General features: G+C 46.2%; 61 protein-coding genes and 1 riboswitch (2 of these 62 cut by a window edge). Of the genes, 6 read left to right on the top strand and 55 right to left on the bottom strand.

Annotation, left to right across the window (positions count from 1 at the left end; genetic code table 11):
* Positions 1 to 1,215 carry the 5' portion of a D-alanyl-D-alanine carboxypeptidase family protein gene (locus tag ACUUJN_RS16065; protein ID WP_076295281.1) on the bottom strand. The gene continues 48 nt to the left of window position 1, outside the view, so only the first 1,215 of its 1,263 coding nucleotides appear in the window; it begins with the start codon at positions 1,213 to 1,215; the stop codon falls past the left edge of the window.
* A 208-nt stretch (positions 1,216 to 1,423) separates the two neighbouring features.
* On the opposite strand from ACUUJN_RS16065, the gene ACUUJN_RS16070 reads away from it, so the two are divergent.
* Positions 1,424 to 2,146: a protein-glutamine gamma-glutamyltransferase gene (locus ACUUJN_RS16070; RefSeq protein WP_053325680.1), complete on the top strand. Its 723-nt coding sequence runs from the start codon at positions 1,424 to 1,426 to the stop codon at positions 2,144 to 2,146.
* Positions 2,147 to 2,237: 91 nt separating this feature from the next.
* Here the strand turns inward: ACUUJN_RS16070 and ytfJ are convergent, their stop codons facing one another.
* From ytfJ to ACUUJN_RS16170, 20 genes are all read right to left on the bottom strand, one after another.
* Complete coding sequence (gene ytfJ / locus ACUUJN_RS16075) at positions 2,238 to 2,729, bottom strand: GerW family sporulation protein (RefSeq protein ID WP_023989202.1); 492 nt, start codon at positions 2,727 to 2,729, stop codon at positions 2,238 to 2,240.
* A 129-nt stretch (positions 2,730 to 2,858) separates the two neighbouring features.
* Positions 2,859 to 3,572, bottom strand: coding sequence for a DUF2953 domain-containing protein (locus tag ACUUJN_RS16080; protein WP_071558547.1), 714 nt, complete (start codon positions 3,570 to 3,572; stop codon positions 2,859 to 2,861).
* A gap of 166 nt (positions 3,573 to 3,738) precedes the next feature.
* Entirely contained in the window at positions 3,739 to 4,350 is a 612-nt protein-coding gene (scpB, locus tag ACUUJN_RS16085; RefSeq protein WP_013310766.1) for an SMC-Scp complex subunit ScpB, read from the bottom strand.
* Positions 4,319 to 5,113, bottom strand: coding sequence for a segregation and condensation protein A (locus ACUUJN_RS16090; RefSeq protein WP_034095057.1), 795 nt, complete (start codon positions 5,111 to 5,113; stop codon positions 4,319 to 4,321). Before ACUUJN_RS16090 ends, scpB begins: the two co-directional genes overlap by 32 nt.
* A gap of 172 nt (positions 5,114 to 5,285) precedes the next feature.
* Complete coding sequence (ribH, locus tag ACUUJN_RS16095) at positions 5,286 to 5,750, bottom strand: 6,7-dimethyl-8-ribityllumazine synthase (protein ID WP_023989205.1); 465 nt, start codon at positions 5,748 to 5,750, stop codon at positions 5,286 to 5,288.
* A 79-nt stretch (positions 5,751 to 5,829) separates the two neighbouring features.
* Entirely contained in the window at positions 5,830 to 6,513 is a 684-nt protein-coding gene (ribB, locus tag ACUUJN_RS16100; protein WP_029517303.1) for a 3,4-dihydroxy-2-butanone-4-phosphate synthase, read from the bottom strand.
* 60 nt (positions 6,514 to 6,573) lie between these two features.
* Positions 6,574 to 7,239 (bottom strand): riboflavin synthase, encoded by a 666-nt coding sequence (gene ribE, locus ACUUJN_RS16105; RefSeq protein WP_053325682.1) that lies wholly within the window; start codon positions 7,237 to 7,239, stop codon positions 6,574 to 6,576.
* 331 nt (positions 7,240 to 7,570) lie between these two features.
* Positions 7,571 to 7,744: riboswitch (FMN riboswitch) on the bottom strand.
* A 68-nt stretch (positions 7,745 to 7,812) separates the two neighbouring features.
* On the bottom strand, positions 7,813 to 8,280 hold the full coding sequence (locus tag ACUUJN_RS16110) for an IDEAL domain-containing protein (RefSeq protein WP_013310772.1): 468 nt from the start codon (positions 8,278 to 8,280) through the stop codon (positions 7,813 to 7,815).
* A 219-nt stretch (positions 8,281 to 8,499) separates the two neighbouring features.
* Positions 8,500 to 10,788, bottom strand: coding sequence for a thiamine pyrophosphate-dependent enzyme (locus tag ACUUJN_RS16115; protein WP_484668704.1), 2,289 nt, complete (start codon positions 10,786 to 10,788; stop codon positions 8,500 to 8,502).
* Positions 10,788 to 11,801, bottom strand: a complete 1,014-nt coding sequence (locus ACUUJN_RS16120) for a 2-oxoacid:acceptor oxidoreductase family protein (protein ID WP_338532523.1) — start codon at positions 11,799 to 11,801, stop codon at positions 10,788 to 10,790. Before ACUUJN_RS16120 ends, ACUUJN_RS16115 begins: the two co-directional genes overlap by 1 nt.
* A 251-nt stretch (positions 11,802 to 12,052) precedes the next feature.
* The gene (locus ACUUJN_RS16125) at positions 12,053 to 12,487 is read right to left on the bottom strand and encodes a peptidylprolyl isomerase (RefSeq protein ID WP_013310775.1); all 435 of its coding nucleotides are present in this window, start codon (positions 12,485 to 12,487) and stop codon (positions 12,053 to 12,055) included.
* Between the two features lie 163 nt (positions 12,488 to 12,650).
* Positions 12,651 to 14,018, bottom strand: a complete 1,368-nt coding sequence (lysA, locus tag ACUUJN_RS16130) for a diaminopimelate decarboxylase (protein ID WP_418026301.1) — start codon at positions 14,016 to 14,018, stop codon at positions 12,651 to 12,653.
* Between the two features lie 110 nt (positions 14,019 to 14,128).
* Positions 14,129 to 15,823 carry a spore germination protein gene (locus ACUUJN_RS16135; protein ID WP_028540616.1) on the bottom strand — a complete coding sequence of 565 codons (1,695 nt, stop codon included), beginning with the start codon at positions 15,821 to 15,823 and terminating at the stop codon, positions 14,129 to 14,131.
* A gap of 26 nt (positions 15,824 to 15,849) precedes the next feature.
* A complete protein-coding gene (locus ACUUJN_RS16140) occupies positions 15,850 to 16,272 on the bottom strand; it encodes a stage V sporulation protein AB (RefSeq protein WP_023989211.1) in 423 nt (140 codons plus the stop codon).
* Positions 16,269 to 16,922, bottom strand: coding sequence for a stage V sporulation protein AA (locus ACUUJN_RS16145; protein WP_053325683.1), 654 nt, complete (start codon positions 16,920 to 16,922; stop codon positions 16,269 to 16,271). The genes ACUUJN_RS16140 and ACUUJN_RS16145 overlap by 4 nt, the downstream gene beginning before the upstream one ends.
* Before the next feature lie 176 nt (positions 16,923 to 17,098).
* Positions 17,099 to 17,854, bottom strand: coding sequence for an RNA polymerase sporulation sigma factor SigF (gene sigF, locus ACUUJN_RS16150; protein ID WP_023989213.1), 756 nt, complete (start codon positions 17,852 to 17,854; stop codon positions 17,099 to 17,101).
* 11 nt (positions 17,855 to 17,865) lie between these two features.
* Positions 17,866 to 18,321: an anti-sigma F factor gene (spoIIAB, locus tag ACUUJN_RS16155; protein ID WP_023989214.1), complete on the bottom strand. Its 456-nt coding sequence runs from the start codon at positions 18,319 to 18,321 to the stop codon at positions 17,866 to 17,868.
* On the bottom strand, positions 18,318 to 18,671 hold the full coding sequence (gene spoIIAA / locus ACUUJN_RS16160; protein ID WP_013310782.1) for an anti-sigma F factor antagonist: 354 nt from the start codon (positions 18,669 to 18,671) through the stop codon (positions 18,318 to 18,320). The genes spoIIAB and spoIIAA overlap by 4 nt, the downstream gene beginning before the upstream one ends.
* A gap of 96 nt (positions 18,672 to 18,767) precedes the next feature.
* On the bottom strand, positions 18,768 to 19,961 hold the full coding sequence (locus ACUUJN_RS16165; protein WP_484668705.1) for a D-alanyl-D-alanine carboxypeptidase family protein: 1,194 nt from the start codon (positions 19,959 to 19,961) through the stop codon (positions 18,768 to 18,770).
* A 212-nt stretch (positions 19,962 to 20,173) separates the two neighbouring features.
* Positions 20,174 to 21,817, bottom strand: a complete 1,644-nt coding sequence (locus ACUUJN_RS16170; RefSeq protein WP_076264834.1) for a glycosyl hydrolase family 28-related protein — start codon at positions 21,815 to 21,817, stop codon at positions 20,174 to 20,176.
* A 205-nt stretch (positions 21,818 to 22,022) separates the two neighbouring features.
* Between ACUUJN_RS16170 and ACUUJN_RS16175 the strand changes: the two genes are divergently transcribed.
* The gene (locus tag ACUUJN_RS16175) at positions 22,023 to 23,234 is read left to right on the top strand and encodes an O-antigen ligase family protein (RefSeq protein WP_028540613.1); all 1,212 of its coding nucleotides are present in this window, start codon (positions 22,023 to 22,025) and stop codon (positions 23,232 to 23,234) included.
* Between the two features lie 123 nt (positions 23,235 to 23,357).
* On the opposite strand, the gene ACUUJN_RS16180 is transcribed toward ACUUJN_RS16175, so the two are convergent.
* The 7 genes from ACUUJN_RS16180 to ACUUJN_RS16210 all read right to left on the bottom strand — a co-directional run bounded on the left by ACUUJN_RS16180 (position 23,358) and on the right by ACUUJN_RS16210 (position 28,965).
* A complete protein-coding gene (locus ACUUJN_RS16180) occupies positions 23,358 to 24,182 on the bottom strand; it encodes a purine-nucleoside phosphorylase (protein WP_013310786.1) in 825 nt (274 codons plus the stop codon).
* 72 nt (positions 24,183 to 24,254) lie between these two features.
* On the bottom strand, positions 24,255 to 25,199 hold the full coding sequence (xerD, locus tag ACUUJN_RS16185; protein WP_484668706.1) for a site-specific tyrosine recombinase XerD: 945 nt from the start codon (positions 25,197 to 25,199) through the stop codon (positions 24,255 to 24,257).
* A gap of 105 nt (positions 25,200 to 25,304) precedes the next feature.
* Positions 25,305 to 25,547: a YqzK family protein gene (locus ACUUJN_RS16190; RefSeq protein WP_023989220.1), complete on the bottom strand. Its 243-nt coding sequence runs from the start codon at positions 25,545 to 25,547 to the stop codon at positions 25,305 to 25,307.
* 166 nt (positions 25,548 to 25,713) lie between these two features.
* A complete protein-coding gene (gene fur, locus ACUUJN_RS16195; RefSeq protein WP_023989221.1) occupies positions 25,714 to 26,211 on the bottom strand; it encodes a ferric iron uptake transcriptional regulator in 498 nt (165 codons plus the stop codon).
* Positions 26,212 to 26,310: 99 nt separating this feature from the next.
* Complete coding sequence (spoIIM, locus tag ACUUJN_RS16200; RefSeq protein ID WP_053325687.1) at positions 26,311 to 26,964, bottom strand: stage II sporulation protein M; 654 nt, start codon at positions 26,962 to 26,964, stop codon at positions 26,311 to 26,313.
* Positions 26,965 to 27,152: 188 nt separating this feature from the next.
* Positions 27,153 to 28,349, bottom strand: coding sequence for an endonuclease Q family protein (locus ACUUJN_RS16205; protein WP_254347635.1), 1,197 nt, complete (start codon positions 28,347 to 28,349; stop codon positions 27,153 to 27,155).
* A gap of 4 nt (positions 28,350 to 28,353) precedes the next feature.
* On the bottom strand, positions 28,354 to 28,965 hold the full coding sequence (locus ACUUJN_RS16210) for an NUDIX domain-containing protein (protein WP_076264831.1): 612 nt from the start codon (positions 28,963 to 28,965) through the stop codon (positions 28,354 to 28,356).
* Between the two features lie 125 nt (positions 28,966 to 29,090).
* On the opposite strand from ACUUJN_RS16210, the gene mciZ reads away from it, so the two are divergent.
* Positions 29,091 to 29,234: a Z-ring formation inhibitor MciZ gene (mciZ, locus tag ACUUJN_RS16215; RefSeq protein ID WP_076159536.1), complete on the top strand. Its 144-nt coding sequence runs from the start codon at positions 29,091 to 29,093 to the stop codon at positions 29,232 to 29,234.
* 71 nt (positions 29,235 to 29,305) lie between these two features.
* Here mciZ and ACUUJN_RS16220 read toward each other — a convergent pair whose 3' ends face one another.
* Positions 29,306 to 30,439 (bottom strand): tripeptidase T, encoded by a 1,134-nt coding sequence (locus tag ACUUJN_RS16220; RefSeq protein WP_279832650.1) that lies wholly within the window; start codon positions 30,437 to 30,439, stop codon positions 29,306 to 29,308.
* Positions 30,440 to 30,524: 85 nt separating this feature from the next.
* On the opposite strand from ACUUJN_RS16220, the gene prli42 reads away from it, so the two are divergent.
* Positions 30,525 to 30,629 carry a stressosome-associated protein Prli42 gene (gene prli42, locus ACUUJN_RS16225; protein ID WP_023989226.1) on the top strand — a complete coding sequence of 35 codons (105 nt, stop codon included), beginning with the start codon at positions 30,525 to 30,527 and terminating at the stop codon, positions 30,627 to 30,629.
* 121 nt (positions 30,630 to 30,750) lie between these two features.
* Here prli42 and lipB read toward each other — a convergent pair whose 3' ends face one another.
* From lipB to ACUUJN_RS16255, 6 genes are all read right to left on the bottom strand, one after another.
* Positions 30,751 to 31,449 (bottom strand): lipoyl(octanoyl) transferase LipB, encoded by a 699-nt coding sequence (gene lipB, locus ACUUJN_RS16230; protein WP_068941567.1) that lies wholly within the window; start codon positions 31,447 to 31,449, stop codon positions 30,751 to 30,753.
* 45 nt (positions 31,450 to 31,494) lie between these two features.
* Entirely contained in the window at positions 31,495 to 32,886 is a 1,392-nt protein-coding gene (locus ACUUJN_RS16235; RefSeq protein ID WP_023989228.1) for a dihydrolipoamide acetyltransferase family protein, read from the bottom strand.
* 88 nt (positions 32,887 to 32,974) lie between these two features.
* The gene (locus ACUUJN_RS16240; protein WP_013310796.1) at positions 32,975 to 33,961 is read right to left on the bottom strand and encodes an alpha-ketoacid dehydrogenase subunit beta; all 987 of its coding nucleotides are present in this window, start codon (positions 33,959 to 33,961) and stop codon (positions 32,975 to 32,977) included.
* Positions 33,962 to 33,963: 2 nt separating this feature from the next.
* Positions 33,964 to 34,992: a thiamine pyrophosphate-dependent dehydrogenase E1 component subunit alpha gene (locus ACUUJN_RS16245; protein ID WP_023989229.1), complete on the bottom strand. Its 1,029-nt coding sequence runs from the start codon at positions 34,990 to 34,992 to the stop codon at positions 33,964 to 33,966.
* Between the two features lie 140 nt (positions 34,993 to 35,132).
* Positions 35,133 to 36,554: a dihydrolipoyl dehydrogenase gene (lpdA, locus tag ACUUJN_RS16250; RefSeq protein ID WP_484668707.1), complete on the bottom strand. Its 1,422-nt coding sequence runs from the start codon at positions 36,552 to 36,554 to the stop codon at positions 35,133 to 35,135.
* A 126-nt stretch (positions 36,555 to 36,680) separates the two neighbouring features.
* Entirely contained in the window at positions 36,681 to 36,914 is a 234-nt protein-coding gene (locus ACUUJN_RS16255; protein ID WP_013310799.1) for a hypothetical protein, read from the bottom strand.
* A 208-nt stretch (positions 36,915 to 37,122) separates the two neighbouring features.
* On the opposite strand from ACUUJN_RS16255, the gene ACUUJN_RS16260 reads away from it, so the two are divergent.
* Positions 37,123 to 37,719: a thymidine kinase gene (locus ACUUJN_RS16260; protein WP_023989232.1), complete on the top strand. Its 597-nt coding sequence runs from the start codon at positions 37,123 to 37,125 to the stop codon at positions 37,717 to 37,719.
* Positions 37,720 to 37,890: 171 nt separating this feature from the next.
* Positions 37,891 to 38,667, top strand: coding sequence for a sporulation protein (locus ACUUJN_RS16265; RefSeq protein ID WP_023989233.1), 777 nt, complete (start codon positions 37,891 to 37,893; stop codon positions 38,665 to 38,667).
* 108 nt (positions 38,668 to 38,775) lie between these two features.
* On the opposite strand, the gene ACUUJN_RS16270 is transcribed toward ACUUJN_RS16265, so the two are convergent.
* From ACUUJN_RS16270 to accC, 20 genes are all read right to left on the bottom strand, one after another.
* Complete coding sequence (locus tag ACUUJN_RS16270) at positions 38,776 to 39,180, bottom strand: hypothetical protein (protein ID WP_484668708.1); 405 nt, start codon at positions 39,178 to 39,180, stop codon at positions 38,776 to 38,778.
* 351 nt (positions 39,181 to 39,531) lie between these two features.
* A complete protein-coding gene (locus ACUUJN_RS16275; RefSeq protein ID WP_068941656.1) occupies positions 39,532 to 40,035 on the bottom strand; it encodes a hypothetical protein in 504 nt (167 codons plus the stop codon).
* A 163-nt stretch (positions 40,036 to 40,198) separates the two neighbouring features.
* Positions 40,199 to 41,899, bottom strand: coding sequence for a methyl-accepting chemotaxis protein (locus ACUUJN_RS16280; RefSeq protein ID WP_484668709.1), 1,701 nt, complete (start codon positions 41,897 to 41,899; stop codon positions 40,199 to 40,201).
* A gap of 299 nt (positions 41,900 to 42,198) precedes the next feature.
* A complete protein-coding gene (locus ACUUJN_RS16285) occupies positions 42,199 to 42,948 on the bottom strand; it encodes a class I SAM-dependent methyltransferase (protein WP_076159521.1) in 750 nt (249 codons plus the stop codon).
* A 524-nt stretch (positions 42,949 to 43,472) separates the two neighbouring features.
* A complete protein-coding gene (gene spo0A / locus ACUUJN_RS16290) occupies positions 43,473 to 44,276 on the bottom strand; it encodes a sporulation transcription factor Spo0A (RefSeq protein WP_023989239.1) in 804 nt (267 codons plus the stop codon).
* Between the two features lie 216 nt (positions 44,277 to 44,492).
* Complete coding sequence (gene spoIVB / locus ACUUJN_RS16295) at positions 44,493 to 45,653, bottom strand: SpoIVB peptidase (protein WP_023989240.1); 1,161 nt, start codon at positions 45,651 to 45,653, stop codon at positions 44,493 to 44,495.
* A gap of 123 nt (positions 45,654 to 45,776) precedes the next feature.
* The gene (gene recN / locus ACUUJN_RS16300) at positions 45,777 to 47,495 is read right to left on the bottom strand and encodes a DNA repair protein RecN (RefSeq protein WP_023989241.1); all 1,719 of its coding nucleotides are present in this window, start codon (positions 47,493 to 47,495) and stop codon (positions 45,777 to 45,779) included.
* A 58-nt stretch (positions 47,496 to 47,553) separates the two neighbouring features.
* Positions 47,554 to 48,003, bottom strand: a complete 450-nt coding sequence (gene ahrC / locus ACUUJN_RS16305) for a transcriptional regulator AhrC/ArgR (protein WP_013310809.1) — start codon at positions 48,001 to 48,003, stop codon at positions 47,554 to 47,556.
* A gap of 16 nt (positions 48,004 to 48,019) precedes the next feature.
* The gene (locus ACUUJN_RS16310) at positions 48,020 to 48,496 is read right to left on the bottom strand and encodes a hypothetical protein (RefSeq protein ID WP_028540597.1); all 477 of its coding nucleotides are present in this window, start codon (positions 48,494 to 48,496) and stop codon (positions 48,020 to 48,022) included.
* Positions 48,497 to 48,651: 155 nt separating this feature from the next.
* Positions 48,652 to 49,503, bottom strand: a complete 852-nt coding sequence (locus ACUUJN_RS16315) for a TlyA family RNA methyltransferase (protein ID WP_023989243.1) — start codon at positions 49,501 to 49,503, stop codon at positions 48,652 to 48,654.
* Between the two features lie 76 nt (positions 49,504 to 49,579).
* Positions 49,580 to 51,478 carry a 1-deoxy-D-xylulose-5-phosphate synthase gene (gene dxs, locus ACUUJN_RS16320; RefSeq protein ID WP_023989244.1) on the bottom strand — a complete coding sequence of 633 codons (1,899 nt, stop codon included), beginning with the start codon at positions 51,476 to 51,478 and terminating at the stop codon, positions 49,580 to 49,582.
* A 107-nt stretch (positions 51,479 to 51,585) separates the two neighbouring features.
* Entirely contained in the window at positions 51,586 to 52,509 is a 924-nt protein-coding gene (locus ACUUJN_RS16325; RefSeq protein ID WP_068941553.1) for a polyprenyl synthetase family protein, read from the bottom strand.
* Positions 52,481 to 52,741, bottom strand: a complete 261-nt coding sequence (gene xseB, locus ACUUJN_RS16330) for an exodeoxyribonuclease VII small subunit (RefSeq protein WP_013310814.1) — start codon at positions 52,739 to 52,741, stop codon at positions 52,481 to 52,483. The genes ACUUJN_RS16325 and xseB overlap by 29 nt, the downstream gene beginning before the upstream one ends.
* A complete protein-coding gene (gene xseA / locus ACUUJN_RS16335) occupies positions 52,731 to 54,095 on the bottom strand; it encodes an exodeoxyribonuclease VII large subunit (protein ID WP_023989246.1) in 1,365 nt (454 codons plus the stop codon). Before xseA ends, xseB begins: the two co-directional genes overlap by 11 nt.
* 12 nt (positions 54,096 to 54,107) lie before the next feature.
* Positions 54,108 to 54,965 carry a bifunctional methylenetetrahydrofolate dehydrogenase/methenyltetrahydrofolate cyclohydrolase FolD gene (gene folD / locus ACUUJN_RS16340; protein ID WP_023989247.1) on the bottom strand — a complete coding sequence of 286 codons (858 nt, stop codon included), beginning with the start codon at positions 54,963 to 54,965 and terminating at the stop codon, positions 54,108 to 54,110.
* Between the two features lie 37 nt (positions 54,966 to 55,002).
* Complete coding sequence (nusB, locus tag ACUUJN_RS16345) at positions 55,003 to 55,452, bottom strand: transcription antitermination factor NusB (protein ID WP_013310817.1); 450 nt, start codon at positions 55,450 to 55,452, stop codon at positions 55,003 to 55,005.
* Positions 55,453 to 55,587: 135 nt separating this feature from the next.
* Positions 55,588 to 55,821, bottom strand: a complete 234-nt coding sequence (locus ACUUJN_RS16350; RefSeq protein WP_023989248.1) for a DUF2273 domain-containing protein — start codon at positions 55,819 to 55,821, stop codon at positions 55,588 to 55,590.
* 15 nt (positions 55,822 to 55,836) lie between these two features.
* Complete coding sequence (gene amaP, locus ACUUJN_RS16355) at positions 55,837 to 56,376, bottom strand: alkaline shock response membrane anchor protein AmaP (RefSeq protein WP_013310819.1); 540 nt, start codon at positions 56,374 to 56,376, stop codon at positions 55,837 to 55,839.
* A gap of 73 nt (positions 56,377 to 56,449) precedes the next feature.
* Positions 56,450 to 56,863, bottom strand: a complete 414-nt coding sequence (locus ACUUJN_RS16360; protein WP_028540595.1) for an Asp23/Gls24 family envelope stress response protein — start codon at positions 56,861 to 56,863, stop codon at positions 56,450 to 56,452.
* Positions 56,864 to 56,988: 125 nt separating this feature from the next.
* Positions 56,989 to 57,671, bottom strand: partial view of an acetyl-CoA carboxylase biotin carboxylase subunit gene (gene accC, locus ACUUJN_RS16365; RefSeq protein WP_023989250.1) — the 3' portion only. It continues 661 nt past the right edge of the window; the window shows 683 of its 1,344 coding nt (coding positions 662-1,344); its start codon lies off the right edge, out of view; the stop codon is at positions 56,989 to 56,991.

Consider the following 57,671-nt stretch of genomic DNA (forward strand, 5'->3'; position numbering starts at 1 on the left):
ACCTCGTTGCTGAGTATTGTTCGCAGGATCTTGTGCAGTTGGAGCCTCCTGCTGTGGCCGTACGGTACTTTGAGCTGGCAGCTTACTCCCTTTTTCATACACAGGAACGGAACCAATAAGTTCACCATCCAATAGGAATTCGACCCGTCCTCGTAAGCCAAAAGATATGTCCGCTCTGTCTACAGAGGCGGAATTTTTATACAACACTAGTCTTTTGTGCAACTGGGTCTTCTCACTATCATGTAAAGGATATGCAAAGCTTGTACCTGTTAATAGTGGGTAACCATCGATAGGTTGCTGCTTGTCTGTAATCGGAATGAGCGGATAATATCGAAATCCGTAATCAAGCATATGGGCATGATCGTTCCAATCGTCCCCGTCATTCAAGGTAACAGCAGCGAGCTGGCGACCGTCCCGTGTGGCTGAACTGACCAGACAGCGAAATGCTTTTTTGGTAAAGCCTGTTTTCACCCCGTCAGCTCCCTCATACAGCCGCAGCATTTTGTTTTTGTTGTGCCATGAGTAGTCCCAAGAATCGTTGGGATTCGGTGCTTTTTTCAGTTCTGTTTTTACGATACGGGCAAAAGTTGGATTATGCAGCGCATAAGCAGTAAGCCGGGCCATATCATTGGCTGAGGAATAATGTCCCTCGGCATCCAGCCCGTGCGGATTAGCAAAATGTGTATGGCTTAGCCCAAGCTGAACCGCCTTGTCATTCATCAAATGGACAAATCCCTCTTCTGTCCCCCCCACATGCTCAGCAATGGCAGAAGCGGCATCATTACCAGAACGGAGCATTAAGCCGTACAGCATATTTTCCAGCGACATTTGTTCACCCATTTGCAGAAAAAGCGAGGAACCTTCTTTTGCATACGCCGTTGGACTCACCTTTACCCGGTCCTGCAAGCTTCCATGTTCAATGGCCACGATCGCTGTCATAATTTTGGTCAGGCTGGCAATACGTAGCTCCCGGTCACCCTCGGTAGAATAAATGATTCTTCCTGATGTGACATCAATTAAAGAAGCAGCCTGTGCATGGGTTCCTAATGCGGGCGGTGCTGCTTCTGTTTTTATCGCTCCCCGAACGGGCTGCGGACTTAGCAACGTAAGCGGCAATGACGAAATAAGCAGAAGTACCAGCGGCAAAACAAATGCGCGTGCCTTATTCAAGAAATGGCTGTGGTCCGCGTGGATGTGTTGCTTTTTTTTAAACATTTGGATTCCTCCGGTTTTGAGCAAGTCTTGTACCATTCTATGTCCAAGCTGTTCAAAGTATGTCCACCTTTATAACAGAAAATTCCTTTACAGGACAGCCATTAGCTGCTCCTTTTTCGCTTTCTTTCTACACAAACTAAGCAACATCCCTCCCTGAATACATATATATTAGTTACTAAACGTTAAATATGGATCGAGGGGTTATAACATGCAGCGACTACAGTTTGAAATGATTTTAAGATCACGGATTGTAGAGTCCGCAGAAGCATTACACCGTAGTGGTGTATCCTTTGCCACATTTTCTACCGCACGTTGCAACCAGCAATTTTGGGATTTAACGGAAAAAGGTGGCTTTCAGATCAAAGCAGGTGTCACACCGGCACAGGGGATCAGAGATATCTTTTTAAACGGACATCAATACGCTTTTGAATGTGCAACAGCTATGGTTATTGTGCTGTACAAAGGAGTGCTGGATTCCATTTTGGAAAGTGAGTTTAATCGGATTTTTGCAGATATGCTGCTGTATGACTGGCACTATGACAGCGACCTCAGACTCATACAGCAGCAAGGAAGTCATAAAGCGGCTCCCGGCGATATTCTGTATTTCAACAATCCGGATGTGTCGTCTGAAACATTGGAATGGAAAGGAGAAAATGTCGTTAAGCTGAAGGAAGACTTGTTTTATGGACATGGGATTGGCATCTTGCCGGCGAAGGGTATTATCGATTCCCTAAATCAACATCGTCGACCGGAAGCCACGGTATCTGCTTATTTGACGGATGAAGTGATCTATCCGGACTTCATCTACCTATCCCAGTTTGCTGCCGAAGGAAATCGAAAAAATGAAATCTCGCTGCATACTTTGTATCAACAGGAATACAGTCACCATATACATGCTGTCATTGGGGGAAGGCAGTATATTCGGGGATAGGGCCAAGTACAAGCAGAAAAGAAGGTATTCCTTAGCCTATACTCGGCTTTGGGATACCTTCCTGAGAGAACGCTTTTAATTTCAATAACTTTTACAAGTAAGCCGGGCCAGAATTACTGTGATCCGTAGCAACATCTACAGGTACCTGTGGGGGTGGAGTCTGCAAGTTGCCGCCTGCGTTCTGGAAGATAGACTGAACCTTATCAATCAGGTATGGCGTGGAGTCAATGAGCTTCTCAATCAGATGCGTTTGATTGTCCAATGGAACGATTTGTGCCCCCTGTTTGCCAACAACCAGAAAAGCAATGGGATGAATAGATACACCACCACCGCTACCGCCTCCAAAAGGATGCCCTTCCTTCCCGCTATGATTACCCGACGCCGAGGAAGTATGAAGTGCCTCTTCGTCTACGTTAAAATCACTTCCTCCGGCAGCGAAACCAAATCCTACCTTACTGATTGGCAAAATAACGGAACCATCGGGTGTTTCCACTGCGTCTCCTACAATCGTATTCACATCTACCATGGCTTTGATGTTTTCCATTGCGGTTTGCATGAGCCCTTGAATCGGGTGATCTGACATGATTTATTCCTCCTCTGCTTATCTCAAGCGTAGACTGCCTTTTCTTTCGCTATTGTGCGCAGGGGTTCAAGGAAATATGTATGTCATTCGATAGTTCAGAAAGGATTGAGTTTCACCTCTCTCCACAGTTTATCTTTCACTGTTAGCTTGAACATCCTCGGTTTTTTTGGAAAAAACCCGTTTCCACGCCTCCGGTCCACCCGGAACGCGCCATATGCGGTAAGCTAACATAAGCATAGAGAAAATCAAATAACCAAGCGACATATTTGCTTCACAGGTCAAGGTGGTAGTAAAACGTAAGCGATCCACCCAATAGGGCACGACAAACAGCTTCGGGATACAGTCCACACGTACAAAGCTGGTAGCAAAACCGATCAAGGTCGTTTTCAATCCCCATAAAATACCGGTTGAGGTAGCTGTATAAGCCGCATCAGCAAGACTTATATTGGTAGACCATTCCATTTTGGACAACGTCACATGCGCCAAGGTATGTCGCAACCATCGATGTAAGGATTTCGTTCCCTTGAGCAAAACCCGTATATCATGTATAAATTGCTTTATTTTTTCTGTATCAATATTTCCGCTATCCACGGAAGCATCCGTTTTATGTATGTTTTTATTGCGGTCAAGCCGATAGAGAAGCCCTTTTTTTAAACCTGTTATGAGAATGGCCGGAATATCGTAATTCATTTTAATCATCCCGTATAGAAATCTGATCTCTAGATGCGCCCGATCATCATTGTCATGTTTGGCAATATCCAGCTTCAATCGAATACGAGAGAGCAGAATAGCCAGCACAAGTAATATAACGACGATGATGGCGATACTGATCCATTTCCACACTGGCGAGTCCTCCCTACCTTTTTGCTATAGATATCATGGCAAAAATAGTATGACCGTTCGCCGGAAAATCATGCATCTTAAAATACCAACAGCCAGCCCCCAACTACGTGAGGACTGGCTGTCTGTTTGAGCTTTACATAAGTGAGCCGCAAGATCCGGAGCAACTTTATTGGGATTCAAGATCTAGATCGTTGGCCGCAGGCTGGCTGCTCTCCAGACGCTCGAACAATAATTGAGTCTCTTCCTCCAAATTGTCCGAATCCTCGAACAACTCCGGTTGCGGTAGATCTGCCAAAGAGCCCAGACCGAAATAATCCAAAAATGATTTCGTCGTTCCGTACAATATTGGCCGTCCGATGGCTTCAGCTCGACCTTTCTCTTCAATGAGCTCCTTGTTGACCAGTGTATGTATGGCCCGCTCGGATTTGACACCCCGAATCTCTTCGATTTCAACTCTTGTAATGGGCTGGCGGTAGGCAACAATGGCCAGCGTCTCCAAAGCAGCTTGAGACAGTGAGGCACGTGCCGGAGAGTATGCGAGCTTTTCAAAGTAAGGTGCATGTTCGGATAAAGTTGCAAGCTGATAATGACCGGCAATACGGACAAGTTGCAAGCCCCTTCCCCCCTGCTCCATGTCCTGCTTCATATCTTCCAAGCACTGTTCAACCAGCTCTTGCTGCTGCTCTACAATGTCGGCGATCTGCTTGGTGGACAACCCTTCCTCTCCTGCGAGAAACAGCAGTCCCTCAATAATTGATTTCAGCTTCAGATAATCCATTAACCCGTAAATCCCCTCTCCACTCCATTACAATATCATCGAAAAGCTTCTCCTGATAACAGAAAATTTGCTTCATTTTCATCAGTTCAAGGATAGCCAAAAAGGTCACAACCACCTCATGCCGATACATATCCTCATGCATCAGCTTGGAGAACAGTAGCCGTCCTCCGTTCCCCAGCATCTCTAACGCCCCGATAACTTGCCGGATACGGTCCTTAACTGAAATTTCGTCTCGATGAACACGGGTTACCGTCGTACGTCGTTCTGCTTTGCGCAAAGCACGCTGAAAGGCCGCGACCAAATCGCTTGCATGCAGCCCATGCACCGGATTTGCGGGTTCAGTGGGCAGGAATGCGCTTAGATCTTCTGGCTCCTTGCCATAAATTAGACTCCGCTCCCACTCACGTTCACTTAGATGGCGAGCAATCCCTTTATATTTACGATACTCCACCAGCTTGCGGACCAGTTCCTCACGTGGATCATAATCCTCTTCCTCATAAAAATCCAAATCGTCATATTCCATCACAGGTGGCTTGGGAAGCAACAATTTACTCTTAATAGATAAGAGCGTCGCCGCCATCACTAGAAACTCGCTCGTAATGTCCAGTTCCAGCTCCTGCATACTGTGCAAAAAAGCCATATACTGATCAGTAATATCGCTAATCGGGATATCCTGAATGTCGATCTCGGCTTTATCAATCAGATGCAACAGTAGATCCAGCGGACCCTCGAATGTTTCCAGCTTGTAGTTTACGACTGTCAATGTGCTTCCCCCTGCCTTACTCCAATCATCATTCAACAATACCTTTCCCTATAGCACTTATGCTCTACGTTATCAATCCCTCTTTCTGTAGTATATACGTCATCGCCTTGCTTAACAATCCAATCCCTTTTCACCTTGCAGTTTATACCGTTCTATTCAGCTATTCCTATAATTAAAATTGCTTGCCGAGATTGGCCATTTCAATCGCAGCCAATGCAGAATCCCAACCTTTATTACCAGCCTTCGTACCTGCTCGTTCAATAGCCTGTTCAATGTTTTCTGTCGTCACTACCCCAAAAATAACAGGCACTCCCGTTTTCAGGCTGCTTGCTGCCACACCCTTGGCCACTTCATTGCAGACGATATCATAATGTGAAGTAGAACCACGGATGACCGTACCCAGCGTAATTACGGCATCATATTTGCCGCTTGCAGCCATTTTTTGTGCAATCAGTGAAATTTCAAATGCACCCGGAACCCAGGCTACATCAATTTCATCTTCCTGCGCACCATGTCGTTGAAGGGCGTCAATTGCGCCGCTTAACAGCTTGCTCGTAATAAACTCATTAAATCTGCCCACCACAATACCATATTTTAAACCGTTCGATACGAGATTACCTTCTAGAAAACGTGCCATGTTTAATCAACCTCTCATAGTTTAATTATTTAGGGACTTCGGATAATACTTCAGATTTACTTGGAACCGAGATGTATTTTTACAATGACAAACGACGACGGTAGTCCACCAAATGCTGAATACTGATCAGTTTCAATTGATGTCGCTTGGCGACCACTGCCAGATCAGGCAGGCGGGCCATTGAGCCATCTTCCTTTATAATTTCGCAAATGACCCCAGCAGGCTTGAAGCCACTGAGTCGGGCCAGATCAACAGCCGCTTCAGTGTGACCAGCACGCTGCAAGACACCACCATCGCGAGCAATCAGCGGGAACATGTGACCAGGCTTGCGGAAATCACTTCCTGTGACTGCTTCGTCTGCCAAGGCGCGTACAGTCAAGGAGCGCTCGGCCGCTGAAATACCCGTTGTTGTCTCCATATGATCTACCGATACCGTAAAGGCAGTACCGTGGAAATCTGTATTTTGCTCTACCATAGGATGCAATTCCAAAGCCTCAGCTCTTTGTCGTGTGATTGGCACACAGACCAACCCGCGACCTTCTGTAATCATGAAATTAATGACCTCAGGCGACGCTTTTTCAGCCAAAGCGATAAAATCGCCTTCATTTTCGCGCTGTTCATCATCCACTACAATAACGACTTTACCGTTTTTTAAATCCTCCAACGCTTCTTCGATGGAATCCAAACGAATCTCTTCGTCATGTTCCAACTCGCCATGCTCTATGACGTTCGCCATTGCACTTGTTTGGCTACCTCTATCCATAACACTTTCCTCCTTATGTCTTGTGCCACGAATGCTCCTAAACAGGCTTACCATTCAATATCAGGCAAAGCCGTGTTTCGCCAAATAGTCCAAACTGAGAGGAGCTTCTTCTACTCTCTCCGCCTCCGCTGCACCTCTGTAATTTAAAAGCTGTTCTACATATTTGCCCAAAATATCACATTCGATATTGACGGTATCCCCCTCACGTTTGGCTTGTAAGGCCGTTTCGGATAAAGTGTGGGGAATAATAGATACGGCAAAGGTATCTCCCGTACGCTGTGCGACTGTGAGGCTGATACCATCAATTGTGATTGACCCTTTGAGTAGAATATATTTAAATAATGTTTGATTTTTAGGCTCAACTTCGAACACAACTGCATTCTGGTCTGATGTCACCCCTCGAATCGTTCCCGTCCCGTCCACATGTCCTTGCACGATGTGTCCTCCGAACCTTCCACTCGCCGTCATCGCTCGCTCCAGATTGACTCGGCTGCCGGATCTCAACTCTTTCAGATTAGTGCTGCGAAAGGTTTCCGGCATCACATCAACCTTAAAGTCTTTCGAACCAATCCGTATCGCGGTCAGGCAAACGCCATTCACCGAGACACTGTCTCCTATCTTCAAATCGCCCAACACCACGGAACCCGAAATCCCCAGCACCATCGCTTCACCGCTTTTGGAAATAGTTTGAATGCGACCCACTTCCTCAACTAATCCGGTAAACATGCCTTCACTCCTTTCCACTACATTTCAGTTTATCCCTAATTCATCAGCTATAAGCGCAAAAAACCCCCAGTTCGGATTCAATCCGTCATGGGGGTGATGAGAGTCACATTTGTAGTATACAAGCGCAGTTCATATGCATCTTAAGACGACATGAAATCATAGGTTTGCCAATAGAAAGCATGACTGAGGATACAACCAAATACGCTCAGAACACCCATCAAAAAGAAAGCTTAAGCAAGCTATCGCCCGATGCTGTCCTACAACGAAATAAGCCGTACGCACAATTGGGTATGCTAAAAATCGGCACATGTCACGTCATGCACATGCGCTTCGTATCCTTCTCCCATCCAGACTATACTGTCGGTCCCGGATTTGCACCAGGTCCACCTTCTGCCGATCATTCAGCATCCGGGTCACGGACTAAGCCATGCTGTTTCTCACAAAAACGATCCACAAACATGTCATCACCGCCGGTGGGGAATTTCGCCCCGCCCCGAAGGATCTTGCTCTTATTTAATTGAATTAACATTAAACTTGTTACGTATATTAGCACCGACTTCTAAAAAAAGCAAGTTATCTAATAGAAGCGCCTGCTTTGGTTTTGACATATTGGCTGGAGAGTTCTTCAAACCAGGTTTTATCATTCATATGAAGCGCCAAGTCAATCAGATCGGCCAGCTCCTCGACTCCCAACTCTGTTGCATGATCAAAGGTAATTACGGCTGAAGCAACAGGTCCCCGCCCTTCCTCAGAACATGCCTCATAATCCAGTCGCACATCAACATGTCCGTCAATAAACTCGCATTTCAGAAAATAAATAATTTCACACATTAAAATGGGGCGTACTTGTGTTTCTAACACGCAATCCATCACCTTGGCAGAATAATGCTGGTTCGTCAGTGTGAATTTGTGTTCTGTCGCTGCCAGCGAGGCCCGTCCAAAATCGTCCGTAAACTTTAGTTCTACTGGCTTGATGTTCATAACCTTAGGGATCTGCTTCTTTATAATTTCGATTATTTCAACTGTATTCAGCTTAATCATTACCTGCACCTCATTGCATCTTAAAATTCAGAAGAAAACTTTTTAACGTGCCTCTTATAGGCCTCCACTCCTATATCGGAAATCATTACCTGTTTTTTTATGCTTGAACCCATAAACGACAAAAAAGATTCTTTGCGCAATAAGCGCAAAGAATCTTGATCGAACCACTACAGTAACAGCGGCTAACAATGCTAATCGATGATTATGCAAAAAACAGAATTATAGCTCTGAAATTTCATGTTTCTTTTTCAGGGTAGTCCAGCGACGCTCAATCTCCTGCTCAAAGGTAGCCAGCGTAGCCTCTTCCTTGAGAAGATGCTTCGTTTTACCCATTAATTTCAACCATTCTGCAGCTGGAATCCGTTTTCCCTTGTCTTCCGGATTATACGTAATCGTCGTACTGCCTTGCTCTATTTCGTACAAAGGAAAGAAACAGGACTCGACTGCGGCGCCCACAATGCTGGTGCCCAGTCTGTCTTCGGATTTCCAATTCAGCGGGCAGGCGCACAGGATCTTACCATAGGCCGTACCCACGTTGTTCGCATACCATTGAGCTTTGGCTGCTTTACGCAGCATATCCTGCGGATGACTTTCAGCTGCTGTAAAAGCATACGGAATGTTACAAGCAGCCATGATTTGCACGGTATCCTTGTGATGCCCTTGCTTTCCTTTTTGCATTTTCCCTACACCCGACGTACTGGTCATGTGACCGAGCGGAGTGGAGTACGATTGCTGTGAACCTGTATTCATGTACCCTTCGTTATCATATTCCAACATGATCAGCTTATGATTACGCAGAGCCGCACCAATCGCAGAACCCATACCAATATCCATCCCACCGTCACCACTGATCATGATAAAGGTCGGATCGTCCGACATCTCAATTTCATTGCGGCGCTTCATTTCCATATAAGCTTCCAGCGCTCCCGAAAGTGTAGCAGCCCCGTTTTGAAAAAGATTGTGGATCATCGGTTGTTTGTGTGATGTATATGGATACCCTGTCGTCGTCACATATACGCAGCCTGTCTGGAACAGCACGACAATATCCCCTTCAATACCTTTGAAAAACAGTTCCAGCGCAGACAATGCCCCACATCCTGGGCAAGCCCCGTGACCTGGTGTAAGACGGCGTGGTTTGGTCGTCAACGATCGCAGGGGTGGTACCTTGACTTTGAGCTTCCCGGTCGCCTCGTCCGGCGTAACCTGAATCAGACCCGTACGGTATGCATTGCCACGTGGCGGTTGCATAACTTGCGGCATCACCTTGTCCGGTGAACCCGGATTAATTCCGTAATAATCAAAGGACTTCTCGGCTCGTCCGGCCTCTGCCGCCTCAATCGCAAGCTGGAAGAACGCCTCTGCATCTTCCGCATAAAAATCCTTGCCGCCCAAGCCAAATATACGACTCAACACGAGTGTCCGGTTCAGCGGGTCCTCCTGCAAGGCCGCTTTAATTTCATGCGTTAAATTACCACCGTCTGCCCCATACGAATCTGCACGTTCACCTACCAGCAGCGCCTTGACATCGCGTAATGCTTCCCGCAGTTGTGCGGCTGGGAACGGTCGGATGATATTCGGACGTATCACACCAGCTTTAATCCCGCGCGCGCGGAGTTGATCCGCCACATCCTTGGCCGATTCAGCCGCCGAATTCAACAGGAATACCGCGACCTCAGCATCCTCCATATGATACAGATCCAAAATCGGGTATTCCCGACCGGATAAAGCGGCATATTCTGCTGCTACCTGCTCATATACTCCTTCTGACAGCTTCAGTGCTTCGGATAGCTGAACATGATTATTCGTCAGGTCATCACCGTTCATATGCGCACCCACGGTAACAGGATGATCAAAATCCGTAATATTCGGATAATTCAAGTTCGGGTTAGGACCTACAAAACCGCGCACGGTCTCAGCATCGGCAAAATATTGCACTTTACGTTTTTGATGGGACGTATAAAAACCGTCATATGCGACCATTACAGGCAGCCGAACATCGCTATGCTCTGCGATTTTTAGTGCCATGATGTTCATATCATACACAGCCTGTGGTGTACTTGCCGTCAAAATGACCCAGCCTGTATTCAAACCATAGTACAGGTCCGAATGATCCCCGCGAATATCCAGGGGACCACTAACAGCTCGTGTCACCAGATTCATAACCATTGGAAAACGGGTACCTGACTGAACAGGTAACTGCTCCAGCATGTACAGGAAACCTTGCGAACTAGTGGCGTTCACAACCCTCGCTCCCGCTGCGGCAGCTCCATAACAAATCCCTGCCGATCCGTGTTCTCCGTCTGCTGCAACCAGCTTAATATTATGCTGACCTCTCGTTCTCATCTGATCCAGATACTGCGCTACCTCGGTAGATGGAGTAATCGGGAAATATCCCATCATATGATAATTAATCTGCGCAGCCGCCGTAGCTGCCATTTCATTACCGGATTCGAACGTTGTCACTTGCGCGGCGCCTGTCTGTTTGAGTTCTTCCTCCAGTTTTGCCATTACGCACGCCCTCCTTCATATGCCGGAAATTGGTGGGCAACTCGATTCTGTTCCGCCCATCCCCATTGTTCGCGACGCGAGCTTAATGCCCCCGACGGGCAAATATCTACACATTTCAGACATCCTTTGCAATACTGGTAATCAATTCCTTGCAAAAATGCCATCATTCTTCCGCGTTTGTCTGCTTGCTCTTCCCATACAAAACAGTAATCCGGGCAAATCGAATCACACTTGGCACAATGGGTACATTTATCAGCTTCATATTCAGGCACATATCCCTGACGTGAACCACTAACATCTCTCGTCATGCTGTTTCCCTGAGTTGCAATAACGCCCCCCAGTAGTTGGGTTTCGTATCCCAGCAATGGCTGCGGACGTTCAAAAACCCGATCCTCTGCGTCATCAGTAACCGGATATACGTGCAGTTCCATTTCATCATAACCACGGTTAAACGTACGCAGATTAGGTTCCACTAACAGTGGATTTTTCTTTTCAAAGGTACTGCGTATAACCGATCTCATCGCTTCCGGGTCCAGGAAATCACAGACACGGAACAAGGCACCGAGCATGGACGTATTTAGTTTGGTTCGCTCTTCCAGTGCGATGCCCATCGCATCCACCACCGCTAATGTACCGGATACCAGTCCCAAATCAGCCCGTATTTCTTCTGCTGGACGTGTGGAATTAACCACTACAATCCCATCCGCTGGCAGTCCGCTGATTACATTTACCGTTTTGTATAACGTTTCATGGAAAATGCCTACCACATGCGGTTGCTCAATCGGACTGTGATCCCGAATATCGACCTCTGGCTCACAGAAGCGGACGAAGCTTTTAACCGGAGTTCCCTTTTTTTCCGAACCGTAGGACGAAAAATTTGAAGCATTCAGCCCCAGACCAAGCACCCCGGTTTCGGCCAACATTTTGCCAGCCAGATTAGCGCCGAGTCCACCAATGGATTCCAGCCGGATTTCAAAAAATCCGAGTCGATTTGTGCGCGTTAAAATAGACAATGTGATAAGCCCCCTTCTTTTCCAATCCTTACTGAGTTTGAATACTCATATAAAATAAATGGAAAATGCATTCTTATGAAAAGGCTATCACAACACTTACTTTTCGAATGTGATCTTACGCACTGTAATGCCTACGTGATTGCGAAAATCAATAAACCGTCAAACAAAAGACAACAAAAGCCGCCCTGTCCAAAGACAGAACGGCTTAGGTGCAACGCTATTTAAAAAAGATCATGTAATTAACGGTAAAATTACACGTCAAATACTTTAACCTCTTTCATTTTGTCGCCTTGTTTTACAGCATCAATGAATTCCATACCTTTGGTTACTTTACCAAATACAGTATGTACTCCATCTAAATGTGGTTGTGGAGCGTAGCAGATAAAGAATTGGCTGCCACCTGTGTTGCGACCTGCATGAGCCATGGACAGAACGCCTTTGGCATGCTTTGTTGTATTCGTAGCTGTTTCACAGTCAATCGTGTAACCAGGACCGCCTGTACCGTTACCGATTGGACAACCACCTTGAGCCACAAAGCCCGGAATGACACGGTGGAAGCTCAAACCGTTGTAATAACCGCTGTTTGCCAGCTTTTCAAAGTTAGCAACGGTGTTTGGAGCTTCTTCTGGGAAAAAGTCAATTTCGACGATACCGCCGTTTTCAAGATCTATTCTACCTTTTTTCATTGTTTGTATCTCCTTTTCAACCTGTTTTGAGAACTAAATAACATCAAGTTCCAGTTTACTATGAATTGCCGCGCTTAGCAAAGTCTTGTCCAAAAAAAAAGGGCCATTGTCCTCGGTGTATTATTACCGACTCAATGGCCTGCTTGATCTTACAATGCTAAAATCAGGACGAAACCGTAATCTTGGCGTTAGGCTGAACCGCCGGACTGGCTTGATCACGAATCAAGCGCTGTGGCACAACATCGTTGCGTACGATATCCTCGTAGGTTTCCCGACGCACCACCAACTCGGCCTCACCGTTGTTGACAAATACAACTGCTGGTCGACGTATTCGGTTATAATTACTCGCCATGGAGTAATTGTAGGCTCCGGTTGAGGCAACAGCGAGCAAGTCGCCGCTATTTATACGAGGCAGCTCTACATCCCAAATAAGCATATCGCCGCTTTCGCAGCATTTGCCCGCAATGGACACCGTCTCTTCGTCCGTATCCTGCGCTCGATTAGCCAGCATCGCTTCATACTTGGCCTGATACAGTGCAGGACGTGGATTATCTGTCATCCCGCCATCTACCGAGACATATTTACGTACCTGCGGAATATCCTTGATGCTTCCTACCGTATATAAGGTCGTGCCTGAATCGCCTACAATACTGCGTCCCGGCTCAATCCAAATTTCTGGAAGTTCATCGTAAAGTCCTGAAAAATAGGTTTTCACCGCTTCGCCGATAGCCTGCACATAGGTGGATACTTTCAGCGGTGTGTCCTCCTCTGTGTAGCGAATGCCAAATCCCCCACCCAGATTAATCACTTTGAAAGAAAACTGAAGCTGTTCTTTAATTTCTCTGGAAAAAGCTGCAACCCGTTCAGCAGCCATTTGAAAGCCATTCACTTCGAAAATTTGCGAACCGATATGAGAATGTACCCCTAACAGGTTAAGATGGTCCAGCTCGATAGCCTGTTCCACTGCTTGGCGTGCTGTACCATTCCCAATGTCAAAGCCAAATTTCGAATCTTCTTGACCTGTGGCCATATATTCATGCGTATGCGCCTCAACCCCTGGTGTAACACGCAGTAAGATATTCACCTGCTGTTCTTTCTCGGAGGCAAGGGCCTGCAACAAATGCAACTCCATTTCGCTATCAACGACGAAGCAGCCAATTTGCGCATCTAACGCCATTTCAATTTCTTCCGGTGTTTTGTTATTGCCGTGAAAATGGATTCGCTCTGCCGGGAACCCTGCTTGTAGCGCAGTAAACAATTCTCCACTGGAAACTACGTCAAGCGACATCCCTTCTTCAGCAGCTAAAGCACACATCGCCATAACACAAAAGGCTTTGCTTGCATAAGCAACTTGAAACTTCAATCCGGTTTCACGAAAAGCTTCTATGAATTCCCGGCAGCGCCGGCGGACTAACTGTTCGTCAACAATATATAGCGGCGTGCCAAAACGCTCTTTCAAAAGCGTTGTATCACAACCGCCGATCTCCAAATGTCCATTGCTGTTAATTTTACTGCTTCCATGCAAATACATGTTCTGGCGCCTCTCTTTCTGGAACAAGCTAGTCATATTCCATCGAATGTTTACACCAGTATAGCAAAAAAAACATCAAGAACAATGGATTTTTATGCAGATCATTTATATTAATGCTCCTGTCCATTGCCTGAGTTCGAATCTGTGTCGGCATCCGTATGGGGCATACGCGTATTGTCCCTCGTTTTGTTAGATGACGGGCGGTTAGGCGCATCTAGTACAGGCATACGGAACAAGATGGAAGCTAACGCTTTGGCATTAAAAGGAATGAACGGCCACAAATACGAAGAATTATATGACCGATGCAGCGTCAGCATCAAAATGATCAGTGTCGTACCCACGACAAAGCCCGGTACGTGAAAAATTGCAACAGCAACCAGCAGGAATAGTCGAATCAGTCTATTCGCTAACCCCAGCTCATAGCTCGGTGTTGCGAACATTCCTATGGCAGCGACAGCCATATACAGCACGACCTCATTCACGAAAAGTCCCGTCTTAACCGCTATATCACCGACCAGAATCGCTGCGATCAAGCCCATAGCGGAAGCCAGTGGTGTCGGAGTATGCACAGCCGCCATTCGCATTAGATCGACCCCTAGTTCTACAATGATAAACTGGGCAATCAGCGGAAGATGTGCTTCCTTTTGAGGACCAATAAAATCAAGAAACGCCGGTTTTAATTCTGGATTGATGACCATTAGCAGCCACATCGGAAGCAGAAACATCGAGGCGAATATACCTATAAAACGTACCCACCGCAAATAACTTCCCATAAAAGCGGTTTGCCGATTCTCTTCTGCATGCTGACACAAGTCAAAAAAAGTGGTAGGCAAAATCATCACGCTGGGTGAGGTATCGACGAAAATAACGAGCCTTCCTTCCATGATATGCGATGCCACGACATCTGGTCGCTCCGAATATCGTACTAATGGATATGGATTCCAACCTTTATTGATAATCGTCTCCTCTAATTGCTTGTCGGCCAGCGGAATACCATCCAAATTAACATTTTTAATTTTGTCTCGTACAGTATCCACCATCACCTTATCCACAATATCGTCAATGTAACCCAAACATACGTCTGTTCGGGTTCGACGTCCGACCTGCATAGCCTCAAATTTAAGCCCTGGGTCGCGCAAACGCCGGCGCACCAGACCTACATTTGTAAGCATTGTTTCAGTAAACCCGTCGCGAGCACCGCGCACAACCCGCTCCAAAGAAGGTTCCTCCGGATTACGCACCGGGTAATTACGAGTATCCAGAATAAGGGAAAAACGCTCGCCTTCCATGAAAAAGGCACTCAGTCCCGTCAGCACCTTGTTAATGACCACAGACATCTTATCCGTCTTCTCCACCTGAATATGTGGAATAAAATTTTCAAAATACGCTTGTAGTCCATCCGAAGAGAGATCATCCGGCGTCAGATAGGTGAGCCGCTTTAGCACTTCAAGCATGATCTGATCCTTCGCAAAGGAATTTAGGAACAGATATCCGGTATGACGCCCACCCAGTGTCATTTCCCTGAATACGACATCAAAGGTCTCCCCCAAACCTAATACTGTTTCAAGTGTATTCTTATTATCCTTCATCCTCGGCGATATATCATCTTCGGCCTGCCAGTAGCGAACGGACTCCTCTACGTTATCAGACCGCTCACTCTCTTTTTTGTGTTTAAAACGTGCTGATTCCTGCGCCTGCTTTTTCTGCCATGGACTCAACTCTTCTCCGCCGGTATGGTTTTCCTTTCCAATTCCCCCGTCTTCTTGATGCTGCTCCTGATGCTCTTGATCCGCTCTGTGATCCATATTCCTTGCCCCCTTCGCTTTCGTTGTTAACGGTTGTATACAAACCAGTCAAATAAGGAACCCGTCACCTTGCCAAGCACCATTGCCATCAACAGACCGAGCATATACACGGTCATGTGGAGTCGCTTGGCGAGTATAGGCAGGAGATTCAATACCTCCGTTAGAGCCGCGGCGAGCAAGCCAATAAACACTCCGCAAAATAACCCAGGTATCCATGTAAATATGCCCGGTAGTGGCAAGCAAATGTTCCAAAAATCGACCACAGTTCCCAGTACTGAGCCTACAATCATTGCCTTTTCGTATGCACGTGATTTTTTATACGTACGGGTAAGTTGTGCTAATCGCGGCATGATATCCAGCACAATAAAAAAAGCAATTACACCGCTACCCACCGCAAGGCCCCCAGCAATACCTAAAATAATCTGAAGTGCAGCCTGTACAAATATCATGGTTTCTTATCCTTTGTCTGCAGAAGGGCCATCTTTTCATATTCCTCTGCCACAACATACTGATCCACATTTTCCTGATACAGATACATTTCCACCTCCAGCGGCGTCGGCTCCTCGTTCCAATTTTTCTTGAACAAGTGATTAAAAAAAACGATCATGCCAAAGCCGATGCCGATCGAGTAAGCAATTTGAAACAGGTACGGATGCTCATCCTTATGTCCCGTAATCATCTCCACAATCCGAACCTGTACCTCCATCATGCTAACGTCGGCATGAAAATTCATAATTGTCAGCGCAGAGCCAAAAAACAGAAGCACCCATACCAAAACAAACAGTATTTTGGACGGCTTACGGGGTTTCTCCACAAGTTCCACAAGTACATGCGGCTTCCCGAGAGATTCAACTACGACCCCCGGAATATGATCTCTAATTTTTGCTATAATCTGCAGCATGTCTATCAGTATCAGATTACCGTCCTGGTGCTGCGGCCGCTTGAGAACAAGCTCAAGCAAATCCTTTTCCCATTCAGGATTAGTCAGCAGTTGGGCTACATCACCCAAATGTAAATCCTGCCCTTGTATCATGCGGACACGGCTGCGGAGCCGCAAGTAGACAATAGGAGCTACTGTAGGAGCCGGACTATGAGTCATCCGATCCCCTCCTTATCCTCGTAATTATCGATTAGTATGGAACGAAGCAAGGAAACCTATTCTGTGTATTGTCTTTTATCCCACGCAAAAAAGAGTACCCCTTGCCATTAAAATGGCTTTGGAATACCCTTTAGTAATACGTAAGCATAAGGATTTCACTAAGATCCTGACTGTTATTATTGGGCAATCTGATCGCGGATCAGTTGTAAAATCTTTTTTTCCAGCCGTGATACCTGCACCTGAGAAATACCAAGCCGACTTGCAACCTCTGATTGAGTCTGATCCCGGTAGTAGCGCAGGTACACAATCAACCGCTCCCGCTCAGATAGTCCGCCAATGGCCTCATTGAGTGCCAGCTTGTCGAACCATCTTTCCTGTGATTCGTCAGCAATCTGATCCATAAGTGTAATCGGATCACCGTCATTTTCGAAAACCGTTTCGTGAATTGAAGTAGGCGGCTTATTGGCCTCCTGCGCAAAAACAACATCCTCCGGTGTCACTCCCAGCTCATCAGCAACTTCCTTGACTGTAGGCAGGCGGTTGAGTCGTTTGGATAGCTCGTCCTTCATTTTGCGGACCTTATTGGCCGTTTCCTTCAAGGAACGGCTAACCTTGAGTGTACCGTCATCACGCAGAAACCGTTGAATCTCACCGATAATCATCGGTACTGCATATGTTGAAAATTTGACTTCGTAGCTGAGATCGAATTTATCCACCGATTTTAACAAGCCGATGCAACCAATTTGAAAAAGATCGTCAGGTTCATACCCCCGGTTCATAAAGCGCTGCACGACAGACCAGACGAGCCGGATATTACTATTGACCAGTGTCTCACGAGCCTCATTATCACCAGATTGACTCAGTGCAATAAGCCGCTTGACTTCCGCATCCTCCAAATAGCTGTGCGAAGTTTTTTTTCCTCCTGCTTCCATAGGATCAACTCCTAATTATATAAAGCTTTCTTGGATTCAATCCTTTTCTTCATCCGGACCGACGTGCCTCCGCCCGGCTCACTGACTGCTTCAAACTCATCCATGAAATTTTCCATAATCGTAAAGCCCATGCCGGAGCGTTCCAATTCAGGTTTGGACGTATATAGAGGTTGCTTGGCTAGCTCTATATCCTCAATTCCTCGCCCTGCGTCCTCAACAACCAACGTGATCACGTCCGCTTCAATCCCGACTTTGATCGTTACGACACCTGACGGGTCGCTGTCATAGCCGTGAATAATACTGTTTGTCACCGCTTCAGACACCACGGTTTTCAAATCGCTCAGCTCATCCATTGTGGGATCAAGCCTAGAAATAAAGGCCGCGACAGCCACGCGAGCAAATGCTTCATTCTCCGATTTGGCAGCAAACTGCAAGCTCATGAAATTGTTTCCCGTGCCTTCTCTCATGACACAACCTCCAGTTCCGTGAGCGCATTTCCCTCGTTGTCATATATGGGCATGATTTTGAACAGCCCTGACATATCCAGCAGTCGGTGTACTGGCGGATTGACATCACAGACTGCCATTTTTCCGCCCTTTTGCTTGATCAGTTTGTACCGTCCCAAGATAACGCCAAGGCCGGAGCTATCCATAAACTGAAGATTCTTCAGGCTGAGCACAATATGCTCGCATTGCCGGCGCTGAATCGCCTCGTCCATTTGCATACGGACCATGTCCGACGTATGGTGATCAAGCTCACCAGACAGCCTTACAATCAGTACCCCCCGGTGATGCTCCATTTCAATTTGCAGGTTCATGCTTACTCACTCTCCTCCCGGTCTTGGACAAGGATTTCTACGTAGCCGCAGACGATTCCTGCCCTCCGACAAAACTAGAAGAAAACCCCGTAAAATCTACAAAGAAAATAGGTTCGACATGGTACGTTTAAACAATTTCCACCATCCGGCCTTTTCGATAGCCACAGGCGAAGTGATATTAAACTCCTTAAGCCGTTGTCCATCCTGATAGACGACCAGCTTACCGATTGGGTCACCAGCCCGGACAGGAGCTTTGAGGCTTGGGGCCAGTTGCAATTCATGACGCAACGTTTGTTTGTTGCCACCTTTTTTCACCAGTACACTGTAAGAACGGTCAGCCTGAATTTTCAGCTCTGGCAATACGCCTTTTTCAACTTTTACGCTGCCCAGCAATTCACCCGGCTTGTATATGGATTTCATTGTATATTGAGAAAATGCATAGTCGAACATGGAAGATACTTCATTGTTACGTATCTTCGTATTTGGCTCCCCGAGCACCACAGCTACGACACGCAAGCCATCACGCTTCGCAGTAGCGGAAAGACAGAACTTTGCTTCTGCCGTATAGCCTGTTTTCAGCCCGTCTGCTCCAGTATAGAAACGGACAAGCTTATTCGTATTCACCAGCCAAAAGGGTTTGACTGAGGATTTGCGCAAATAGTCCTGATAGGCTCCCGTATATTTCGTAATTTGCGGGTATTTCAACAACTCTCGGCTCATAACCGCAATATCATGCGCAGAAGAATAGTGATTCTCTACGGGTAAACCGTTGCAATTGGCAAAATGCGTATCCTTGAGCCCGAGCTGCTGCACCTTCGCATTCATCATCTCGACAAAAGCCTGTTCAGATCCTGCAATTTTCTCAGCCATCGCCACAGAGGCGTCGTTGCCGGAAGCCATTGCAATTCCCTTCAGCATCTCATCGACCGTCATTTCTTCACCGGGCTCCAAGAAAATTTGCGAGCCTCCCATTGAAGACGCATATTCGCTGGCCCGAACTTTATCGGTCAGCTTGAGCTTGCCATCTTGAATAGCCTCCATTGTCAGCAACATCGTCATAATCTTGGTGATGCTCGCTGGAGGAAGCTTTTCACGACTGTTTTTTTCATAGATGACTGTCCCCGTATCTGCGTCCATCAGGATCGCCGAGAGAGCCTCGGGAGCCAGCTCAGCCGCTGATCCCTCTTTGGTTTTGCTTTCAGGTCTGCTTTCTTCGGCCCAACCGCCGACAGGGACGGCAGTCAAGGCTACCAGACAAGCCAGGATGAACGCCACCACTTTTTTCTTCACAATCGGTTCCCTCCTCAACATATTGGCGTAAAGCACCGGAGCCCATTTACTTACCCCTCCGGCCTATTCGCGTGCTGCTAACCATTGTCGTCAGAATGAAAGAAAAATATTCCATATGAATAAAAACATCAAATAGCACCAAGCTGACTCAGCATGGTGCGCATATTCCAATATATAAATGACAGAACATCTATCGTCTGTGAAATAATTGTTTAAATTCGGCTTATAGTGAGATATGTGATTCCTCCACCGGGTAGAATATCCATCGTATTTTGACTGAACACCCGTATATCAATAAAAGAATTCGCTTCCAGTCTAAGTTCCATTGCTCCACTCAATGCACTATAGTTCAGTCCGCCAATTACCCTATCATCGAGATAAGCATAGGCGGAACTCCCGGCAAGCTGCTCATCATTCAGATGAAGTGCAAGCCGTGTACGATTGCCATCCACTTGAGGATCGGTCGAAATGTAGACTTGTATTCTGTATTTCCCAGCTCGCTTGGCTCGCCATCGGCTATTCACCGCATCGAATTCGATCAGCTCATCATGGTTGATTTGATTAAACTTCACCTTCTGCCAGCTACCTGCGGGAAGATTTTGCCTTGCTCCCAGGTAGGCTTTAACAAAGGTTTCGTCCAAATGCTCAATCCCGTTGTTTGAGTATTTCTCGACAAGCAGCAAAGCCTGCCCTGTCCCATTATTCTCGTCATAACGATTATTGCTATAGCTAAAATCCAAATGTGAGCGAAGTGTCACCTGCTGTGTGGAAGAGCTACCAGAGAAAGAAATAAGCTGCTTTAGATTACGGGGATACCCTCCCACCTCGTCCACCAAAACTTTTTTGCCAATGACCACATCCACAAAATAGTTACATACGGATTGGGTGTCATCGAATTTGTCCGCTATCGCTAAAATGGAGTCACGCAAGGCCACATTTTTTGTTTCTTTGGTAGCACCAATTTGAATAAAAGAAGGCACTGTCATCTTATGCTCTCTGCTTAGTCCCTCAAACCAGCAACCTATAAATTCAGCGTTCATAAAATCATTAATTAGAATGGGAATATCATTGGAGCTTCCATCCTTAATGTGCTGGCTAGCCAAAAATCTGGCCCCATTGGAGCTATTCAGATCCAATGCCGTATCGTTCCCCAATGTAAAAAGCGCTATGCTAGTAAACTGTGAACTTCTGTTCTGCAAGTGAATCCCTGTTTTATTGTAATTAATCTCCGTGCATTTAAATAAATTCACATCACTTTCATAGCCCCAAAAAGCCGTTTCAAAATGCTCAATTAGGACGTTATCCAGGACAACTCCGCCACCCTTCCAATCCTGAATACCCAAAGTACCTTTGCCATAATATCCACGCTTCACTGACTGCGAAAACGGATTATTTAATGTGCCTATGTCAGCCCCCTCGTACCGGATCGATAAGTCATGAAACTGCACATTTTGATATCCGCTAAACGATGGTAGACTTTCATCTCCAATTTGAAAACAAGGACCCGTACCATAATATTCAATCGACGTAACACCTTTGCCTTGTCGGTATCTGCCCTTATGAATGCCAAAAATGCGCACACCCTGCTTGCGAATCTGTAAGGTAGAGGTTATTTTGTATCGTCCACTGGGGATGTGAAGAATGGAATAATCGGGGGTCTTATTAATCAATTCCTGTAAAGCTGCCGTGTCATCCTGAATACCATCACCAGCAGCTCCAAACCAGCTTACGTTTACACTTCGTTCAATGAATTCTTTTTCAATGGTTTTAAAATTTTCATTTAATTGCTGCGGCGTTAACTCTTTGCCCGTACCACTCAAATTCAACTTCAAACGGTCTGTAAAATGATCCGCCACCCGAACACCCCCATGTTTAAAAACGTAAAAAGTTCCTTTTTTGACCAAGTCGAAGAATTCTTCATTTTCTTAGCATGGACTGAGTATATGCACAAGAGGGCTTGCTCTAGGCTTGAGAAAAATGAAAATAAATATTTTATTATTATTGTACAAGAAGATACGTTTTGTATATTATAGATACATAATGTATCTAGGTGGTGAAATCGTGAAACATGTACTTACAGTAGCTGGTTTACTGGCTTTTTCGATTCCTTATGCTTGTCAGGGTTTGTCCCCCAGAGTTATCACGATTTCCGTGCTTATCCTGTTGTTCAGCTATACCATGCTACTACCTTCACTAAAGTCATTGATCGCAACCTTAGCCGACAATCCGTTACTGACTCTACTCACGCTGTACATCGCTGCCTCCTGCTTATGGGCTGAACAAGAACAGACCTCTTCCTTGCTGATGGTTCTCAAATTCCTTGCCTTCTCTACCTTTGGGCTCTATTTGGTCACCCATTATACAACTCAGGGCTGCATTCGCCTCTTAGTCGTTACGTTAAGTATTTTGAGCATACTCAATCTACTCGCCGTTTTGCTCGTTCCCTCCTTTGCCATTCATGGTGGAGTAGAACATACTGGGCTATGGAAGGGCATCTCTGGTCATAAAAATACACTTGGAACTCTCTCTCTGTTAAGTTTTGTTTCACATGTCATTTATTTTTTCAGGGGTAAACGTAAAGTTTTGCATATTGGCTTTATCTTACTCAATGCCCTATTGCTCATCGAGTGCCAATCTACCACCTCTTTGGTACTGACATCTTCGCTCTTCGTATTTATATTGTTTATACTGCTATTCAAGAGAATCCGAAGCATTGCGTTGCGCGGTTTCTTCATTAGCTGTTCCTGCTTGCTCGTTCTTTTGGGTTTGGTACTCACCTTTACTTATGGAGATGCGATTGCGTCGGAATTCGGAAAAACAACGACCTTAACTGGAAGAACGGAAATCTGGCAGGGGATTGGTGGTGCTATTCAGAGCCATTACTGGTTCGGACATGGTTACGGCTCCTACTGGGCAGCCCGACCCAGTATCTATGCGAACGGCATCCGATTTGATCTGACAAGCAGCCATAGCGGTTTCCGTGATCTGTGGATCGATGTGGGCCTTACAGGACTACTGGCAACAATTACACTCGCCATAACAACTTTATTTAAATTCAGAATTGGCAAAGCAGATATGTATACATGGCTGACGGCAGTGGTTTTTTTCCTATTTATTGTATTGAACAATATAACGGACAGCCGTTTCCTGAACTCGCTAGCCATTTACTGGATCATTTTTATGGTTATTGTGATCAAGGTGCAAGAACGACATAAACTGGCTGTAGCAGAAAAAGCGAATTCAACTGCATTGAGCACACCCCCTCTTCATTAGGAGATCATACTCAGCTCAACCGCTGATGGAAAAAAGAACCCCATACCCACGCCATCAAAAGGCGATCGGATATGGGGTTCTTGGGATATATGTCCACCGCTTCGGTTGAACATGATCCCCAATCTACATTTGTGGAATAATCGCTAGCACAAGTTTTAAAAATTGCTCACGTACTTTCTCTGCCGTCTCCATCACTTCACCATGGGACAAAGGCTGATCCAGAATGCCTGCGGCCATATTCGTGATACAGGAGAAGCCCAGTACCTCAATACCTGCATGACGGGCTACAATAACCTCAGATACGGTCGACATACCCACCGCATCTGCACCCAGTGTACGTAGCATAACGATTTCAGCAGGCGTTTCATAGTTAGGCCCCAGCAATCCAGCATATACACCTTCTTGCAGACTGAAGCCTTGTTGGTTAGCCGTTTGCTTGGCAATTTCACGCAAGCGGCGGCTGTACGCCTCCGACATGTCTGGAAAACGAACGCCCAGACCAGCATCGTTCGGTCCGATCAATGGATTTTGTCCTGTCAGATTAAGATGATCCGAGATGACCATCAGATCGCCTGCTTCGTAGGAAGTATTTACACCACCTGCTGCATTCGTCACCAGCAGACTTTGAATCCCCAATTGCTTCATCACCCGAACTGGGAAAGCCGTCAGCTGCGGGCCATAGCCCTCATACATATGAAAGCGCCCTTTCATCATGACGACAGCGCGACCTTCAATCGTGCCTAATAGTAATTCTCCCTCGTGACCTTCTACCGTCGATACAGGAAAATGGGGAATATCCTGATAAGGAATACTAATTCCATCCTGAATTAAATCGGCCAGAATACCGAGACCTGATCCCAGAATAAGACCAATCTCTGGACGTATTCCGCTCTTGGCACGGATATAATCTGCTGCTTCCTGAATTGTAGCTTGGTTGGCTGTTGACATTAATATCTCTCCTGACTTGTACAATCGTAAAGTTATAGTCATTATCACATTTTCTATGAAAGCAAAGTATCGTTACATTCGATCTTTGCTTTCATGAGAAGTGCGGTTGCCGCCGTGCGGGTGATGCTTTTCATATACTTCCTTCATATTCCGTCTGGCCGTCTGCGCATATACCTGCGTCGTTGACAGATCAGCATGACCCAGCATTTCCTGTACAGAGCGTAAATCCGCTCCGCCCTCCAGCATATGTACCGCAAAGGAATGCCGCAACGTGTGGGGCGTGATATCCTCGCTTATGCCTGCTTCCTGGCCGTACTTCTTAATCATTTTCCAGAAGCCCTGTCTACTGAGACGCTGACCAGATACGTTCAGGAACATGGCTTCCTGCTCTACCTGAGCTTCTTCACCCTGCCCGGATCTCAGCAATAATAGACGCTGCTCGTCCATGTAGGCTTGTGCCCACTGTGATGCCTCACGGCTGATCGGTACAACACGCTCCTTGCCTGCCTCGCCGCCACAGTGCACAAAGCGCAGATCGGTGCGGACATCACGCACGTTTAGGGCAATCAGCTCCGATACACGAATGCCCGTCGCATACAGCAACTCCAGCATCGCCTTGTCTCGCACCCCTTGCGGGGCAGTCACATCCGGCGCGTCCAGCAAACGCTCTATCTCATCTTGCGTTAGCACCGAGGGCTTCTTTTTAGTCGCTTTGGGCAGCTCCAGCAGAACGGACGGATCGTGGATCGTAATTCCCTCCCGAATAAGAAAATGAAAAAAGGAGCGAATGGAGGCGACGCTACGTGATATCGTCGCCGCAGCTTTTCCCTGTTCCTTCAAACGGCCCAAATACAGTACCAGATGTGACCGTTGGACGTTATCCGGCTGCTCAATACCACAGCTTTCTGCGAACTCGGCAAACTGCTGTACGTCCCGTTGATACGCTTCCAATGTGCTGTGCGACAAACCTTTTTCCTCTTCCATATATTGAACGAAAGGTTGAATGTACATTTTCATGAGTTCCAAAAGTCTCCTTGTTCTGCATACAACGGTTCAGTCTCAGCGTCTGCTTCTTCGTGTGCTGCGTTCATATCATAAGCTCATCAAGACCTATTACTTAGACTATTCACCATACCAGTAAAAGAAACGTAAACGTTCCAACACTGCTATTCGATGCTCGGACCCTTCATTTACTTTTTGCCCGCCAAATACCTTAACTGCATGTCCTTCCGGTATTCGGTAATGATCTACAGGTGTTATCCAATCTGTAAACAGCCTGAGGCTATAAAAGAACATACATGCCAGCACCCCGAACAATATTACTAAACGCAGCCATTTTAGTCCTCTCCGCAACGATAGTACCATGTGAATCAGCCGCCTTTTCCCCAGAATATAGTCCCTAATAGGACTCTCTATGGAAGGGTATGACAAGCTATTCCTTTTTATTCCGCTTAATCCCGAACAACAGATTCCGAACCAAAAAAGCTCTCCCGAACGCATCTTCGTCGGTGAGAGCTTGGGTAGTCAGCTTTTAGTCCTGAGATTTGTGTTTTCTGGATTTGCCCAAAGATTTCTGAGCCGTCGTATCGTTCTTCGCCTTACAACGATAACAAATACCGTGGAAGTCCAAACGATGATCCACTACGGTAAAATTATATTCCCGTTCCAGACGCTCCTCCAATGGTCCAAGCCAATCTTCCAGTATTTCATCTACACTGCCACACTGCACACATATCAAATGGTGATGGTGATGTTTGGTTGTATCGCCGCGCAAATCATAACGCGCAACGCCATCACCAAAATTAATTTTCTCCACGACATGCAGTTCACTTAGCAGTTCTAGGGTACGGTATACGGTTGCCAGACCGATTTCGGGAGCTTTCTCTTTGACGAGCATAAATACATCTTCCGCACTCAGATGATCATCTTCGTTCTCAAGTAAAACTCTGACGGTGGCTTCCCGCTGAGGCGTTAGTTTGTAGCCCTGGGATTGCAGCTGCTGCTTAATTTTTTCGATCCGTGCTTCCATGTGTCTCCCTCCCCCTGCAAAGCTACTGCCTACTGCACTTTTTTCACTCCTATTATTATAGGGGGTCTATACAAATAAAGTCAAACATTTTGAAACGAATCAAGATGATATGGAAGCTGTCAGCATAGGAGTGACCCATTGCATCATTACCGGGGTGATCCAAGTTTCAAAGGACGCGCTACCGATAAGAAGCACCATCATCACAGCAGTCAATCCTGCATAAGACAGCAACGGACGCAGCATCCCGTCTGACGGCCGGGTAGCGAGTATTTTGGTTTTGATCATATGGATGGAAAAAGTCATCGCAGCCACGCTGCAGACGAGCAGTACCGGAATGACGAGCAGGTTATGAGGAGCAACTGAAACCAAAGAAAATAGCAGTCCTTTCCACGAATATTGCCCCACCATATAACCTACTGAAAATCCGATTAGCACACCCTTGAGGAAATTCAATACAAGAATGCCCGGCAGACCGATAACCGAAAGGCCACACACCCAAATTAGGCCGACCCATTTTAGATGTAAAGATACGCTATCCCAAAAGGTCGAAGCCGCCTGCGAATCAGCGAAGCCCTGTTCGTTTTGATTGACCGTTACAAAAAAATCCTTCAGGTAACGGGACAAATCCTGTAACTGCTCCAGCGAGAGTGCGTTAACCATAAGTGCGCCAAAGACGACTCCCACCAGAAACAGCACAGCCAAGAAAACATAATACGGCGTCTGATCTTTTAACGTATGACGAAACCATTGCATCGGCGTCCTGCCCCTTTCATCTGCTTGTTTGTCCAAAAAACAACCGTAATCCGACGGCTGATGGCTAGAAATGGGGCAGCTTTCACTGCAGATCAAGCATCACGAATGATGTGCCAAGCCAGCGGCATAGATAATTTATGGTTATGAACAAGCAGACGCTGATATGCCTTTAGAGGGACAAGACTTTACTAGGACTTAGCTATTTTGCCGTATGTTCCACCACCACCGGATACAAGCGACAGTCGCCCCTCGCGTGAAAGCACAATTTGCTCTGCTAGCACTTTTCCGACGACTGCTGCTAACTCCTCCTGCGTAACCTCATGTAAAATATTCATTTCTGTTCCAAATGCAACCAATAGCTGGTTCAGCTTGGCTTTGCCCAGACCTGGAATAAACTCCAGGGGAATCTGGTAAATGTACGGCGGACGATGGGAAGGAATCATGGACTGTTCACGGTCGGCAATGCTCCATATTCGATCCAGCACACCTCGCACCAGCTTGGTATGACCACAGTCAGGACAACGTTCATCCGCCATCTGTTGCTCGTCAATAATCGTACCGCAGCTTTGACAGTAAGAACGATGGTATTTGCCCAGTTTCGGATTTAATCCGTAGTTGGCACGCACCCGTCGTCCTTCCCGCCGCTCCAAAGCCATTCTGAATTCATCAAAACACGGCTTTGCCAGTGATAATTTGTTGTATTCTCGTCCGATTTTCCCAAGTGAATGGGCATCTGAATTCGTGAGAAAGCTGAAGCGATCCAGTTCCGAAATCAAACCGGCCATAGATGAATCTGCGCTCAGCCCCAGCTCCACCCCGCTAACGAGCTCCATATCCAGCAGTTCCTCCATACGGGCCGCTGAGCTGCCGTATATGCCCTTATGAGGAGTAAACACGTGCGCAGGCACCATAATGCCTCCACGTCCGTAAATTTGCTGCTGCAACTCGCGTGGCGGCGCATAGATTCGTTGTGAGCTAAGATTAACATTTTTCATATGCCGGGCCAGCCATTGGGTAAAATCCTCCATCGCCGCCAGATCTGGAAAATAGGCCAGTACGTGCGCCTCAGGACGACCTTCAGCACGTATTTCCAGCTCCGTGCCAAGGAGAATAACCGTATCCCGGTATGCGATACCGCCGCCGCTGATTTCCTTCATTTCACCCGTATGTAAATAGGTACGAATATCCTCCTGTACATTAGGTGCATGGCAGTCAATGATACCGATCAGCCCAATTCCTTTACGACCGGAGGCTTCCTTAGCTATGTTGGCAAAGGTCAGATCGCGGCTGCCACTAATTTTGACCGGATTTCCCTTCTCTGTTCTGCCAATATGAATATGCAAGTCTGCAAAGTAGTCGTTAAGTTCTACTATATTTTCATCCATCCGCTTAGAAGCTCCCTGTATGTTGGCGGTGTTGCCACGCATAGACGGCCAGAATCGTTTTGGCATCACTAATCCGTCCTTCACGAATAAGCGTCTGTGCTTCTTCCAGCGTCACCTCAAACAGCTCCAGAAATTCATCCTCATCCGGTTCCATCTCACCTAACTCCAGTTCTTCGGCCACATACAGATGGATGATTTCATCCGCAAAGCCAGGAGAGGTATAAAAGGAGTGTAGCAGCTTCAACGACTTGGCAGTATAACCTGTCTCTTCTCTCAGCTCACGCCCCGCTGCTTCCATCGGGTCTTCACCCCGCTCTAGCTTACCTGCAGGAATTTCTACCTCACAGCGCCCCATCGCCTGTCTGTACTGGTCCACGACCAGCATTTTCCCTTCATGTAGAGCCAAAACAGCCACCGCACCTGGATGCTTTACGATCTCACGCTTTCCAGTGGAGCCGTCGGGAAGCTCTACCGTGTCTACCTGTAATGTAATGACCTTTCCCTCAAAAATAGGCTGTGTGGACACGGTCTTTTCCTCCAGCGCAGGATTGGAATAAGGCTTGCAATGTGCATCGTTTGTTGGATTGTTCAATTGTCCGTTCGTTTGCTCGTTCATCGGTAAGTTTCCTCCTTCATATCTATCTTTCTTTATTAATTATCACCAAAGTTAGTCTAACTTGTCCACTTTGTACATATGCTGGTGGTAGGATAACAAACTTCCTGTCATGAGGAGATGCAGAAATGAAAAGCTACCGTACTGAAAGCACACTCCATATCGTTGGTAAAGCCTGGCAGATTCAAGCACTCTTGCGTCAGTGGCAAAAGGAACACGGACCTACCGCCACCATCGCTTCGCTAGCTGTTCCAAAAAAGGTTCAGGTCTAAAGACGAAGGAACGCTGTTCCTGTCTTTAACCTGAACCTTTTTTCAGTATGTTGCAAGTGTATGATACAAGTTTATTTTGTGGTTTCTTGAATCAGAGCTATGACAACTTCAGCAACCTTCACCAGGTCATCGGCCTTGATTTTTTCCTCTGTTGTATGGATGTTCTGGTAGCCCACAGCCAAATTCACCGTTGGAATTCCAAGCCCGTTGAATACATTAGCATCTGAGCCACCACCGGAATGGAAGGTCGACGTTGCCAGTCCCAGTCCTTGAATTGCACGCTGCGCAACCTGTACAACTTCGTCATGCTCCGTAAAGCTGAATGCTGGATAGATGACTTCACTGCGGAACTCTCCCTGTGCACCAAATTCGCGTGTGGTGGTTTCCAGCGCTTCACGCATATGCTGGATTTGATGATTAACCTTTTCCTGCACAATACTACGTGCCTCTGCACGGATCAATACAAAATCGCATACCACATTCGTCGCGCCGCCGCCCTCGAAACTGCCGATGTTAGCGGTCGTTTCCTTATCAATCCGTCCTAGTTTCATTTTAGAAATGGCTTTAGAAGCGACCTGAATGGCACTAATGCCATCTTCGGGATTTACCCCCGCATGAGCGGACTTCCCAGTTATCTTCATTTCAATACGTGCCTGCGTTGGGGCAGCTATACAAATAGAGCCAACTTCACCATTCGAATCCAAAGCATATCCGAAATCAGAATCTAGCACTTCCGGCTTCATCGCCCGTGCACCCATTAAACCAGATTCCTCGCCAGCCGTAATCACGAACTGGATTTGACCATGGGGAATATTCTGCTCGCGCACGACACGAATCGCCTCGAACAAAGCAGCAATTCCCGCCTTGTCGTCAGAACCCAGAATCGTTGAACCGTCACTACGAATCCAGCCATCCTCACCCAACTGTGGCTTAATGCCTTTACCCGGAGTAACGGTATCCATATGGCAGGTGAAAAATAATTTGGGTGCTTTCTCCACACCTTCCGCTTTCCAGGTGACGATCAGATTGCCTGAACCATGTCCGGTTCTTTCACGAGAATCGTCTTCCATTACTTCCAGCCCGAGTGCATTAAACTTTTCTTTTAGAACACGTGATATTTCCTGCTCATTTTTCGTTTCACTATCCACCTGTACGAGTTCCATAAATTCCTGTACGATTCGGTCTTTTACTACTTTTACTGTCATTAAACTTTCCTCTCTTTCCCGATTACGCTACAATACGGATAGATGTTCTTATCTATGACTTAAACCTATCCTAAAGGAGTTACACATGTCGAACAAAAAATGGGTTCGTTTTTTCGTCTACATTATGCTCGCAGCTATGATTGGTTCTACGCTGTTCATGGTAATTGAGCCGTTTATTATGCCACTATAATAACTATACCGCTCAAGGTATCCGGCTGCTCTAAGGAACTATTGAAGCCTTGAGTGGACGAGCTGTTACGTAAAGCAAACAGGCGGGCTTTCGTGTACATACACAATAGCCCGCCTTACCTTTATTGGAAAGAATGCGTTTGCCATTGCGCAGCAAATGAAAATTGCTGTTCAAAGAACGGTACAATTTCCTTCGCAATCTGCTCCACCGACATAGGCTTCTGTATGCAGTCCTCCAATGATGTCACACCGTATTCCTGAATTCCGCACGGGACAATGCCCTCAAAGCCCTCATGCTGTATCCCTGATTTGATGTTAAAGGCAAAGCCATGGCTGGTTACGAAGCCCCGACGGTGCTTACACTTGTTGAATTTGACGCCAATGGCCGCAATTTTTAGATTCCCGATCCATACCCCCGTATATTCAGGCTTACGGCTTCCCTCAACCCCATAAGATGCCAACAACTGGATGATCACTTCTTCCAGACTTCGAAGGTATCCGTGCAGATTCAGCGCCTCCCGGTTGCCGAGCATAAGTAGAGGATATCCGACAAGCTGCCCCGGCCCATGATATGTAATGTCTCCCCCACGGTCAATCTGAAAGACGCTGATTCCCTGCTCCTTCAGTTGCTCTGGTGTGAGGAGCAAATGTTCAGGATGCCGCTGAGATCCAATCGTATAGGTCGGCGGATGCTGGAGAAGCATAAGCGTTTCTCTTGCCTCTCCCGCATCCAGCTTTCCCACAATCTCCTTCTGGACATCCCATGCATGGGCATATTCCATCCTATTCGTATAGGTTACATCAAGCGGTCGTCTGTTCACGGCCTATCACTTCCTCTCCGTACATTTCCCCCACTGTTCGGATGATTAGTACAGCTTCGTATCCAAAGTGTAGCCTTCTAGATTTTCTTTAACCCGTTGCAGGAATCGTCCGCAAATCACTCCGTCCAAAATGCGATGATCCAGCGACAAGCACAGATTAGCCATCGAGCGAACCGCAATCATATCATCAATAACCACTGGTCTTTTGACAATGGATTCAAAGGTAAGAATTGCAGCCTGCGGATAGTTAATTACCGGATAAGATAAAATCGAACCAAAGGAGCCTGTGTTGTTTACAGTGAACGTTCCGCCTTGCATGTCGTCCAGTTTGAGCGTGCCTTCCCGGGTTTTACGTGCCAAATCGTCAATTTCACGAGCTAATCCAGCAATATTTTTCTGGTCCGCTTTTTTAATAACAGGAGTAAGAACGGAGTCCTCTGTACCCACGGCTAGCGAAATATTGATATCTCTTTTGACGATAATTTTGTCCACAGCCCACACCGAATTCATGATCGGATATTCTTTGATTGCATTCACGACTGCTTTCATGAGGAAAGCCAGATACGTAATATTGATGCCTTCTTTTTGCTTGAACTCGTTTTTGATCTTGTTGCGGAGCATTACCAGGTTGGTCACATCCACCTCAATCGTCGTCCATGCATGTGGAATTTCGGAAACGCTTTGTCGCATATTGCGAGCAATTGCACTGCGAATGGGTGTAACATCAATAAAATACTCGGATCTGTTATTGTTGCCACCCTCAACTTCGATCACAGGAGCCTTTGGAGCCTCCGTCAAATGAATCCCACTGTTACGAACCGGAATAGCAGGGTCCATATTTTGAATCGGTGTGCTGTGCTGAGTGGCAGACTGCTGTCTTCCTGCAAAAGGAGAGCCTTGTCCTGATGTTGTCGCAGTCGGCTGTCCAGATACTCCAGTGGGAGCAGAACCGCCCTGCTGCACATAATTCAGCACGTCTTTGCGGGTAATTCTTCCCCCCATGCCCGTGCCTGGTACTTGGCTTAAGTCGACATTATGCTCAGCAGCCAGGGTTTGCACCGCTGGGGAAAAACGTCCTCTCATGGACTGGTCCGATCCAGCACTCTGCTGAGATTGTGTTTGTACGGTACTTTGAGATGCTGGTGCAGCAGGTGTCGCTCCTGATGCCGCCGCAGGTGCAGCCGACTTCGTCTGGATACGGCAAATTAACTCGCCTACCGCTACTGTCTGACCTTCCTCTGCCAACAGATCACCCATAATGCCGTCCAATGTGGATGGGATTTCTGCATTCACTTTATCTGTAATAACCTCGCAAATCGGCTCGAATTGCTCTACCGTTTCACCAGGTTGTTTGAGCCATTTGGCAATTGTCGCCGATACGAGCGATTCTGCCAATTGTGGCATGGTCACGTCGTTCCATTGTGTTTGGTCTGACATTTTTTCAACTCCTTAACATCATAGGAGGGAGCGTTTTACCGCTGCCCCCGCTATACTTTTGGAATGCTTTCGTCCAATCTAGCTTTTATTAATACATTGCAAGACGGCGCATGGCTTCCTTAACTTTATCCTTGTTTAACATATAAAACTTCTCCATCGGTGGACTGATCGGCATGGCTGGTACATCAGGAGCACATAGACGCTCAATCGGCGCATCCAGCTCGAACAGACACTCCTCATTAATAATTGCCGATACCTCGGCACCGATGCCGCCCGTTTTGTTGTCCTCATGCACGATTAATACCTTACCTGTATGTCGTGCAGCCTCAATAATGGCTTCGCGGTCCAGCGGTTGGAGTGTGCGCAAATCCACAACATGTGCGGTAATGCCCTCTTCCTTCTCCAATTCCTCAGCAGCCTGCATGACAAAATGCAAAGGCTGGCTATATCCGATGACCGTAATATCGTCACCCTCACGTAATAGATTAGCCTTGCCAATCGGAACGATATAATCATCCTCAGGCACTTCACCCTTGATCAGCTTGTAGGATTTTTTATTTTCAAAAAACAGCACTGGATCAGGGTCACGAATGGCTGCTTTCAGCAATCCTTTTGCGTCATAAGGTGTAAATGGAGCAACAATTTTCAAACCCGGCGTACCAAAAAAGATAGATTCTGGACACTGAGAGTGATACAAACCACCAAAGATACCACCACCGATTGGCGCGCGGATTACCACAGGACAGTTCCAATCGTTGTTAGAGCGGTAACGGATTTTAGCTGCTTCACTAATAATCTGATTTGTCGCCGGAAGCATGAAGTCCGAATATTGCATTTCGGCAATCGGCTTCATTCCGTACATGGCTGCACCAATCGCAACCCCGGCAATAGCCGATTCAGCCAATGGCGTATCCATGACACGTTGCTCACCGAATTGGTCCATAAGCCCCTTTGTCGTTGTAAAGACGCCGCCCTTCACCCCGACATCCTCACCTAATACAAAAACCGTTTCATCCTGCTCCATCTCTTCTTTCATGGCAAGACGAATCGCATCAATATATTCCATAATCGCCATTGTTACCGGCCCTCCCCATCGCTATCTGCATACACATGCAGCAGCGTATCTTCGGGCTTTGGAAAAGGCGCTTTATCTGCATATTCAATCGCTTCCTTGACTTCGAGCAGCAGCTCAGCCGACAGATCCGCATCCTTGGCCTCATCCCAAATGCCGCATTCAATCAAGTAGTTTTTCATACGGGCTACGCCATCCTTGGCCCAGTTCTCATCCACTTCCTCCTTGGTCCGGTAAGCCAGATCATTATCCGAGGTGGAGTGAGGAGACAGACGGTACATCATGGCTTCGATCAGCGTAGGACCTTCACCGCGGACAGCACGTTCCCGTGCTTCCTTCACCGCCGCATATACCGCCAACGCATCATTACCATCGACTCGAATCCCTGGAAAACCATATCCCAAAGCACGGTCGCTTACCTTGCCTGCCAACTGTTTATGAATCGGAACCGATATCGCATATTGATTGTTCTCGCACATAATGATGACTGGCAGCTTCTGTACACCAGCAAAGTTACAGCCTTCGTGAAAATCTCCCTGATTGCTGGAGCCTTCCCCAAACGTAACAAACGAAACAAAATCCTTTTTCTGCATTTTGGCAGCCAAAGCTACACCTACTGCATGCGGAACCTGTGTCGTTACTGGGCTGGAGCCAGTCACAATACGCAGCCGTTTACTACCAAAATGTCCTGGCATCTGACGACCACCGCTATTGGGATCATCTGCCTTGGCAAATGCCGACAGCATTAGTTCGCGCGGCGTCATTCCTACCGCAAGCACGAATCCATAATCCCGATAATAGGGAAGAAAATAGTCCTTTTCCCGGTCAAGGCCGAAAGCTGCACCTACTTGTGCCGCCTCCTGTCCAATGCCAGAAACGTGGAAATTAATTTTCCCTGCCCGTTGCAGGAGCATGTTGCGCTCGTCAAATCTTCTTGCGAGCAACATATATCTGTACATATCAATAACTTGTCCGTGAGTAAGTCCCAGCTGTTCATGTCTGAAGCCAGCGTCTACAGCGCCTTTAGAACTCATTGAGGCACCTCCTTAAGTGTCAAACATCCTACTTCCAGTACCTAGTACCATCTTGTCTTAAAACCTGGTACTAAACTCTGGCTAACCCCATTATAATCCTTTTCTCCCCAAAAAGAAAAGCACCGATTTATTTGAAACGTTTATATGCCAATCGCCTGTCCATCAACGGCCAACATCGCTTCTCCCAAAATCTCCGACAACGTCGGATGCGGATGAATAAGTTGTCCGACTTCCCATGGCGTAGCATCCAGCAGTTGCGCAAGAGCGGCCTCGCTGATCAGATCCGTCACATGCGTACCGATCATATGTACACCGAGAATATCATTGGTCTTCTCGTCGGCCACTACTTTGACGAAGCCGTCCCGACTGCCGTATACTAGCGATTTTCCGATAGCTTGAAAAGGGAACTTCCCTGTCTTCACCTGATGTCCACGCTCACGGGCTTCTTGCTCCGTTAAGCCGACGCTCGCGGCTTCAGGACGTGTATAAATACACCGCGGAATCAGATGGTTAGGTACACTGTGAAACTCTTCGCCCGCCATATGATGAACCGCCTGCAAACCTTCATGGCTCGCCGCATGCGCCAGTTGTAAGCCGCCGATGCAATCTCCAATGGCGTAAATATGTGGTTCATTCGTCTGCAAATGCTCATTAACCGAGATAAAGCCACGCTCTACGCGGATATCCGTATTTTCCAGCCCGATATTTTCCACATTTGCCTGACGCCCTACAGAAATGAGCAATTTGGAAGCGCTGAGGGTTTCGGTTTCTTCCCCTTTTTGCACCTCAATCTGTACGCCTTCCTCATCTTTGCCGTATGTTTTAGCCAGCACTTGTGAACCCGTCAGCACCTTGACACCACGCTTGGTTAACAAGCGCTGCATTTCACGCGAAACGTCTTCGTCTTCCGTGGGAATAAGTCGATTCGCAGCTTCAACCACCGTAACCTCCACGCCAAAATCATTTAGCATGGAAGCCCACTCTACGCCAATAACACCACCGCCCACGATAATCAGGGATGCTGGTAGCTCCTCCATAGTTAACGCTTCGTCACTGCTCAGAATAAATTCGCCATCTGGCTCCAGTCCGGACAGCACACGCGGGCGTGATCCCGTTGCAATAATGAGATGTGCAGGAACAATCGTCTCCATCTCACCATCTTCTAGTTCCACAGCAACTGCCCCGCTTTTTGGAGAAAATATAGACGGCCCAATCACGCGTCCCTTACCGCTCAGCACCGTAATTTTATTTTTACGCATCAAAAATTGAACGCCTTGATGCAGTTGCTCCACAACGGCTTCCTTACGCTCCTGAACCTTAGGAAATACAAGCTGTGCTCCCGATGTCTCAATACCGTATTGTGCACTTTCCTTAATCGTCGCATATACTTCCGCACTGCGCAGCAAGGCTTTACTCGGAATGCAACCACGGTGCAGACAGGTTCCGCCAAGCTTGTCCTTTTCGATGATAACCACTTCCTTGCCTAGCTGGGCGGCACGAATGGCTGCTACATACCCCCCGGTTCCTCCACCCAAAATAGCGACATCACAATGTATAGTCATGTTTCTCCTCCATTAACAATTGATTATATATAGCTTATTGTACTCTCTTTATTTCACTGTACAAAATATAGCATTTAGGCATAGGCTACAAAAAAGATAACCCTTTAATCCAGATATCTTTCCATATCATTCATACAGCGCATCTCGTAATTTAGTAGACATCCTTGGACTTTGTGCTGATTTGGCTCGCAGCGCCTTGCGAAATGATTCATTTTGCTTGCGCAGAAAGTTCAGCTCTGTCTCCAGCTCAGTGATGAGTTCTAGAGCTTGCGGGCTGATCAGCCCTTGCTCCAGTAATGCTCCTTTTTTGGCACTATAATCCGTATTTTTTTCGTCCATGCCTTTCACTCTTCCCTTCATTCCACTACGCTTCACCATATCATGCCAGAGGCGGCAGAGCAATGACGACCACATTTACGTTTTAGGAATAGACATACAAAAACATGTCGAAAAACAATATATTTTCTCTAGTCTGTATGCGGCTGGTTATGGTAATCTATAATGGCGTTTTCTTTCGGAGAAGAAGTTTTACAGTGTTATGTACATGTTACAGAGAGGGGAATTCGCTTTGCCTACAGGACGAATTACGATTATTACAGGCCCCATGTTCAGTGAAAAATCCGGCGAATTGATTCGCCGCTGTCAAAAACTAATCCAATACGGGCATCGTAAAGTGGTCGCTTACAAACCCGCTGAAGATAACCGCTATGCCGAGGACGAAATAGTAAGCCGGATCGGATATCGGCTGCCCGCTATCTCTATCCCCAGAAAACTCACAGATGAGCTCGTTCAGCGTATTTTGCAAGAAACAAAAGATGCCGACGTGGTTGCCTTTGACGAAGTCCAGTTTTTCAGTCGTCATATTATGTCGCTCGTACAAGAGTTAGCTTATTGCGGCAAGCATGTAATTGCCGATGGGCTGAATCTGGATTATCGGGGCAAGGAGTTCGGCTATGTCGGTGGTCTGCTCGCCATGGCGGATGACATCGAGAAGCTGACTTCCTTTTGCGCTGTATGCGGTAGCTCGGAAGCAGTATTTACGCAACGTATGGTAAATGGTAAACCTTCCACTGTAGGACCTATTGTGATGATCGGTGACTCTGAGGCTTATGAGCCTCGCTGTCGAAATTGCTTTATACCTCCTCATAAAGTGAACTGCGATTAGTAGACAGATAGATCGACAAGCTGCAATATGCCTACGTGAGTACCAGTTACTTTTTTCTTGCATTTTTTTGGAACGATTCGAACCATTGCCCCGTATATCCGGTTAAGCTGTACAAGTTTTTAGTTTTCGTTTGTATATCATGACCATGAGGTTATCTGGGGGGACGGAATAATGAGTTTTTTCAACAAAATCTTAGCAAGCGCAGGAATCGGTTCAGCTAAAGTCGATACACTGGTAGATCAAGCCGTATATGTGCCTGGGGAAGAACTTAGTGGCATCATGCGCATCAAAGGCGGCAAAATTGATCAGGAAATCGGCAAAATTGACATTGAGCTCAAGACTGAATATATCGTGGAGCACGATGATAAAAAAACTACCACCACCTGCTGCATTGCACGGATCAAGGTATCAGATGGCTTTCATCTACAGCAAGGACAGGAGCTTGAAATTCCTTTTTCCTTCAGATTGCCGTTGGAAACTCCTGTTACTCACGCCAAACAGCCCGTCTGGCTGGAAACAGCATTAGATATTGGCATGGCTTTGGACCCAACCGATCGTGATTCACTCAAAATCGAGCCACATCCCTATATGAATACAGTCTTTGAGGCGGTTCACCTGTTGGGCTTCCGATTCCGTTCCTCCACCTGCGAACGTCACCCTAAGCTGGGACGCGGTGTTCCGTACGTACAGGAATTTGAATTTACGCCCGGATCAGAGTATGCACGTGATATCGAGGAGCTGGAGCTGATTATGCAGTTGGAACCCGAGGGTGTGCATGTGCTTGTAGAAGTAGACCGCAGGGGCAGAGGGTTATCTGGTTGGCTGGAGACTGCCTTTGATATGGATGAGCGTCATGCCTGGTTGAGCTTAAGCCGGGAAGAGCTATCCTATGGACCAGATCACATAGCAGATGCGCTTGAGGAATTGATTGACAGGCAAATTAGATAACAATGTAAAGCACAAACAAAAAAACTCCTAACCAATTTACTGCATCGGTTGGGAGTTTTTATTAATTATAAGAATTTTTTAATGATGGTCCTCAATCGTCTGTATAAACTAAAGTGGCAACATATCCTGTCTTTCCGCCTTATGCTTACACTCTTTACACACCCCGTACAGCGAACCATTGTCATCCGCATAGAAGGTTAATTTGTCTTCTTTTTTACAAAAGGAGCATTTTTGCTTGCCTGTACCCTGGATAGAGTCAGACAGTCCAAATCCAGTTGGGGCCTGAATACCTGCTGCTTTTGCATTCGCGCGTGAACCGGAAGACACTTTAGACTTAGATTCATTTCCTGTGCGGGATTGTCGAGCGGACTTACGAGGACGAAATTCAACGACATTACTGCCCCGCTGTTCATGCACTTGTTTGTTGCTGCTGCGACTACGCCTTGCTTTAACAATCCAACCCAACGCCACCAACAACACGCCGAAGAACACCCAAGTCAGACTATTCCACATGCTCTCATCCCCGCCTTTGCTTTAGAATCAATTGGGTTAATACCACTAGCCCGTTCAATGCGATGACTTAGCCTATAGCTTTATTCATTGAAATTATACCCGTTATACAGCCTCTGTGCTGTTCATCCGATTGTCTACCCATATAAAAAACGTACCCTCCAGTGCAATATCCGACTCGCCTCTAAGCAAGAAATTGAGCATATTAGGTAAATCATCTTTTCCTAAGGAGTACATTGCCCCGTTTTACAAATTGTACATCATCCTTTTGAAAAACGATAATATCCCCTCTATGAAGATCGTTCTCCTTATCATAGCCCAATGGTGAGAATAAAAATGGCCCAGATGGCTACATTACTCCCCTTGATAATAAAAATCAATGAATCTTTTCGTCAACGGATTAAACTTATCAAAGCGTTTGCGATGCGGTAAAAAACCTGACTTATGTACTTGTTCTGCTAGTGTTTCTACATGTTCAAATCGCTTGAAAAAGGGCAACGCGAAAGTGTAGATATCTTCAATAATCTCTTGGATCACCCGTTCTCTTTCTGCTTCTGTGGACACAAGGTAATCCCTGTTTCCCGTATATTTCTTGGTGAGAGCAATCAGCTCACTGTGAAAACAAGCCCCAGTACTATACTTCTTTTTTATTCTTTTGGATTCCACGATAATATAAACTTTTAATGCACCATATTTCGTCGCACCAAAACAAATTCCAAATATAAATTCCTTGGTTTCTTTTTTCAAAACTTTTCTGCTTTTCAGATATTTAAAATCATTCAAAAATGGTGTAGCTATGATTTTTTCTATCGCTAACTGACGTAGGTCACTTGCTTTAAGTTCAGTCTTATTGTCCATGATGTCACTCCAACCCAAAGAATTTCCCACCATTATATCATATCTTTCCAATTACAGATTCCTCATATCTACACCCTTTAATCACAATATATTAATAAAAAAGAAAAAAGCCGCTCACAATAGAGCAGCTAGTTCCTCTTAAACATAAAAAGCAGTATACGAATTATACTTTGAATTTACCAATTTGCCCTTGCAGATCCTCTGCCATCGTAGACAGGTTTCTTGCAGATGAAGCAATTTCCTCCATGGACGCCAGCTGTTCCTGAGTTGCGGCAGATACGTGTTGTGTCCCTGCTGCGGCTTCCTCAGCAATCGCTGAAATTTGTCTGACAAAACCAACAATCTCATCTGTACTTGCAGACATTTGTTCTGATCCGGCAGAAACCTCTTCAATTTCACTGGCCACTTTATTTACGGTTTCCTGAATTAGTTCAAAGGATGCGCCTGCATTTTGTACAACTTCACGACCTGTCATGACATCCTTCCCGTTAGACGCTACCGCCTCAATAGCATGGGTAGTATCCTTTTGAATCAATCCCACTAGCTCCGTAATTTGTTGAGCTGAATGAGCCGATTGTTCAGCCAACTTGCGAACTTCGCCTGCAACTACAGCAAATCCGCGACCATGTTCTCCTGCACGGGCCGCTTCAATCGCAGCGTTCAAGGCAAGAAGGTTGGTCTGACTAGAAATATTGGTGATAACATCAATGATCTTGCCAATTTCGTCTGAGCGCTCTCCCAATCCAGCCATGAGATCTGCCAATCCATTCATCGAATCATTCACGGCATTCATCTGCGTAACTGCCTGTTGAATCATCTGGTTACCTTCAGCCGATTTATGGGCCGCATCTTGCGCAGATGCGAATACATTTTGCGCGCGGATGGCGATTTGCTCAACACCGATAGACATTTCCTCAATAGCTTGGGACGATTTCGTCACCATATCTACCTGGTCTCCTGTTCCAGTAGCTACTTCTTGCACCGTTTCGGTTATTTGTGCAGAAGCTTGGCTATTTTGCTCTGCGCTGGCCGTCAATTCTTCTGAGGAAGTGGTTACCAACTCAGTCGTCTTACTCACAGATTGAATCAGTTGACGAAGGTTCTCAACCATGACATTGAAGGAATGTGCCAACGTACTGATCTCGTCCTTGCCCTTCACAATGATAGCTTCACTTGTAAGATCACCCGATGCAATACTTTCAGCAGCACGACTGATCCGCAAGATAGGTTTAGAAATAATTTGGGCTATGATGATTGCCATGATCAATGCTAATATAACGGCTGCTATACTCAAAACGATGACCAATTGTCTCCCTGAAATAAAGTTGTCAACAGCTTCTTTCGTAGTCTGTTTAGATCCATCTGCATTCAATTTAATGAGCTGACTGATCATATCGTTTGAACTATACCATAACTTATAGGACTCTTGATGAAGGATGCTTGATTGAGCATAATCATTAGCTTTACCTGCTTCGATCACTTCAGGCAACTTAGCCAAATACTCCGTATAATTTTTGGAGAATTCTTCATACATTTCACGTTCTTTAGGGGTAGCAATTAATTTTTCGTATGTTTTTCGGCCTTCCTCAACCTTTTTTAAAACCTTATCATATTCACCCTGAACCTTCTCCATTTCCTCTGGGTCACGTTCTACAATAATGTTTAATGAAATCCGCTCTACATCAGATACATCACCATTTAGTGTTCCCAGTATGGTCACACTTGGCATCCAATGGCTATCAATTGCCATCGAAGTGTCACCTAGGTTTTTCATTTTTGAGATAGATACTGTACTAATCACGATCAGCAGGATTATTACCGCAAGAAAACCCAATATCAATTTTGTTCGAATGTTAAATTTCATATATTCGCTCCTCAGTTCTCTTTATATTAGATACTATATCGACAAGAAACGACACTTTGTTTATATCAAAATTAAAGAGAATTTCAGAACTGTTTACAAAAGGAAAATTTCCCTTCGTGATGGTTGGTGCAACTGATTCAGGTTTATTTTATAACCTCGTGGAGAGCATTATGTTTTAGAATCCCCAACAATTGTATCGTCATATAGCGAGGGAGATGCTGAAAATCTTTATTCACTTATTCCATCAAACTTATAAGTTCTAAAAAAAGGATACCCAGAAACGGGTATCCCTTTATGTTTTACTTCCTAGCAATCACCATAAATCGTTCTGAATTTGTTCTTATTCCTATTTCGGTTTGATTGTCCACAATAAATTGTTGGAGTATTTGAAAATCAATTTCTTTTTCTCCGAAGTTAGGAATAATTGGAGTGTGTTTCAAGAGGAATATTAAGTCTGCAGGAGTCTGATAATATTCGTTTGCATTGAATTCAAATGACTGTATATCGTTAAAGCCCGCATCACTTAATTCGGTAATATATTTAGCTTTTAACGAGTCTTTCTTAGCACCCCATGCCTGTCCTCTTCCAAACGCTTCTTTAATATTTAATTTGTCGTTTTCGCTTACTTGCTGTGTCAGGAACATACCACCCTTTACTAACACCTTTGCTATTTCTTTTGCATAAAAACATGAATGTCGAGAAGAGATTACATTAAAGAAGTTCTCAGGAAAATTTAGATTTTCAGCATCCATCTGGAGAAAACGAACATTTGCTATGTCTGATTCAGCAGAATTCTTGGTTGCTGTTTCAATCATTCCGGTGGAATGGTCAATCCCAACTAGAAGTAATGCAGAATCTGCTATTGATAAAATTGCTTCCCCGCCGCCAGTACCGATATCAAGCAATATATCCGACTTCTTGCATGTCTTCGCCACTTCATTGTAGAAGTCCCATTTTACTCCTTTGGAGATACATTTCACATTGCTGAAATCCCATCCGTTGATTTTTCCAACCTTATCATAAAACTCTTTATATTCTATTGAATTCATTTTTCTTCCACCTTCCAATTAAGGATAAAAACTACGGGTTAGCACCGATATCATTCAGAATTTTAGTTTTTGTAGCCAAAAGGATAGACTTCTCCCTTGACGGCTGGTACGCGTTTTTTCCAGCCCGGAAACTAAATACCTCGAACAATACGGAATGACATCCGATTCACCTCATTTGAAAGATTGTCTTAATTATATTTCTTATAGAGCTTGTCGATCAAGCAATAGTTCAATAACAATTCCAACCCTCTCCCTTGGTAGAACGACGACTGATAGCAATGAAATGACGATAATTGAAGAAAACTTTAAATTGTCCAGTTGAAATTGAAAATCGTTCACAAAAAATACCGCTCCTTTACTGGTTCTTGAAAGAACCAATAAAAAGGCGGTATTAGTTTTCTACTATTCAGAAGTTTATCGGTAATCTGGGCGGCTGTTTTGGAGATTAGAAGCCATCCCTGCAATTATCATTGATAAACGTCAAACCACAAAAATCCCTTGCTTCATCAATTATTCTGACTCTTTCAGGACACCTTATTCTCAATCCGCAGCTTATCTGCCACCATCGCTATGAATTCACTATTGGTTGGTTTGGACTTACTGATATTAATGGTGTAACCGAACAGGTGTGAAATGCTGTCGATATTTCCACGGGTCCATGCTACCTCGATAGCATGACGAATGGCGCGTTCTACGCGAGATGCCGTCGTTTTGAACTTCTCGGCGATTGCCGGATATAATGTTTTGGTGATGGCTCCCAAAATTTCGATATTATTGTACACCATCGTAATGGCTTCACGTAAATATTGATAGCCCTTGATGTGAGCTGGTACACCAATTTCATGTATGATGGCTGTGATACTGGCATCCAGGTTTTTCGTCTTACCCATAGGTACTACGTTGGACCGCATGGATGAAATGGTCACCGGACTGCTGCTAACTAACTGCGGTCCCACCAATTGGCGAACACGGTTAGCCAGCACTTCCATGTCAAACGGCTTCAAAATATAATAAGATGCCCCGAGCTGTACGGCCCTTTGTGTAATATTTTCTTGACCGAATGCAGTCAGCATAATGATTTTCGGCTGTGGAGTCAGGTTCATTTCTCTCAAACGCTCCAACACACCGAGACCATCCAGGTGAGGCATAATAATATCTAAAATAAGTACATCAGGTATGTTGCGGGATTCTGCGATGCGTTGGAGCACTTCTTCGCCGTTATAGGCGATTCCTGTAACTTCCATATCCTCCTGATCGGAAATATATTCAGCAAGCAAATTCGTAAATTCCCGGTTGTCATCAGCCAACAATACCTCAATTTTTTGCAATGTACTTCCTCCTCATTGAGTGATATTCCATTGTGATATCTGTTTACAGTATATAAATATTTCTTGTCGGAGTATATGATTTCGACATCGAATTATGAATTCCTTCTGTCGAAAATTATTTTTATTTATTTTTTTTAGAGTTTCTATTATAATTGATTCTTTATCTTGCAATTATGAGTTATTCCTCTGCTTTTCGACAAAAAAATCTTAAGGCCACTAGCTCGCCTTAAGATTAGAAGATGATTTCAAGCTTACGTTATTCTGCATGATTCCTGCATCGCGCAGCATCCATTCGATAAAACAACCGTAACCTGATTTAGGATCATTCACAAATACATGTGTCACAGCCCCGATAAGCTTACCATTTTGGATAATCGGACTACCGCTCATTCCTTGCACGATTCCTCCGGTCTTATCCAGTAGCTTTGGATCTACAATGCGTATCACAAGTCCTTTGGTTGCTGGTTTGTCCTGCTGAGAGATGTGTACAATTTCCGCCTGAAACCGCTGAATTTGTTGACCTTCCAGCACAGTTAAAATTTCTGCCGGTCCTTCTTTTACTTCATTCGCAAGAGCCACTGGAATAGGAGTCGAATACAATCCATATTGCGGCTCATCTGACATTTTCCCAAAAATTCCGAAATTCGTATTTCGTTCAATATTTCCTAATACCCGATGATCTTTGAGAAAATGAGCGCGTTTTTCTCCTGGTTCCCCACTTTGGCTTTTCGCAATTGACGTCACATTGGATTGCACAATCTCTCCGCTCCCCACGACAATAGGGGTTTGGGTATTCATATCGGTAATTACGTGGCCCAAGGCCCCGTATACACCCTGGTCGGGTGCGTAAAACGTTAATGTACCTACACCTGCAGCCGAGTCTCTAATATACAACCCAAGCCGCCACGCTTTATCATCTTGATCATATGCTGGTGTTAACTTGGTGGAAATGGTCTGCTCCCCTCGACAAAGCGTGATGTCGAGCGGTTTTTTGTTCTTACCTGCTTCGTCTACTGCCTCAGCAACCCTTGCCAGGCTATTGAGTGGCTTGCCGTTCATGTGTGTAATTCGATCCCCTAGGCGAATCCCTGCTGTTTCACCAGGTGACACCTTACGATCATTACTTTCCTGAATGATATGGTGACCGACGACAAGCACTCCTGAAGATTTTACTTTGACCCCAATCGTCTGCCCCCCCGGGTATACTTTTAAATCGGGGACTACACTTTCTTGGGTTGTCCTCATGCTTTTAGAGCCGAACAAATCCAAAGAAGCTTGTGGAGGCAGCGCTGCTTGCACATACTGAGCGTTACCGATAGAACACATAAGAAAAACAAGCAAAAGACCGAGCAATTTGATCCTGGAGTAAAAATTCAATGGCTGTCACGCTCCCTTTGCTTCTTTCGCTTGACGAGTAAAGGTGGTCGCCAATTGCGTACCTATAAGGTAACCTTGCCCCCAGGCTTTTATAACTGTTAAACATTACGCCAGCCGCTCTTTTCAGGCTTTCTTTCCTTCCGCCAAATTCAGCATTTCCTGTGCGTGATGCAATGTTTTTTCGGTAATTTCCACGCCGCCCAGCATCCGTGCCAATTCCTTGACACGCCCGTCCTCCGTAAGTCCCTCAATTTGAGTCATGGTCCGTCCATCATGAACATTTTTCTCAATAAGGTACTGATGATCTGCCATACATGCCACCTGTGGCAAATGAGTAATGGAAAACACCTGACAAACGGAAGATAAACGATATAGCTTCTCGGCAATGGATTGAGCTGCACGACCACTCACCCCGGTATCCACCTCGTCAAAAATGAGTACTGGAATTTGATCATGACGCGCAAAAATACTTTTCATCGCCAACATGATACGTGATAGCTCACCGCCTGAAGCGATCTTACCAAGTGGACGTAGTGGCTCACCTGGATTGGGGGAAATAAGAAATTCCGCATTATCTATGCCTTGCTTGGTAGGTCTTACCTTCAGACCTTTATACTCATATCCGCGTGGATCTTCAATTGGATCAATGCGCACCTTGAGTGACGTTCTTTCCATCTGCAGGTCTTTTAACTCCTGCTCCACTTGCTCTGCAAGCTCTTCAGCACAAATTTCACGTGCTTCTGTAAGCTCTTCCGAAATCTCCAGCAAATCGGAAAGCAACTCATCCCGTTTTGCAATGAGCTGCTCCAGCCGCTCATCTTTATTTTCCAGCAGATCGGTTTCCTGCTCAATACGGCTATAGTATTCCAAAATCTGCTCTATACTATCACCATATTTTCGCTGTAATCCGGTAATTTGATTCAAACGTTGCTCCACTTCATGCAGCTTGCCTGGATTAAATTCAATATCCTCACGATAAGAACGTAATTGGAATGCTGCGTCCTCTAACTGGTAAAAAGCAGACTGAATCTGCTCCGCAATAGGCTGAAGGCTTTTGCTGTCATAGCTTTGGACATCGTTCAATCTGGACAATACGTTATTGATCGTATCCAGCCCACCTCTGCCGCTTAGCAGTTCGTATGCTCCTGATATCCCATCCATCATTTTCTCACTATGGGATAGCTTGACCCGTTCCTCTGCCAATAATTCATCTTCTCCCAATTTCAACTCCGCCGCAGCGATCTCTTCTAATTGAAATCGGTACATATCCAAAAGCTGATAAGCCTTTTGACTGGAGCTTTGCAGTTCTCTTACTTCTTTTTCCGCTTTGACAAAAGCATTGTAACGCTCACGGTAAAGCGTTTTGACTGGACCGATCACCGAATCACCGAACGTATCCAGAAGCGCCAGATGGCGATCTGCACGTAGCAGGCTTTGATGCTCATGTTGCCCGTGGATATTGACGAGCTGCTCACCTACCTCACGCAGCATCGTTAAATTAACCATCTGGCCGTTAATTCGAGAAGAGCTTTTCCCCTGAACCGTAAGTTCGCGACGAATCAGCAAATGCTCCTCCGCATTGGCCTTAATCCCTTGTTCCTCAAGTGTTTTCCAAACTGGATGTTTTACCGGCAGCTCAAACAAGGCTTCCATCTCTGCTTTATCACAACCGTAACGTACTAGATCAGCAGAGCCCCTACCGCCTGCAATCAGCCCAAGCGCATCGATAATAATGGATTTACCAGCACCTGTTTCCCCGCTCAAGACATGAAACCCTTTATAAAAATGAACATCGACGGCCTCTACGACCGCCAAATTCCGTATAGACAAAGTGACCAGCATCGTTCTTTCACCTCTATGATGTACAAATTAAAACGCCTAATATGCGTAGCCATTATAATTAGGAAATGTAGCCCATAAGACGATTCACGATAGCTTCGCTGTTTTCTTCCGATCGGCAAATAATCAAAATGGTGTCATCTCCGCTAATCGTACCCATAATCTCGGACCATTCAATATTGTCCAATAAAGCAGCAATCGAGTTGGCTGTTCCCGGCAGACACTTCATCACAATCAGATTGGTTGTGTAGTCAATATGCAAAAAGTTATCGACCAACGTACGTTTCAGTTTCTGGGCCGGATTGTAGCGCTGATCTGAAGGCATTGAATATTTATATCTGCCATCGTCCATTGGAACCTTGATCAGCAGCAGCTCCTTGATATCACGCGATACGGTCGCCTGTGTGACCTGAAAACCAGCCTTACGCAATGCTTCAACCAGATCATCCTGCGTCTCAATCTCATGTTGTGAAATAATTTCCCTAATTTTAATATGTCGTTGACCCTTCATATAATCCTCCTATGGATTAACCTTCATATTCCTCTTCTTCGAGGTCTTCCACTAATGTAATAAGGCGAATACTTCGCTCGTCCGTATCAACGTACAATACACCCGCGCAACCCGGATAGAGCAACAAATACGGCATGAGCCTGTCCCGTAAATCAGGACCACTCCACTCCATTGGTTTCTTGCGGCGTGACGTTTTGACCATATATGTCGAACCGTTTCGTACAGCCACGTAGTCTATAAACAAACGGCTATACACGGTATGTCCATTCACTTTAAAAGCAAGCGGTATTTTCATTTTCCCACCCACTACTTCATAACCTGCTTCTTCGAGTATATCTATAGCAGGCCCTTCATCCAAATCCTCGTTAATCGGTATTGTCTTTAGCACAAGCGGCCCTGGCTCCTTCAACCAGGCACGCAGGCTATATAAAGCCCATATCCCTAATATCACCCCGATTACAGCGATGATAATCGTATCATATCTTGTGTCCATGGACCGATCACCTCATGGACATATTCTAGGACAAGATGTAAAATTCCTTTTCCTTTGTACATCTCATTATAGGCGAACGTGAGTTCTATAATCAATCCCTCACACCAAAAAGAGGTTCCCTTAAGTTCACAGAACTCATGGAGAACCCCTGAATGTTACTTACGCGATGGACCATTATTAAAAGTCTGCCCTGCTTCCTGAACAGTACGTTCAATTAGTGGTCTGAAATCCATCTTCTCCAGCTGCGATTCTGCAGCAGGAAGCCCATCCAAACGCCAATGCGCTAAAAATTCAATATTGCCTTCTCCACCTGTAATAGGCGAATAAGCCAAACCTTGCAGCGTAAGTCCAAGCTCATGCGCAAACATCAGAATGGTCTGCAACACTTCTTTATGCGTAGCAGGATCACGGACCACACCGGATTTTCCGACCTTTTCGCGTCCAGCTTCGAATTGCGGCTTGATTAGAGCTACAATATCAGCAGGTTGATGCAATAAGGCAAGCAACGGGGGCAAAATAATACGTAATGAAATAAACGAAACGTCAATACTTGCGAAATTCGGGACAGAACCATTCAAATCCGCAGGTGTCATATATCTGAAATTCGTTTTTTCCATTACGCATACTCGTTCATCATTACGAAGCGACCAATCCAGCTGATTATAACCCACATCAATGGCGTATACGTATTCCGCTCCATGCTGAAGTGCACAATCCGTAAAACCTCCAGTGGACGAACCAATATCCAGCATTGTCCTGCCCTTCATATCCAGCTCAAATTGACGAATGGCCTTCTCTAGCTTTAATCCTCCACGGCTTACATACGGATGCACCGAACCCTTAACTTTAAGCTCGCTGGCGCGTGGTACCTTCATACCCGCTTTCTCTATCCGTTCGCTGTCCGCCAGCACTAGACCAGCCATAATCGCAGCTTTAGCTTTTTCACGGCTTTCAAAAAAGCCTTGTTCTACAAGTAATACATCAATGCGTTCCTTCGGAACAGACATGTTAATCTCCCTTTAGGCAGCCAGGCTGCTCTTGTCATACTTTTTATAAACGTCATGGTCTTCGCTTCAAGTTACCCTATACGGACTGTCCCATGCCATATGCTGGTTCAGCAGCCCATTTACGCAGCTTTAAGCATACATCTTCAATGGTAAGCCCTACTTCAGCACGCTGCTCTTTAATGGAGCCATGCTCCACGAACAGATCGGGAATCCCCATTAGGCGCACCTGCGCCTCTTGTATTTCGGCTTTGGCGTAAAATTCCAGTACAGCGCTACCCAAGCTTCCTGCTTCAGAAGCTTCTTCCAATACGATCAGCTTCGTATGCTGACGAGCCAGCTCACGCAACATATCCTCGTCCAAAGGCTTCAGGAAACGGGCATTCACTACGCCCACTTGCAACCCTTCACGTTTCATCGCCTCCGCAGCCTCTGTCGCCACCTGGAGCATCGGTCCTGATGCAATTACAGCAAAGCCCTCACCCTTACGCAGGAGCTCCCAACTGCCGATGGAAATAGCCTGTAATTCTTTATCCAACGGCACGCCAACCACATTAACACGCGGGTAACGATAAGCAATTGGACCGTCTTCATAATCGAGCGCTGTTTTCATCATATGGCGTAGCTCGTTCTCATCCTTTGGCATCATAAGCACAAGATTCGGGATATGACGTAAGAATGCCACATCAAACACGCCATGATGAGTTTCTCCGTCAGCCCCAACAAAACCTGCACGGTCAATCGCGAACATTACGTTCGCATTATGACGACAGATATCATGCACAATCTGGTCATAAGCACGCTGCATAAAAGTCGAATACACCGCAAACACCGGTTTCAGCCCTTCCATTGCCAACGCAGCACACATGGTAGCTGCATGCTGTTCAGCAATGCCGACGTCAATCATACGGCTAGGAAACTCTTTACTAAACGGTACCAGTCCTGATCCACCAGGCATAGCAGGCGTGACCGCAACGATGCGCTCATCCTGCTCAGCCAGCTCAATCAGCGTTCGGCCGAAAATTTCCGTATACATCGGATTACCTACAGCTTTGAGTACCTGACCCGATTCAATCTTGTAAGGGCTGATTCCGTGCCATTTGTGTGAATCTGCCTCTGCAGGTTTATAGCCCTTGCCCTTGGTGGTTACGACATGCACCAATACAGGGCCAGTGACATTATCAGCCTGCTGGAAGGTTTCGATTAGCTTCGGCAAATCATGCCCGTCCACTGGACCGAGATACGTAAGTCCCAGTTCCTCAAACAGTACACCAGGCACCATCATATATTTAAGACTGTCCTTGACACGGCCAGCCGATTTGGCAAGTTTACCGCCGATCGCGGGTATTTTTTTCAGCAAAACTTCCAGCTCATCTTTTGCTCGCAAATAATGACGGTCCGAGCGGATTTTACTCAAATAATTATGCATGGCCCCCACATTAGGTGCTATGGACATTTCGTTGTCATTCAGAATGACCATTAAATTTTTGCGCTCATGTCCGATATGATTCAACGCTTCGAAGGCCATCCCCCCAGTCAACGCGCCGTCTCCGATCATTGCAATGACTTTATTGTCCTCGCCCTTCAAATCTCGAGCCAAAGCCATTCCCATTGCGGCCGACAGAGAAGTGCTGCTATGACCGGCTTCCCAAACATCATGCTCACTCTCGCTTCTTTTTACAAAACCACAAAGTCCATCACGCTGACGAAGTGTATCAAAACGATCCATTCGCCCTGTCAATATTTTGTGTACGTAGGCTTGGTGCCCAACGTCATAAATCATCTTGTCCTTCGGACTGTTATAGCAATAATGCAGGGCGATCGTGAGCTCAACCACTCCCAGATTCGATGCCAGATGCCCCCCAGTCACGGACAGCTTCTCAATCAAAAAGCTCCTGATTTCCTCGGCCAGAGAAGCCAACTCCTCAACCGACAGTGATTTCAGATCGCCTGGTTGCTTTATGTGTGGAAGCAGCACGCATATCTCCCCGCTTTCCTTCAAGTTTGTGTGTAAAGTTAACAAGTATTATATCACACTTTTTGACTGTGCTTAAACGCAGACAAGTCAAAACAGCTCTAAGGCAACTAATGATCACGCTTCATCAGGTAATCGGCTATCTCCAGCAAACGAGAAGAATCGGGAATACCGCTCTCTGTTATCACTTTTTTAGCAGATGCGGTGAGTTTCTCCACCTGCTGCAAAGATGCGTCCATACCAATGAAATACGGATAGGTAACCTTCTCCTGTTCAACATCACTTTGCGTTTTCTTACCCATTTTGCTCTCATCGCCTATGAGGTCCAGTATATCGTCCTGTATCTGAAAAGCCAGCCCCAAGTCTCGTCCAAAACGGCGAAGCGCCTCTAATTGACTCTTGTCCGCCCCACCAATCCGTCCACCTGCCAAGAGCGAGAAAATAATCAAATCAGCAGTTTTATGAAGATGGATATATTCCAGTTCCTCGATCCCCGTCATTCCTTGCTCGCCTGACATATCGGCAACCTGTCCGCCTACCATGCCCCGCGCGCCACTCATTTCGGACAAATCCTCGACAATGGACAATAGCGCATCGGATGAAACACCGTGACGCCGTCCTGCTTGCACAATGCTGTAAAAGGCATGGGTCAACAAAGCATCACCCGCAAGGACAGCAACCGCCTCGCCGTATACCTTATGATTCGTCAGCTTACCTCGCCGATAATCATCATCATCCATGGCTGGCAAGTCGTCATGAATGAGGGAGTACGTATGTACCATTTCTACCGCACATGCCACTGGCAGCGCAGCTTCCCTACTTCCACCGAATGCTTCAGCAGCAGCGATCACAAGCAGAGGCCGCAGCCGTTTTCCGCCTGCGGTGAGTGAGTAATTCATGGATTCTCGAAGAACAGCGGGAATGTTCCAATCGACCGGGAACTGCTCGATCAGTGCGGATGAAACTACATCCGTCGTCCCGGTCAAATATTCCTTGAACGACGGTCTATTCAAGCCCTTCACCGCCGTTTTCATCCAATCCACCGCCAAAAGGCTTCTTGCGCAAATCTCCATCCTCTTCCACGATCATTTCAATTTTACGTTCAACCTGCTCCAGCTTCTGACTGCAAAGCTGAGACAGCTTCATCCCCCGCTGGAACAAATCAATGGCTTGCTCCAGAGGAACGTCTCCATGCTCCAGTTGTCCGACAATTTCTTCAAGAGCGGCCATAGCCGCTTCAAAATTCAATTCCGTTTCATTCGCCACCGTGCTTCGCGTCCTCCTTCATTCCCCATACTTGGCAGTCCAACTGCCCATCACTTACTTTAATCTTGATGGAATCTCCCGGCTGTACGTCTTTGAGCGACTTAATTAGCCGTTTCTCCTGCTCATCGTATACCAAGCTATAGCCTCGGGCCATGACTTTGAGTGGGCTCAGCGCATCCAGCTGACGAATTCCCGTGTGCAACTGCTGCCGTCCCGTTTTCGTAATAGCACGCATCGCAGACTCCAGCTGACGTTGCGCCATATCCGTCTGCTTGCGTGCCGAACGAATTTGTTCACGCGGATTAAACCGCTCTAGTACCTGACGCATACGTGCGTTCTTTTCTGCGTTCAAACGCGAACGGTTACCCGCTGCGCGAATCAGCCGCTGATGCAGCATGTCCATTCGCTCTGCATGCTGTAGCATATAACGGCGTGGGTGCAGCAGAACTGGTGAACGCTGAAGCCTCGCCAAGCGTTCACGGCTGGTTTCCAGCCGCTGCCGGAGGGCGTTGCGCAACCGTTGCTCACGTTGGAGCAGCTGATCCCGTAGCTCTGCCTGATTAGGCACAGCCAACTCGGCTGCTGCGGTTGGCGTTGCCGCACGCAAGTCAGCCACAAAATCGGCAATAGTAAAATCCGTTTCGTGTCCAACTGCCGAAATAACCGGAATGACCGATGCGTAAATGGCGCGCGCAACCGCTTCCTCATTAAAAGCCCACAGTTCTTCCAACGAGCCACCTCCCCGTCCGACGATCATCACCTGAACCTCTTGCATACGATTCATAGCTTCAATTGCCTTGATTATCGAGGGTGCGGCACCTTTTCCTTGTACGAGCACAGGATACAACACAATTCCAGCCTGCGGGTATCGCCGTTGAAGTGTCGTAATAATATCACGCACAGCCGCTCCGGTCGGTGACGTAATCACGCCAATGGTTGCCGGATGGGCAGGGAGATTACGCTTACGAGCAGTATCAAACAGTCCCTCTGCATCCAGCTTTTGCTTGAGCTGTTCGTAAGCCAGATAAAGGCTCCCTATGCCGTCAGGCTGCATTTGAGTTGCATAAAACTGATATTGTCCATCTCGTTCGTACACGGATACGTTTCCCCGGGCAATAACACGCGTACCTTCTTTCGGTACGAAAGGGAGCCGCTGATTATGGGTTGCAAACATAATCGAACGTATGCGACTCCCCTCATCCTTGAGCGTAAAGTACATGTGACCACTCGAATGATGCGTAAAATTAGAAATTTCCCCGCGTATCCATACATCAGACAGCACCTGATCCGATTCCAGTTTCATCCGGATATAACGATTCAGGTCCTTTATAGAGTAAATACGTTGTTCAGCCACAGGCAGCTGCCCTTATGCCAAACCGTGCGACCGCTTGGCCGCTACAAGCGTATTTTGCATCAGCATCGTAATTGTCATCGGGCCTACTCCGCCGGGAACAGGCGTAATCGGACCAGACACTTGCTTCACGCTCTCAAAATCAACGTCCCCCGCCAACTTTCCGTTCTCCAGACGGTTCATCCCCACATCTATCACTACCGCTCCGGGCTTCACGAACGAAGCATCAATAAAGTTGGCTTTGCCGATCGCAACGACTAAGATATCCGCTTGTCGACTTAGATCCGCGATATTCGCTGTACGGGAGTGGCACATCGTAACCGTAGCATTTTCACGCTGCAACAATAAAGACACTGGCTTGCCTACGATATTACTGCGACCAATAACTACCGCATGTTTACCAGCTATCTCCACTCCAGCACGCTTGATTAACTCAATGACTCCAGCAGGAGTACAAGGCAATAGACTATCGTCACCGATTACCAAATTTCCTACGTTCACCGGATGAAATCCATCCACATCCTTCTCCACTGCAATCGCGTTAATGACAGCTTTTTCATGAATATGCTTTGGCAACGGCAGTTGTACCAAAATTCCATGGATAGTACTTTGATGGTTCAGCTTGTCCACCAGTTCCAGCAATGCTTCCTGCGAAGTATCTGCTGTTAACCGGTGAACCTCTGAGTAATAGCCGAGATCATGGCATGCCTTTTCCTTGTTTTTAACATATACCTGCGAAGCGGGATCTTCGCCTACCAATACAACAGCCAGTCCCGGCTGAAACCGGTGCTCTTTCAGACGAATGACCTCTTGCTGAATGCTTGCGCGAATATCCTGAGAGATTTGTTTACCATCAATGATCGGTGCTGACATGTTTATCCACTCTCCAACCTGATTCAGTAGTCTCTACTTAAAAACGTGCTTTCAATTGCTCCAGTTCTTGAATCACTCGTCCCAGTACACCATTAACAAATTTACCGGATTCCTCGGTACCAAAGTGCTTCGACAATTCAATCGCTTCATTAACAGCTACCTTAGCTGGAACATCCTCACGGAAAATCATCTCATATGCCGCAAGTCTCAAAATTTGACGATCTACACGTGAAAGTCTGCTGATCTGCCAGCCTTTAAGATAATCCACCAACAGCCCATCAATGGCTTCCTTGTGCTCCCACGTACCCCGCACATGCTCCAAAACATACGCTCTTAACACTGCCGCGTTTTTAACGACAACTTCCGCTTCGTTTTCCTCAGCGGCTTCCTGAAGCAACATGTCCACGGCTGCTGCCGCATCCACTTCATTCATTTCCATATGGTACATACTCTGTACCGCTAATTCCCTCGCCAGACGTCTTTTCATGCCCTGCCTCCTACGCTTGCCTATATCTATTTTTCATTCTAACCAATTTCCACAAAAAAACCTGTGAACGCATCCTCCAAAACGTTGGGCGCAAAGAAGCTACAGCTCTATTTTGGAGAACACGTATCACAGGGTTCATTTAAAAGGACGCCAACGCTGCGACAACCAATCGCCCCATTCCTTCCAAGGGAGGAATGAACCAAGCGCTGAATCGCTACGTCTTCCTAGCGTATATCCGATGAACACCATCAATGCAAAGAACAACATATTCCAAAAGCCTGCCCACAAATAAATAAAACCGAAAAAAATACCAGCCGTGATCCCCATGATCCGGCCCTTGTAACTTCCCCATATTTCTTTCCAGGGCATCAGGGAAAATCACCTCTATTCCACACGACTCTTAAAGCTGGGTGACTGAGAAACATTAGCGATGTACACCGACACATTGGACACAGGAATTCCTGTAATTTCTTCCACATGATCGTGTACCCCCTTTTGTACCTCGGAGGTTAACACCGGAATGGAGCTTTCCCCGTCTACAACCGCCCGAATCGTAATATCAAGTCCCGATTCCAACACGCGAACGCGTGCTTTCAAATCCTGCATCCCGCGAAATCGGGAAGCTGCTTTGAGGCACAAATTTTCAATGGTGTCCACTGAAATCTGAATGTCACCATATTCCGTTCGTTGATCAATAGAATGCTGTACGGTTTGGTTCCGTCGAATAGAGATATAAAAAAAACGAAGACTCAATAACAACAGAACCCCTGCAATAATCAGGCTGGTAAACCACACCACTCGCTCATCCTCAATACTTAAAACATACGGAATGGCCCCGCTCAGGAGGAGGATGGCGAGAATGGAAATAATTCCGATACTTAAGCTGTACAAGAACAGCAGAAGTCTGTCCATAACTTTAGCCACGAAACGCACAGCCTCCTTAAATTAGAGTAAACCCTCGACCCATAAGGGTCGGGGGTTTGTACAAAGTATCGCTCTATTTAACCCGTCCGGCGCCCAGCACTTCCGGCTCTTCTACTTTTTCGGCACTTTTGAATTGAACATCATGAATTTGCACGTTCACTTCAACAACGTTAAGACCTGTCATGTTCTCAATCGAACGCTTAACATTATGCTGAATAGCAGCAGCCACCTCAGGCAGACGGTTACCGTACTCAATAATGACGGAGACGTCTACAGCAGCTTCACGCTGTCCGACTTCCACTTTTACACCTTTAGATAAATTTTTGCGGCCTAGCAATTCGGCAAACCCACCAGCAAATCCGCCACTCATTCCCGCAACGCCCGGTACCTCAACGGTAGCCAGTCCGGCAATGACTTCAATAACTTCTGGGGCAATTTGAATCTCCCCAATTTCTGTACGTTCGAATTCGGTTGGCACTGTGCTCATACCTTCAACACCTTTCGGTCAAAATAAGTTTCATTCCAGCTTTGGATTTCAAAGCAGACATGCTCACTTATTATCCATACTATATCATTTGGCGTTCATTATGACAAACTGAGGAAATATACCGATTAAACTTCGTTTTCCTCCAAAAATTTAATATCAAAATCGCCTTTAATAAAGGTAGGATGCTCTAGCAAGCGCTGATGAAAAGAAATCGTTGTGGGTATGCCCTCAATAGCAAACTCAGACAAAGCCCGCTTCATTTTGGCAATTGCATCTTGCCGTGTAGGTGCCCACACAATCAGCTTGGCGATCATAGAGTCATAATAAGGAGGAATGCTATAACCTGGATATGCTGCGCTGTCTACCCGTACTCCAGGACCGCCTGGAGGCAGATAAAATCCGATTTTACCCGGTGCAGGCATAAAATTACGATCCGGATCCTCAGCATTAATACGACACTCTATCGCCCAGCCATTGATGGTGACTTCTTCCTGCGTAAAGGAAAGCGGATGTCCTTCAGCGACAGAAATCATTTCCTTAATCAGGTCTACACCAGTAATCATTTCTGTTACTGGATGTTCTACCTGAATACGTGTATTCATTTCCATGAAATAGAAATTATTGTCCGGGCCAAGCAAAAATTCGAGAGTACCTGCACCAGAGTATTGAACGGCCAAAGCTGCACGAACAGCTGCCTGACCCATTTCTTCACGAACATCCTGCGATAGTACAGGACATGGTGCTTCCTCCAATAACTTCTGACGACGACGCTGCACAGAGCAGTCCCGTTCGCCCAAATGGGCAACAT

It is taken from the genome of Paenibacillus sp. LRG-1 (assembly GCF_057220305.1).

Excerpts from the sequence above, each read along its gene's own strand:
- ACUUJN_RS16070 (WP_053325680.1), top strand. The coding sequence starts at position 1,424 with ATGCAGCGACTACAGTTTGAAATGATTTTAAGATCACGGATTGTAGAG.
- ytfJ (WP_023989202.1), bottom strand. The coding sequence starts at position 2,729 with ATGTCAGATCACCCGATTCAAGGGCTCATGCAAACCGCAATGGAAAAC.
- scpB (WP_013310766.1), bottom strand. The coding sequence starts at position 4,350 with ATGGATTATCTGAAGCTGAAATCAATTATTGAGGGACTGCTGTTTCTC.
- ribH (WP_023989205.1), bottom strand. The coding sequence starts at position 5,750 with ATGGCACGTTTTCTAGAAGGTAATCTCGTATCGAACGGTTTAAAATAT.
- ribB (WP_029517303.1), bottom strand. The coding sequence starts at position 6,513 with ATGGATAGAGGTAGCCAAACAAGTGCAATGGCGAACGTCATAGAGCAT.
- ribE (WP_053325682.1), bottom strand. The coding sequence starts at position 7,239 with ATGTTTACCGGATTAGTTGAGGAAGTGGGTCGCATTCAAACTATTTCC.
- ACUUJN_RS16110 (WP_013310772.1), bottom strand. The coding sequence starts at position 8,280 with ATGATTAAGCTGAATACAGTTGAAATAATCGAAATTATAAAGAAGCAG.
- ACUUJN_RS16115 (WP_484668704.1), bottom strand. The coding sequence starts at position 10,788 with ATGGCAAAACTGGAGGAAGAACTCAAACAGACAGGCGCCGCGCAAGTG.
- ACUUJN_RS16125 (WP_013310775.1), bottom strand. The coding sequence starts at position 12,487 with ATGAAAAAAGGTAGAATAGATCTTGAAAACGGCGGTATCGTCGAAATT.
- lysA (WP_418026301.1), bottom strand. The coding sequence starts at position 14,018 with ATGTATTTGCATGGAAGCAGTAAAATTAACAGCAATGGACATTTGGAG.
- ACUUJN_RS16135 (WP_028540616.1), bottom strand. The coding sequence starts at position 15,823 with ATGGATCACAGAGCGGATCAAGAGCATCAGGAGCAGCATCAAGAAGAC.
- ACUUJN_RS16140 (WP_023989211.1), bottom strand. The coding sequence starts at position 16,272 with ATGATATTTGTACAGGCTGCACTTCAGATTATTTTAGGTATTGCTGGG.
- ACUUJN_RS16145 (WP_053325683.1), bottom strand. The coding sequence starts at position 16,922 with ATGACTCATAGTCCGGCTCCTACAGTAGCTCCTATTGTCTACTTGCGG.
- sigF (WP_023989213.1), bottom strand. The coding sequence starts at position 17,854 with ATGGAAGCAGGAGGAAAAAAAACTTCGCACAGCTATTTGGAGGATGCG.
- spoIIAB (WP_023989214.1), bottom strand. The coding sequence starts at position 18,321 with ATGAGAGAAGGCACGGGAAACAATTTCATGAGCTTGCAGTTTGCTGCC.
- spoIIAA (WP_013310782.1), bottom strand. The coding sequence starts at position 18,671 with ATGAACCTGCAAATTGAAATGGAGCATCACCGGGGGGTACTGATTGTA.
- ACUUJN_RS16180 (WP_013310786.1), bottom strand. The coding sequence starts at position 24,182 with ATGTCAACAGCCAACCAAGCTACAATTCAGGAAGCAGCAGATTATATC.
- xerD (WP_484668706.1), bottom strand. The coding sequence starts at position 25,199 with ATGAAAATGTACATTCAACCTTTCGTTCAATATATGGAAGAGGAAAAA.
- ACUUJN_RS16190 (WP_023989220.1), bottom strand. The coding sequence starts at position 25,547 with ATGGTACTATCGTTGCGGAGAGGACTAAAATGGCTGCGTTTAGTAATA.
- fur (WP_023989221.1), bottom strand. The coding sequence starts at position 26,211 with ATGGAAGCACGGATCGAAAAAATTAAGCAGCAGCTGCAATCCCAGGGC.
- spoIIM (WP_053325687.1), bottom strand. The coding sequence starts at position 26,964 with ATGCAATGGTTTCGTCATACGTTAAAAGATCAGACGCCGTATTATGTT.
- ACUUJN_RS16205 (WP_254347635.1), bottom strand. The coding sequence starts at position 28,349 with ATGGATGAAAATATAGTAGAACTTAACGACTACTTTGCAGACTTGCAT.
- ACUUJN_RS16210 (WP_076264831.1), bottom strand. The coding sequence starts at position 28,965 with ATGAACGAGCAAACGAACGGACAATTGAACAATCCAACAAACGATGCA.
- mciZ (WP_076159536.1), top strand. The coding sequence starts at position 29,091 with ATGAAAAGCTACCGTACTGAAAGCACACTCCATATCGTTGGTAAAGCC.
- ACUUJN_RS16220 (WP_279832650.1), bottom strand. The coding sequence starts at position 30,439 with ATGACAGTAAAAGTAGTAAAAGACCGAATCGTACAGGAATTTATGGAA.
- prli42 (WP_023989226.1), top strand. The coding sequence starts at position 30,525 with ATGTCGAACAAAAAATGGGTTCGTTTTTTCGTCTACATTATGCTCGCA.
- ACUUJN_RS16235 (WP_023989228.1), bottom strand. The coding sequence starts at position 32,886 with ATGTCAGACCAAACACAATGGAACGACGTGACCATGCCACAATTGGCA.
- ACUUJN_RS16240 (WP_013310796.1), bottom strand. The coding sequence starts at position 33,961 with ATGGCGATTATGGAATATATTGATGCGATTCGTCTTGCCATGAAAGAA.
- ACUUJN_RS16245 (WP_023989229.1), bottom strand. The coding sequence starts at position 34,992 with ATGAGTTCTAAAGGCGCTGTAGACGCTGGCTTCAGACATGAACAGCTG.
- lpdA (WP_484668707.1), bottom strand. The coding sequence starts at position 36,554 with ATGACTATACATTGTGATGTCGCTATTTTGGGTGGAGGAACCGGGGGG.
- ACUUJN_RS16255 (WP_013310799.1), bottom strand. The coding sequence starts at position 36,914 with ATGAAGGGAAGAGTGAAAGGCATGGACGAAAAAAATACGGATTATAGT.
- ACUUJN_RS16265 (WP_023989233.1), top strand. The coding sequence starts at position 37,891 with ATGAGTTTTTTCAACAAAATCTTAGCAAGCGCAGGAATCGGTTCAGCT.
- ACUUJN_RS16270 (WP_484668708.1), bottom strand. The coding sequence starts at position 39,180 with ATGTGGAATAGTCTGACTTGGGTGTTCTTCGGCGTGTTGTTGGTGGCG.
- ACUUJN_RS16275 (WP_068941656.1), bottom strand. The coding sequence starts at position 40,035 with ATGGACAATAAGACTGAACTTAAAGCAAGTGACCTACGTCAGTTAGCG.
- ACUUJN_RS16280 (WP_484668709.1), bottom strand. The coding sequence starts at position 41,899 with ATGAAATTTAACATTCGAACAAAATTGATATTGGGTTTTCTTGCGGTA.
- ACUUJN_RS16285 (WP_076159521.1), bottom strand. The coding sequence starts at position 42,948 with ATGAATTCAATAGAATATAAAGAGTTTTATGATAAGGTTGGAAAAATC.
- recN (WP_023989241.1), bottom strand. The coding sequence starts at position 47,495 with ATGCTGGTCACTTTGTCTATACGGAATTTGGCGGTCGTAGAGGCCGTC.
- ahrC (WP_013310809.1), bottom strand. The coding sequence starts at position 48,003 with ATGAAGGGTCAACGACATATTAAAATTAGGGAAATTATTTCACAACAT.
- ACUUJN_RS16310 (WP_028540597.1), bottom strand. The coding sequence starts at position 48,496 with ATGGACACAAGATATGATACGATTATCATCGCTGTAATCGGGGTGATA.
- ACUUJN_RS16315 (WP_023989243.1), bottom strand. The coding sequence starts at position 49,503 with ATGTCTGTTCCGAAGGAACGCATTGATGTATTACTTGTAGAACAAGGC.
- ACUUJN_RS16325 (WP_068941553.1), bottom strand. The coding sequence starts at position 52,509 with ATGAAAACGGCGGTGAAGGGCTTGAATAGACCGTCGTTCAAGGAATAT.
- folD (WP_023989247.1), bottom strand. The coding sequence starts at position 54,965 with ATGTCAGCACCGATCATTGATGGTAAACAAATCTCTCAGGATATTCGC.
- nusB (WP_013310817.1), bottom strand. The coding sequence starts at position 55,452 with ATGAAAAGACGTCTGGCGAGGGAATTAGCGGTACAGAGTATGTACCAT.
- ACUUJN_RS16350 (WP_023989248.1), bottom strand. The coding sequence starts at position 55,821 with ATGCCCTGGAAAGAAATATGGGGAAGTTACAAGGGCCGGATCATGGGG.
- ACUUJN_RS16360 (WP_028540595.1), bottom strand. The coding sequence starts at position 56,863 with ATGAGCACAGTGCCAACCGAATTCGAACGTACAGAAATTGGGGAGATT.